The 57,671-nt window shown below is 59.3% G+C and carries 51 protein-coding genes and 1 other annotated feature (1 of these 52 only partly in view); of the genes, 20 read left to right on the top strand and 31 right to left on the bottom strand.

The features are described from left to right. Positions 1–250 carry the 5' portion of a helix-turn-helix domain-containing protein gene (locus H8Z83_RS06180; protein WP_187014262.1) on the bottom strand. 11 nt of this gene lie to the left of the window's left edge, so 250 of the gene's 261 nt are visible here — the first part of the coding sequence; the start codon lies at positions 248–250; its stop codon lies off the left edge, out of view. Between the two features lie 102 nt (positions 251–352). Here H8Z83_RS06180 and H8Z83_RS06175 point away from each other — a divergent pair, with 102 nt between their 5' ends. Continuing rightward, entirely contained in the window at positions 353–541 is a 189-nt protein-coding gene (locus H8Z83_RS06175) for a hypothetical protein (RefSeq protein WP_187014261.1), read from the top strand. Between the two features lie 828 nt (positions 542–1,369). On the opposite strand, the gene aspS is transcribed toward H8Z83_RS06175, so the two are convergent. The 19 genes from aspS to H8Z83_RS06080 all read right to left on the bottom strand — a co-directional run bounded on the left by aspS (position 1,370) and on the right by H8Z83_RS06080 (position 20,979). Beyond that, positions 1,370–3,148 (bottom strand): aspartate--tRNA ligase, encoded by a 1,779-nt coding sequence (gene aspS / locus H8Z83_RS06170; protein ID WP_187014260.1) that lies wholly within the window; start codon positions 3,146–3,148, stop codon positions 1,370–1,372. A 69-nt stretch (positions 3,149–3,217) separates the two neighbouring features. Next, entirely contained in the window at positions 3,218–3,742 is a 525-nt protein-coding gene (locus tag H8Z83_RS06165; RefSeq protein WP_187014259.1) for a hypothetical protein, read from the bottom strand. A gap of 19 nt (positions 3,743–3,761) precedes the next feature. Further along, a complete protein-coding gene (hisS, locus tag H8Z83_RS06160) occupies positions 3,762–5,117 on the bottom strand; it encodes a histidine--tRNA ligase (protein WP_187014258.1) in 1,356 nt (451 codons plus the stop codon). Positions 5,118–5,455: 338 nt separating this feature from the next. Beyond that, positions 5,456–5,872, bottom strand: coding sequence for a methylglyoxal synthase (locus tag H8Z83_RS06155; protein ID WP_187014257.1), 417 nt, complete (start codon positions 5,870–5,872; stop codon positions 5,456–5,458). Positions 5,873–5,896: 24 nt separating this feature from the next. After that, positions 5,897–6,643 carry a septum site-determining protein MinD gene (gene minD, locus H8Z83_RS06150; protein WP_187014256.1) on the bottom strand — a complete coding sequence of 249 codons (747 nt, stop codon included), beginning with the start codon at positions 6,641–6,643 and terminating at the stop codon, positions 5,897–5,899. Positions 6,644–6,677: 34 nt separating this feature from the next. Continuing rightward, a complete protein-coding gene (gene rsmG, locus H8Z83_RS06145) occupies positions 6,678–7,376 on the bottom strand; it encodes a 16S rRNA (guanine(527)-N(7))-methyltransferase RsmG (protein WP_366463868.1) in 699 nt (232 codons plus the stop codon). Beyond that, complete coding sequence (mscL, locus tag H8Z83_RS06140; protein WP_187014324.1) at positions 7,373–7,807, bottom strand: large-conductance mechanosensitive channel protein MscL; 435 nt, start codon at positions 7,805–7,807, stop codon at positions 7,373–7,375. Before mscL ends, rsmG begins: the two co-directional genes overlap by 4 nt. A 263-nt stretch (positions 7,808–8,070) precedes the next feature. After that, complete coding sequence (gene serS / locus H8Z83_RS06135; protein ID WP_187014255.1) at positions 8,071–9,378, bottom strand: serine--tRNA ligase; 1,308 nt, start codon at positions 9,376–9,378, stop codon at positions 8,071–8,073. 49 nt (positions 9,379–9,427) lie between these two features. Further along, a complete protein-coding gene (locus H8Z83_RS06130) occupies positions 9,428–9,952 on the bottom strand; it encodes a hypothetical protein (protein ID WP_187014254.1) in 525 nt (174 codons plus the stop codon). Next, positions 9,949–10,839: a ParB/RepB/Spo0J family partition protein gene (locus H8Z83_RS06125; protein ID WP_187014253.1), complete on the bottom strand. Its 891-nt coding sequence runs from the start codon at positions 10,837–10,839 to the stop codon at positions 9,949–9,951. The genes H8Z83_RS06130 and H8Z83_RS06125 overlap by 4 nt, the downstream gene beginning before the upstream one ends. A gap of 14 nt (positions 10,840–10,853) precedes the next feature. Next, complete coding sequence (locus H8Z83_RS06120) at positions 10,854–11,606, bottom strand: ParA family protein (RefSeq protein WP_187014252.1); 753 nt, start codon at positions 11,604–11,606, stop codon at positions 10,854–10,856. A gap of 294 nt (positions 11,607–11,900) precedes the next feature. Then, positions 11,901–13,781: an alpha-amylase family glycosyl hydrolase gene (locus H8Z83_RS06115; protein ID WP_187014251.1), complete on the bottom strand. Its 1,881-nt coding sequence runs from the start codon at positions 13,779–13,781 to the stop codon at positions 11,901–11,903. 16 nt (positions 13,782–13,797) lie between these two features. Continuing rightward, positions 13,798–15,960 carry a penicillin-binding transpeptidase domain-containing protein gene (locus H8Z83_RS06110; protein WP_187014250.1) on the bottom strand — a complete coding sequence of 721 codons (2,163 nt, stop codon included), beginning with the start codon at positions 15,958–15,960 and terminating at the stop codon, positions 13,798–13,800. A 21-nt stretch (positions 15,961–15,981) separates the two neighbouring features. Continuing rightward, positions 15,982–16,494 carry a hypothetical protein gene (locus H8Z83_RS06105; protein WP_187014249.1) on the bottom strand — a complete coding sequence of 171 codons (513 nt, stop codon included), beginning with the start codon at positions 16,492–16,494 and terminating at the stop codon, positions 15,982–15,984. A gap of 43 nt (positions 16,495–16,537) precedes the next feature. After that, positions 16,538–17,380 carry a rod shape-determining protein MreC gene (gene mreC, locus H8Z83_RS06100; protein ID WP_187014248.1) on the bottom strand — a complete coding sequence of 281 codons (843 nt, stop codon included), beginning with the start codon at positions 17,378–17,380 and terminating at the stop codon, positions 16,538–16,540. A 36-nt stretch (positions 17,381–17,416) separates the two neighbouring features. After that, positions 17,417–17,992, bottom strand: coding sequence for a Maf family protein (locus H8Z83_RS06095; protein WP_187014247.1), 576 nt, complete (start codon positions 17,990–17,992; stop codon positions 17,417–17,419). 11 nt (positions 17,993–18,003) lie between these two features. Further along, entirely contained in the window at positions 18,004–18,435 is a 432-nt protein-coding gene (locus H8Z83_RS06090) for a dUTP diphosphatase (protein ID WP_187014246.1), read from the bottom strand. 109 nt (positions 18,436–18,544) lie between these two features. Further along, complete coding sequence (locus tag H8Z83_RS06085; protein ID WP_187014245.1) at positions 18,545–20,653, bottom strand: U32 family peptidase; 2,109 nt, start codon at positions 20,651–20,653, stop codon at positions 18,545–18,547. Beyond that, entirely contained in the window at positions 20,653–20,979 is a 327-nt protein-coding gene (locus tag H8Z83_RS06080) for a cell division protein ZapA (RefSeq protein WP_187014244.1), read from the bottom strand. Before H8Z83_RS06080 ends, H8Z83_RS06085 begins: the two co-directional genes overlap by 1 nt. Positions 20,980–21,402: 423 nt before the next feature. Here H8Z83_RS06080 and H8Z83_RS06075 point away from each other — a divergent pair, with 423 nt between their 5' ends. Together H8Z83_RS06075 and H8Z83_RS06070 are read left to right on the top strand one after the other, a co-directional pair. Then, positions 21,403–22,290: a DnaD domain protein gene (locus H8Z83_RS06075; RefSeq protein WP_187014243.1), complete on the top strand. Its 888-nt coding sequence runs from the start codon at positions 21,403–21,405 to the stop codon at positions 22,288–22,290. 15 nt (positions 22,291–22,305) lie between these two features. After that, positions 22,306–23,295: an ATP-binding protein gene (locus H8Z83_RS06070; protein ID WP_187014242.1), complete on the top strand. Its 990-nt coding sequence runs from the start codon at positions 22,306–22,308 to the stop codon at positions 23,293–23,295. Between the two features lie 136 nt (positions 23,296–23,431). Here the strand turns inward: H8Z83_RS06070 and H8Z83_RS06065 are convergent, their stop codons facing one another. The 9 genes from H8Z83_RS06065 to rpsO all read right to left on the bottom strand — a co-directional run bounded on the left by H8Z83_RS06065 (position 23,432) and on the right by rpsO (position 34,881). Beyond that, positions 23,432–25,174 carry a VanW family protein gene (locus H8Z83_RS06065; RefSeq protein WP_187014241.1) on the bottom strand — a complete coding sequence of 581 codons (1,743 nt, stop codon included), beginning with the start codon at positions 25,172–25,174 and terminating at the stop codon, positions 23,432–23,434. 208 nt (positions 25,175–25,382) lie between these two features. Then, positions 25,383–26,174, bottom strand: coding sequence for a ParB/RepB/Spo0J family partition protein (locus H8Z83_RS06060; protein WP_187014240.1), 792 nt, complete (start codon positions 26,172–26,174; stop codon positions 25,383–25,385). Between the two features lie 148 nt (positions 26,175–26,322). Continuing rightward, a complete protein-coding gene (locus H8Z83_RS06055; protein WP_187014239.1) occupies positions 26,323–27,285 on the bottom strand; it encodes a bile acid:sodium symporter family protein in 963 nt (320 codons plus the stop codon). A gap of 26 nt (positions 27,286–27,311) precedes the next feature. Continuing rightward, on the bottom strand, positions 27,312–28,286 hold the full coding sequence (gene prmA / locus H8Z83_RS06050) for a 50S ribosomal protein L11 methyltransferase (RefSeq protein ID WP_187014238.1): 975 nt from the start codon (positions 28,284–28,286) through the stop codon (positions 27,312–27,314). Between the two features lie 228 nt (positions 28,287–28,514). Continuing rightward, positions 28,515–29,387 carry a DegV family protein gene (locus tag H8Z83_RS06045; protein WP_187014237.1) on the bottom strand — a complete coding sequence of 291 codons (873 nt, stop codon included), beginning with the start codon at positions 29,385–29,387 and terminating at the stop codon, positions 28,515–28,517. Continuing rightward, on the bottom strand, positions 29,387–29,962 hold the full coding sequence (locus tag H8Z83_RS06040) for a DUF1836 domain-containing protein (RefSeq protein WP_187014236.1): 576 nt from the start codon (positions 29,960–29,962) through the stop codon (positions 29,387–29,389). The genes H8Z83_RS06045 and H8Z83_RS06040 overlap by 1 nt, the downstream gene beginning before the upstream one ends. A 112-nt stretch (positions 29,963–30,074) precedes the next feature. Continuing rightward, a complete protein-coding gene (mnmE, locus tag H8Z83_RS06035; protein WP_187014235.1) occupies positions 30,075–31,460 on the bottom strand; it encodes a tRNA uridine-5-carboxymethylaminomethyl(34) synthesis GTPase MnmE in 1,386 nt (461 codons plus the stop codon). An 833-nt stretch (positions 31,461–32,293) separates the two neighbouring features. Then, positions 32,294–34,444: a polyribonucleotide nucleotidyltransferase gene (locus tag H8Z83_RS06030; protein ID WP_187014234.1), complete on the bottom strand. Its 2,151-nt coding sequence runs from the start codon at positions 34,442–34,444 to the stop codon at positions 32,294–32,296. A gap of 170 nt (positions 34,445–34,614) precedes the next feature. Continuing rightward, on the bottom strand, positions 34,615–34,881 hold the full coding sequence (rpsO, locus tag H8Z83_RS06025) for a 30S ribosomal protein S15 (RefSeq protein WP_187014233.1): 267 nt from the start codon (positions 34,879–34,881) through the stop codon (positions 34,615–34,617). A gap of 611 nt (positions 34,882–35,492) precedes the next feature. Between rpsO and H8Z83_RS06020 the strand changes: the two genes are divergently transcribed. From H8Z83_RS06020 to H8Z83_RS05975, 10 genes are all read left to right on the top strand, one after another. Further along, complete coding sequence (locus H8Z83_RS06020) at positions 35,493–35,855, top strand: GntR family transcriptional regulator (protein WP_187014232.1); 363 nt, start codon at positions 35,493–35,495, stop codon at positions 35,853–35,855. Beyond that, positions 35,852–36,748, top strand: a complete 897-nt coding sequence (locus tag H8Z83_RS06015) for an ABC transporter ATP-binding protein (protein WP_187014231.1) — start codon at positions 35,852–35,854, stop codon at positions 36,746–36,748. The genes H8Z83_RS06020 and H8Z83_RS06015 overlap by 4 nt, the downstream gene beginning before the upstream one ends. After that, a complete protein-coding gene (locus H8Z83_RS06010; protein WP_187014230.1) occupies positions 36,723–38,897 on the top strand; it encodes an ABC transporter permease in 2,175 nt (724 codons plus the stop codon). The genes H8Z83_RS06015 and H8Z83_RS06010 overlap by 26 nt, the downstream gene beginning before the upstream one ends. A 70-nt stretch (positions 38,898–38,967) precedes the next feature. After that, positions 38,968–39,753: a YdcF family protein gene (locus H8Z83_RS06005; protein ID WP_187014229.1), complete on the top strand. Its 786-nt coding sequence runs from the start codon at positions 38,968–38,970 to the stop codon at positions 39,751–39,753. 108 nt (positions 39,754–39,861) lie between these two features. Next, entirely contained in the window at positions 39,862–40,053 is a 192-nt protein-coding gene (locus tag H8Z83_RS06000; RefSeq protein WP_187014330.1) for a hypothetical protein, read from the top strand. Positions 40,054–40,258: 205 nt separating this feature from the next. Continuing rightward, positions 40,259–42,403 carry a 5'-methylthioadenosine/adenosylhomocysteine nucleosidase gene (locus H8Z83_RS05995; protein ID WP_187014228.1) on the top strand — a complete coding sequence of 715 codons (2,145 nt, stop codon included), beginning with the start codon at positions 40,259–40,261 and terminating at the stop codon, positions 42,401–42,403. Between the two features lie 155 nt (positions 42,404–42,558). Continuing rightward, positions 42,559–42,810 (top strand) — a binding site (T-box leader). A 45-nt stretch (positions 42,811–42,855) separates the two neighbouring features. After that, complete coding sequence (locus tag H8Z83_RS05990) at positions 42,856–43,107, top strand: PF20097 family protein (RefSeq protein WP_187014227.1); 252 nt, start codon at positions 42,856–42,858, stop codon at positions 43,105–43,107. Between the two features lie 28 nt (positions 43,108–43,135). Next, on the top strand, positions 43,136–45,901 hold the full coding sequence (gene ileS, locus H8Z83_RS05985) for an isoleucine--tRNA ligase (protein WP_187014226.1): 2,766 nt from the start codon (positions 43,136–43,138) through the stop codon (positions 45,899–45,901). A gap of 206 nt (positions 45,902–46,107) precedes the next feature. After that, entirely contained in the window at positions 46,108–46,593 is a 486-nt protein-coding gene (locus tag H8Z83_RS05980; protein ID WP_187014225.1) for an RNA polymerase sigma factor, read from the top strand. Continuing rightward, positions 46,593–47,579: a zf-HC2 domain-containing protein gene (locus tag H8Z83_RS05975; protein ID WP_187014224.1), complete on the top strand. Its 987-nt coding sequence runs from the start codon at positions 46,593–46,595 to the stop codon at positions 47,577–47,579. Before H8Z83_RS05980 ends, H8Z83_RS05975 begins: the two co-directional genes overlap by 1 nt. 51 nt (positions 47,580–47,630) lie before the next feature. On the opposite strand, the gene H8Z83_RS05970 is transcribed toward H8Z83_RS05975, so the two are convergent. Together H8Z83_RS05970 and H8Z83_RS05965 are read right to left on the bottom strand one after the other, a co-directional pair. After that, positions 47,631–47,927, bottom strand: a complete 297-nt coding sequence (locus tag H8Z83_RS05970) for a hypothetical protein (protein WP_187014223.1) — start codon at positions 47,925–47,927, stop codon at positions 47,631–47,633. 259 nt (positions 47,928–48,186) lie between these two features. Continuing rightward, positions 48,187–49,479, bottom strand: a complete 1,293-nt coding sequence (locus H8Z83_RS05965) for a S1C family serine protease (RefSeq protein ID WP_187014222.1) — start codon at positions 49,477–49,479, stop codon at positions 48,187–48,189. 179 nt (positions 49,480–49,658) lie between these two features. Between H8Z83_RS05965 and deoC the strand changes: the two genes are divergently transcribed. From deoC to H8Z83_RS05930, 7 genes are all read left to right on the top strand, one after another. Further along, on the top strand, positions 49,659–50,315 hold the full coding sequence (gene deoC, locus H8Z83_RS05960) for a deoxyribose-phosphate aldolase (RefSeq protein WP_187014221.1): 657 nt from the start codon (positions 49,659–49,661) through the stop codon (positions 50,313–50,315). Positions 50,316–50,327: 12 nt separating this feature from the next. Beyond that, positions 50,328–51,041 (top strand): purine-nucleoside phosphorylase, encoded by a 714-nt coding sequence (gene deoD / locus H8Z83_RS05955; protein WP_187014220.1) that lies wholly within the window; start codon positions 50,328–50,330, stop codon positions 51,039–51,041. A 292-nt stretch (positions 51,042–51,333) separates the two neighbouring features. After that, positions 51,334–52,572: a BMP family lipoprotein gene (locus tag H8Z83_RS05950; protein WP_187014219.1), complete on the top strand. Its 1,239-nt coding sequence runs from the start codon at positions 51,334–51,336 to the stop codon at positions 52,570–52,572. Positions 52,573–52,972: 400 nt separating this feature from the next. Further along, complete coding sequence (locus tag H8Z83_RS05945) at positions 52,973–54,487, top strand: ABC transporter ATP-binding protein (RefSeq protein ID WP_187014323.1); 1,515 nt, start codon at positions 52,973–52,975, stop codon at positions 54,485–54,487. Beyond that, positions 54,484–55,638, top strand: coding sequence for an ABC transporter permease (locus tag H8Z83_RS05940; RefSeq protein ID WP_187014218.1), 1,155 nt, complete (start codon positions 54,484–54,486; stop codon positions 55,636–55,638). Before H8Z83_RS05945 ends, H8Z83_RS05940 begins: the two co-directional genes overlap by 4 nt. Next, a complete protein-coding gene (locus H8Z83_RS05935; RefSeq protein ID WP_187014217.1) occupies positions 55,635–56,576 on the top strand; it encodes an ABC transporter permease in 942 nt (313 codons plus the stop codon). The genes H8Z83_RS05940 and H8Z83_RS05935 overlap by 4 nt, the downstream gene beginning before the upstream one ends. 206 nt (positions 56,577–56,782) lie before the next feature. After that, positions 56,783–57,658: a phosphate ABC transporter substrate-binding protein gene (locus H8Z83_RS05930; protein ID WP_187014216.1), complete on the top strand. Its 876-nt coding sequence runs from the start codon at positions 56,783–56,785 to the stop codon at positions 57,656–57,658. Positions 57,659–57,671: the final 13 nt, after the last annotated feature.

The following is a 57,671-nucleotide window of genomic DNA, read 5'->3' as shown; positions in this document are numbered from 1 at the left end:
GCCCCTCATATTGAAGCAGATCTTCAACCGTGCAATCCAATACATAGCAGACCTTCGCCAGGAAATCCAGATCCACCAAAGCGATGTCCTGCCCTTTATAATAGCGGTCGATCACATCATATTTTACACCCGTCAGGGTTCTCAGACGGTTACGGGTGATTCCCCGTGCGTCCATCACGTTCGCAAGGGTGACTTTCACATGACCGTATTCCGTTGTCTGATAGCTGACAATGCTTTTTGGCTCACGCATATGACCCCTCCTCGCTCTATCCATTTTAGCAAGGATAACCCTGATTGACATTTACCTGATTTTAGTATATCCTTGTATCAGGTAAATAAAGGAGGGAGTTTTATGCAGAATGAGCAGGAGTTTTATCGCTGTCTGGTGTCTGACGCCGCGGGCCGCACATTGAAAAAGATATTGGAGATCATCCGGGACGATACGCTAAGTGACGAAATTTGCTTTCATAAGATCGAAGCGATCATTTCCCTTTACGAAGAGCTTGGAATTTCGACGGGCAGCCGTCATGATTTCGGCTAAAGAGAAAGCGCACGGCATCGCCGTGCGCTTTCGCATAGTTCTCTGCTCCCGCAAGGGACGGTTTCCACCGCAGGGACGTGGGGCGCATTCTTTTCTGGAAAAGAACCCGCCCCACACCCCGGAAGAAAAGCACCAGGGCGTTTCGACTTCGCCCTGGACCCCCAACGACACAAAGGCCGGGGGCCTCGGCCCACACCTTTGGAAACCAACCCCCAGAGGCCGGGGCAGCAGCCCGAAAGCACCGTCACGGCAACACGATTCCCAACCCTAATGGGCCGCCAATCGTGCCGTTTCCTCGAAAGCGGGCCGCTTTATCCGCCGCTGGCGGCGCTTAGCCCGCTTTCCCCCATACCCCCTCGTGGCACAAAGGGGCGGGACTGCGGTCCCTCCCCTTTGGAAACCCCTCCCGGAGATGAGGGACGGGGCAGGAAAAACCAACCCCCAAGGGGACGAAGGACGAGAAACGAGGATAAAGCAGAAAACGGACCGGGTAGTGCATAGCGAAGCGGAACGCACGAGAGCAGAAATACGCCGATTCGGTTTTGTACCCCGTTATGCTCCGTACCTACCCGCAGGTGCGGGGATATGCCGATTTGATATTCGGGTATAGCGCAGCCGGCAGGTGACTTCCGGATTTGGTTGGCAGTTCGTGACGGCCAGCCCCCGCTTTGGGTGAGTTGACCGCTTTGCCGGTCAACTCATCCCTCAGCGTCTTTTCTTTTGACCATGAATGGCCGTTTTCTTTTCCGCAAGAGGAAAAGAAAATGGGGATTCCATCCCGCATGGTATCACCATGCTTTCCTGTGCGGCAAAGCCGCACATTGCGGTTTATTCCTCGTGCTTGGTGATCTGAATATGCAGCTCATCCAGCTGCTTCTGGGTGACCTCAGAAGGCGCGCTCATCATCACATCCTGAGCGTTCTTGTTCATGGGGAAGGGGATGATCTCCCGGATGCTGTCCTCACCGGCCAGCAGCATCACCATGCGGTCCACGCCCGGGGCGATGCCGGCATGGGGGGGTGCGCCGTAGGTAAAGGCATTGTACATGGCGGGGAACTTGGCCTTCACATCCTCCTCGCCCAGCCGGACCAGCTCAAAGGCCTTGATCATGATCTCAGGGTCATGGTTCCGGACAGCGCCGGAGCTGAGCTCCACACCGTTGCACACCAGATCGTACTGGTCGGCGGTGATGGTCAGGGGATCGATCTCGCCCCGCTCGGCCTTCAGCAGCACGTCCAGGCCGCCGGCAGGCATGGAGAAGGGGTTGTGGCAGAATTCCAGCTCGCCGGACTCGTCGCCGATCTCGTACATGGGGAAGTCCACGATCCAGCAGAAGGCGTACTGCTCCTTGTCCATGTGACCGGGAACGGCGGCGCCCAGGGTCTTGACCAGCACACCGGCGGTCTTAAGGGCGGCGTCCCGCTTGCCTGCGGACAGGGCCACGAAGTCGTTGGCCTTCAGGCTCAGGGCCTCGACGACCTTTTCCTTGATGAGATTGACGAACTTGGAGATGCCGCCCACCAGCTCGCCGTTTTCGTCCATGCGGAACCAGTAGGCCTTGCCGCCGGACACGGTCTCCACATCCGCCAGGGTTTTGTCGATGAACTTCCGGGTCTCGTGGAAATCGCTGACCTTCACGGCCTTCACTAGATTGCCCTCGGCAAAGGGCTCGAAGCCGCAGCCGCCCAGAACGGCGGTGACATCCTGCACCCGCAGGTCGATCCGCAGGTCCGGCTTGTCGGAGCCGTAGTTCTCCATGGCCTCGTTGTAGGGGATGCGGGTGAAGGGGGCGCTGCTGGCCCGGTCATAGGTGCCGTACTGGGCAAAGATGGGGGGCAGCACGTCCTCCAGAACGGCAAACACGTCCTCCTGGGAGGCGAAGGCCATCTCCATATCCAACTGATAGAACTCGCCGGGGGAGCGGTCCGCACGGGCGTCCTCGTCCCGGAAGCAGGGGGCGATCTGGAAGTAGCGGTCGAAGCCGGAGGTCATCAGCAGCTGCTTGAACTGCTGGGGAGCCTGAGGCAGGGCGTAGAACTTGCCGGGATGGTTCCGGGCGGGCACCAGATAGTCACGGGCGCCCTCGGGGGAGGAGGCCGTCAGAATGGGCGTGGTGATCTCCAAAAAGCCGTGCTCGGTCATGGACTTCCGCAGGGCGGCCACTACGTTGCACCGCAGAATGATGTTTTTCTTTACGGCGGGATTCCGCAGATCCAGATAGCGGTACTTCAGCCGCTGGGCTTCGTCGGCCTCCCGGCTGCGGTTGATCTGGAAGGGCAGCTCGCTGTGCTGGCAGCGGCCCAGCACCTCCACCTTGGCGGGGACAATCTCAATGTCGCCGGTGGCCATTTTGTCGGTCTTGCTGTCACGCTCCCGGACAGCACCCTCCACGGAGATGGTGGACTCCTTGGTGATGCCCTTAAAGGTGTTCACCATGTCCTCGGTCTCCGCCACCACCTGGGTGGTGCCGTAGAAGTCGCGGACCACCACGAAGGCCAGATTGGCGCTGACCACGCGAACGTTTTCCATCCAGCCGGAAATTTTCACCTGCTTGCCTGCGTCACTGAGGCGCAGCTCTCCACAGGTATGGGTTCGATTCTGCATCATATTGTTGCTTCCTTTCCATGAAAAGTGATTTAAAATTGTATAATTAAAATCAGAAATAACAAATTGTATTTATTCGGCCGCCTGTTCCCACAGCTCGTGGGCCATTTTCTGCCCGATTTCGTGGCCGTTCTTCATCAACAGCGGCAGTGTGACCCCATGGTCAAAGTCCCGGTAACTCCATGCGTCCACATCGAATTTCAGATGCTCAGATCGCCAGATATCAGTTCCGTTGTCCTGCGCGAAGCTGATAGACATGGTATCTAAATCATCGGTTTCCGGGTATTTGACGTAGGTATCCACGATCCCTTCTAAGAAGGGGAGGGCCTGCACCACCACGTTGAAGGGGGAGCGCCGGAACCGCAATTCCCGAATCTCCGACCAGAGATCGTCAAATTCCTCTGTCCCGGCGGTGAGTTTCAAGCGCCGATCCTCATGGCGGTATGTGGTGAAATCCGACAAATACACCTCAATGATGTCCGGCTCCAGTTCCGGATACAGGGTTTCCACGCCGATGGGCCGGGCATACCAAAGCCCCCAGATCACCAGCAACGCCGCCAGCAGCAGCGGCAGGTCACGCTTCAGAGTCAGCTTCATAACAGGCTCCTTTCTGTGGTTATTCCACGATCACGCTTCCTTTTTCCAGTTCAGCAAGACCGGCCTTGATCCGGTCGATGGTCTCCTGCGTATTCAGTTTGGTCTGCTCGCCGGACTTCATGTCCTTGCAGGCCACCACGCCGACGCTGATCTCGTCCTCACCCAGGAAGATCACATAGGGGATGGACAGCTTGTCGGCATAGCTCATCTTGGCCTTGAACTTCTTCTGCTCGCAGTGGAGCTGGGTGCGGATACCCGCCTGCCGCAGCTGTGTCGCCAGGGCGATGGCGGGGGAGAGGTCCTCCGTCATAGGCAGGATCAGCACATCCGCCGGGGCGGTGGGCAGCTCCGGATTCAGCATCCCCTGCTCGCCCAGCACATAGAACAGCCGGGTCAGGCCGATGGAAATGCCCACGCCGGGGAGCTGCTTGTCCGTGTAGAACTCCGCCAGATTGTCATACCGTCCGCCGGAGCACACGGAGCCGATCTCCGGGTGATCCAGCAGCGTGGTCTCATAGACCGTGCCGGTGTAGTAATCCAGACCACGGGCAATGGTGAGATCCACGGCGAAATTCTCCGCAGGTACGCCAAAGTCCGCCAGATACTTCACCACGGTGTTCAGCTCGCTGAGCCCCTGATCGAACATCTCGTTTCTGCCAGTGTAGCCCTCCAGCGCCGTCAGGACCTCTGCATTGCTGCCCTTGATGGCGATGAACTTCAAGATCTCATCGGCGTCGCTCTCACTGACGGCGAAATCCTCTACCAGAATGGTTTTTACCTTTTCGGGACCGATCTTATCCAGCTTGTCCACGGTGCGCATCACGTCGGCGGATTTCTCCGTCAGGCCCAGCATGGCGTAGAAGCCGTTCAGGATCTTCCGGTTGTTCACCCGGATCTGGAACCGCTTCAGGCCCAGGGTGGAGAAGGTCTGATAGATGATAGAGGGGATCTCCGCCTCGTTGGTGATGTCCAGCTTGCCGTCGCCGATGATGTCAATGTCCGCCTGATAGAACTCACGGAACCGGCCCCGCTGGGCACGCTCGCCCCGATACACCTTGCCGATCTGATACCGGCGGAAGGGGAAGGACAGCTCATTGTAGTGGAGGGCCACATACTTGGCCAGAGGCACCGTCAGGTCAAAGCGGAGGGAGAGGTCGCTGTCGCCCTTCTGGAAGCGGTAGATCTGCTTTTCCGTCTCGCCGCCGGCCTTGGCCAGCAGCACCTCACTGGACTCGATGACGGGGGTATCCAGGGGCGTGAAGCCGTACAGGGAATAGGTCTTGCGGAGGATCTCCATGATGCGCTCCATCTGCTGTTGGGGCGCCGGGAGAAGCTCCATAAAGCCGGACAGCGTCCGGGGGGTCATTTTTGCCATAAAAATACTCCTTTTCGGGTGATATTACTGAGTTTTCCGCTGAAACAGGGCGTTATAGGATCGTAAAAACTGCAAAAAAACGCTCCCGTCCCATAGCTTTGGGACGAGAGCTTACGCTTCGTGGTGCCACCCAAATTCGGGGCAGACTGCCCCCTTTGGCCTTCTGGTACGGGAAGGGGACCGTGGACGTTTCCGTCCCCGCTCCGCCGCTGTCCTTCCTCCGGGGCAGACGGGATGCTTTCAGCATTGCACCCCTCTCTGTGAGACTGCGTTCCGGCCTACTGCTGCGGCGTCATAGCGGTGTATTCATTTGATAGTAGCCGTTTTCCGGCGATTTGTCAAGCGATGGGCCGGTTGCTGGCGGGATTGACGATCATACGCCAGTCCAGATCACCCCGGGCCAGACCCAGTACCAGCATTTCCGCCGTGGCAATGTTGCTGGCGAAGGGCACATTGTTCTGGTCGCACAGGCGGGAGATGTAACTGATCTCACCGGCCATCTTTTCGTTACTGGGGTCGTTGAAAAACAGTACCAGATCGAATTCATTGTAGGCGATGCGGGCGCCGATCTGCTGGCTGCCGCCGTGGGCATAAGACAGGAAGCAGTGTACCTTCAGACCCGTGGCTTCCGCTACCATGTGTCCGGTGGTGTTGGTAGCGTACAGGTTATGCTGAGAGAGAATGCCGGCGTAGGCGGTACAGAATTGTACCATCAGGTCCTTCCGGTTGTCATGCGACATAATAGCAATATTCATCTGTCGATCTCCTTTCTGGGGTTCTTATCTGATCCGCAGCAGCGGCGCTTTACCGCCCTGCAGTCGAATTGCGATATTTCGGTATGCGCTGGCCGCTCCATTGTAAGAGCGCAGCAAAAGGGGGGTTCCTTGATTCAGGGACACAGGCAGCGCGTCATCCTCCGGTATCACGCCGATGAGAGGCAGGCCTGCCTTGTCCATGGCATCATCAATGGTAGCGTGCATACTGTGCAGCAGCTTCTTCCGCACCCGGTTCACCACCAGATGCAGTCGGCCGGAGCCGAACTGCCGCAGTTCCATCACGGTATGCTGGGCGTCCCGCAGGGAGGAGGCATCCTGCGTGGTCACTACCACGCAGCGGTCTGCACCGCAGACTGCCAGTCGGAATCCCAGCCCCAGCCCTGCCGGTGCGTCCAGCAGACAGAAGTCAAACTGCTGCCGGATTTTTTGCAGCATCCGCCGAAAGTCATCCTCTGTCACAGCAGGCCCCCGCATTCGCACAGGCGCCGTCAGCAGATAGAGATTGGGAATACTGGGATGCGCCACCACAGCCGCTTCCAGCGGGCAGCGGTCCAGCGCCACATCGGAGAAATCCATCAGCGCCCGGTCCGTCAGACCCAAGGCCAGATCCAGATTCCGCAGTCCGATGTCGCAGTCCATGCACAGCACCCGCTTGCCGCTCTGGGCCAGCGCGGTGCCAACTCCGGCAGTCAGGGAGGTCTTACCGGTGCCGCCTTTGCCGGACACTACCGCGATACATTGTCCGCTCACGACACCACCTCACTTTCAAATGCCAGTATCCTTATTATAACGGATTCTTTTTGATTTTTGCAAATGGTCTGGGATATTTTTTTGGTGTTTCGGCAATTTTTTTTATAAAAATCACCCGATGGACCACCTCTGTGCCGGGGATCTGGTAGTCGGCCGTCCGCTCCACCTGTCCGCCTAAGATCTTGATAGCCTTTTTAGCGGATTCCAGCTCCTCATCGGACTCCACGGATTTCATGGACAGGAAGTATCCGCCAGCCTTCACCAGCGGCAGGCACAGCTCACACAATACGCTGAGATTCGCCACGGCCCGGGACACGGCGAAGTCAAAGCTCTGCCGGTGCTCTGCCGCGAATTCCTCCGCCCGGGCGTGAACACACTGCACGTTCTGCAATCCCAGCTCGTTGCAGACCTCCTGTAAGAAGGTGATCCGCTTGCCCAAGGAGTCCAGCAGCGTCATGCGGATGGACGGCTCCAAAATTTTCAGAGGCATACCGGGAAAACCTGCGCCGGTGCCTACATCCACCACGGTTTTGTTCTTGAGGTCCGCCAACGTCAATAATGCGGCGCTGTCCAAAAAGTGGAGGGATACCACATCCTCCGGGTCCGTGATGGCGGTGAGATTCATCACCTTGTTTTTTTCCAGCAGCAGCTCTCCGAACCGCAGCAGGGAGGGGGCGGCGTCATCGCCCAGCCCTAATTCCGCCAAGCCTTTTCGCAGATGTGCTTCCATCATTTCTTCTCTTTCAGCAGATCCCGGATCTCCGTCAGCAGCTTTTCCTCATTGGAGGGCTCCGGTGGGGCGGGTTCTTTGGCAGGGGCTTCCTCCTGCTTTTTCAGCTTGCCATGGAAGCCGTTGATGGTCTTGATCATTAGGAACACCGCAAAGGCGATGATGAGAAAATCCAGAATCGTGGCCAGGAAGCTGCCATATTTGATGGCAACCTCCGTAGCGGGATCGATCACCCCGTCGGCTCCGGCGACAGCGGCCTTCAGTACGATCTTCCAATTGGAAAAATCAACGCCGCCGGTGAGCACGGAGATCAGAGGCATGATGACATCATTCACAAGGGAAGTGGAGATCTTACCGAACGCACCGCCGATGATGACGCCGACGGCCATATCCATCACATTGCCTCGGGCGATAAAGGTTTTGAACTCTCCCATGAAGCTTTTTTTCTTTTCGGGTGCGGACACAGGAAGAACCTCCTTTTGATCGAAAAATCTTGAAAGCTGAAACCGTTGCGCCGCAATGGCTTCAGAACGCAGACCGGAATGGAGACGTTTTCAGGACCTAAAATGATCCCACCATGGTCTCCGTGGTCTGCTATGGGCTGTATCAGCCTACTACGAATTGTATTATTCTATTCAAATAATACAATTCGTAGCTTCCAGCCGATTTCTTGTTTTTACAGGGCTGCGTGAAGAATTTACTTCTTGGTCGGGACCAGAACCTTGGTGCCGCCCATGTAGGGCCACAGGACCTCGGGAATCTTCACGGTGCCGTCCGCCTGAAGGTTGTTTTCCAGGAAGGCGATCAGCATACGGGGAGGTGCCACACAGGTGTTGTTCAGCGTGTGGCAGAGCTGCATCTTGCCGTTTTCATCCTTGTAGCGGATGCGCAGACGGCGGGCCTGAGCGTCGCCCAGGTTGGAGCAGGAGCACACCTCAAAGTACTTCTGCTGACGGGGGGACCAGGCCTCAATGTCGCAGGACTTCACCTTCAGGTCCGCCAGATCGCCGGAGCAGCACTCCAACTGCCGCACGGGGATGTCCATGGAGCGGAACAGCTCTACGGAGAAGTTCCACAGCTTATCGTACCACGCCTTGGAGTCCTCGGGCTTGCAGACCACGATCATCTCCTGCTTCTCAAACTGGTGGATGCGGTACACGCCGCGTTCCTCAATACCATGAGAACCCTTCTCCTTGCGGAAGCAGGGGGAGTAGGAGGTCAGCGTCTGGGGCAGTTTGTCGGAGGGAATGATCTGGTCGATGAACCGGCCGATCATGGAGTGCTCGCTGGTGCCGATCAGATACAGGTCCTCGCCCTCAATTTTATACATCATGGCGTCCATATCCGTCTGGCTCATAACGCCCTCCACCACGTTGCCGTGGATCATGAAGGGGGGGATGCAGTAGGTGAAGCCCTTGGAGATCATGAAGTCCCGGCCATAAGCCAGCACAGCCTCGTGGAGACGGGCAATGTCACCCAGCAGGTAGTAGAAGCCGGAGCCGGAGACACGGCCGGCGGCGTCCATATCAATGCCGTCAAAGCTCTCCATGATGTCGGTGTGATAGGGGATGGGGAAGTCAGGCACCTTGGCCTCGCCGAAGCGCTGGACCTCTACGTTGGCGGAATCGTCCGGGCCGATGGGCACGGAGGGGTCAATGATCTGGGGGATCTGGAGCATGATGTGGTGGACCTTCTCGTCCAGCTCAGCTTCCAGCTTTTCCAGAGCGGCCAGCCGCTCAGCCTCATCGGTGACCTGCTTCTTCACAGCCTCGGCCTCAGCCAGCTTGCTGGGGTCCTTCTTGGCCTGACCCATCAGCATACCGACCTGCTTGCTCAGGCGGTTGCGGTCGGAACGGAGCTGGTCTGCCTCCTGAATGTTGGCCCGGCGCTGGCTGTCCAGCTCGATGACCTCATCCACCAGGGGCAGCTTCTCGTCCTGGAACTTCTTCTTGATGTTTTCCTTCACAATGTCGGGATTTTCCCGGATAAACTTAATGTCGAGCATAGTTCATTCTCCTTGATCGATTTGATCGAAATAATTGTAATGATAATGTTTACTTGTTTAAGATCGCTTCTTTTAATTCCTGATACCGCTGGGCCGGAGGCGTAACGCCTTCCGTATTGGTGCTGGGCAGAAGCTCGTCCAGATGCTGGTCGCTGATCTCCTGAAGGGTCAGGAGGCAGCCGTCCAGATTTCCGGTGAGATACTCCTGCTGAAGATTGTAGAGGGCCAGCAGCGCCTGAGACGTTTTCTCCAGATCGGAGATGCTGTCGGAAATGACCTTCAGCTCCTCCTTGGCCTCATCCCGTTCTGCTTCTGTTTCATCCAGCCGCTTCTGCAGCTCGATGATCTGCTCCTGTGTTGTCTGGATCTCCTGAATGGCGGAGACGGAATTCTGTAATTGTCCCAGTGCCTCCGTGTTGCTCCGCTGATGGGACAGCATGGAGAGAAACATCAGCAGAAATGCCGCCAGGAACAGGATCAGAATATAGATGATAACGGGTTTCTTGCCGGTTTCCGGCGTTTCTGAGGATGCGGGCGTCACCTCGCCTCCGTCAGCTCGTTTTTCAAATTTCATGCCTGGGGTCCTTTCTTTAATTGTGAGACCTTGATGACGGCCAAAGCGTCCAGCAGGTCGTTCAGATCGTCCACGCCGTAATATTCCAGCTCGATCCGACCTTTTTTGCGGCCGGGAACGATCTTCACACCGCGGCACAGCCGGGCCTTCAACTCATTTTGGGCCTCTGCCAGATAATCCACCTCGTCAGGATCTTTGACCTGCGCCTCTTTCTTCTCAGCGGAAAGCCGTTTGACCAGAGCCTCTGTCTGCCGGACGGAAAGTCCGCCGCTGACAATGGCGTTGGCCGCGCTTTCCTGCAGGGAAGGGGAGAGGGGAACCAAAGCCCGGGCGTGACCGGCGGAGAGTTTGCCCTCCTCCACCAGCTTTCGGACGGAGGGCGTCAGTCCCAGCAGCCGCAGGGCATTGGTCACGGCGCTGCGGGATTTGCCTACCCGCTGGGCGGCCTCCTCCTGCGTCATGTGGTAGGATTCGATCAATGACTGAAAACCGGCGGCTTCCTCCATGGGATTCAGGTCCTCTCGCTGGAGGTTTTCAATCATGGCCAGCTCGGCTGCCTTGCGGTCATCGGCCTCGATCACGATGACCGGAACCTCCTGTAAGCCCGCCAGCCGGGCTGCCCGCCAGCGGCGTTCTCCGGCAATGATCTGATAGTAGCCGGATGACAGCTTTCGCACGGTCAACGGCTGAATGATGCCGTGCTGTGAAATGGAATCCGCCAGTTCCTGGAGAGATTCATCATCAAAGCGCTTCCGGGGCTGTGATGAGCAGGTCTCCACCTGTGAAATGGGAAGTGACAGACTGCCGCTGGACTCGGTTTTCATCACGTCGTCGCCTAAAAGGGCGCCGAGTCCTCTGCCGAGACCAGAGGGCTTTTTTGATGCCATAGAAACGCTCCTTTCTACTGTTTTTTCAGGAACTCAACTGCGAGTGCCTGATAGGCCTCCGCACCGCGGGAGGTGCGGTCATAGGCCGTGATGGGCTTTCCGTGGCTGGGCGCCTCAGAGAGCCGGACGTTCCGGGGGATCACTGTGGCGTAGACCTTGCCGGGGAAGTAGTGCTTGACCTCTTCCGCCACCTGCATGGCCAGATTGGTGCGCCCGTCGAACATGGTCAGCAGAACGCCTTCCAGCGCCAGCTTCGGGTTCAAAGAGCGCCGCACAATGCGAACCGTGTTCATCAGGTCGCTGAGACCTTCCAGAGCGAAATACTCGCCCTGAACCGGAACCAAAATGCTGTCAGCAGCACAGAGGGCGTTCAGCGTCAAAAGCTCCAAAGACGGCGGGCAGTCAATGAAAATGAAGTCATATTCCGCCGCCAGCTGGTCCAGCGCGTCCTTCAGAAGAAATTCGCGGCGGTCCATGCCGATGAGCTCGATGCCAGCGCCGGCCAGTGCCTTGTTGGAGGGGAGCACGTCTCCGTATCGGGTGTGCACCACCGCGTCAGCGGCGGGCACATCGGAGACCAGCACCTCGTAAATGCCTTTGGAAACGGTTTTGTCCACGCCCATGCCGGAAGTGGAATTGGCCTGTGGGTCAAAGTCGCAAAGCAAGACGCGCTTGCCCTGCTCCGCCAGAGCTGCCGCCAGATTGACACAGGTGGTGGTTTTGCCCACGCCGCCTTTTTGGTTTACGATGGAAATGATTTTTGCCACAGGCCACCTGCTTTCCGGGCCACAGCCCTGTTTGATGCACGGCATAAGTGCCATGGAGCATTGCGGTGCAATGACTCAGCAAATAGTATTATAACAAGGAGCCTGCGGTGTTTCAAGGCGTTCCTGTAAAAAAATGCGGTTTTGCAGTATTTTTTATAAAAACAGTTTTTTGAAAATTCAAATTCTACTGGTTTCACGTGAAACATTTTGTTGGCGGCGGCTGTAAAGGAAACTCCGCTGACAAAAGTCAGCGGAGTTGTTTCACGTGAAACATGAAGCGGAAGCGAGAGTGCTTCACGGCAGATCGGTTTGCAGCAGCAGTCCGCTGCGGGGCGGCAGTGTCAAGGGGATTGCATTGTCAACCGGCGTGAAGCACTGCCCGGTAAGCAGATCCCGGGCAGGCGGTGCGGGCCAGGGCAGCGACAAGGCCTGAGACACATCAGCGGCATTGACCACAGTGGTCAGAAGCTGGCCATCCAGCTCCCGGGCAAAGATCAGCAGGGGACCGGAGGTCCAGATCCAATGAAGAACGCCGGCTTGCAGTGCCGGGAAGGAGCGCCGGAACCGGGCCAGTTCCGCAAAGTGCGCTTTGAGATCAGTATCTTCCTGCTCCCAAGGATAGCCGGCCCGGTTAAAGGGATCTTCCCAACCCTCCATAGCAGCTTCATCTCCGTAATAGACGGTGGGCGCGCCGGGGAAGGTAAAGAGAATCAGTGCCGCCAGCCGCAGCCGCTCCAAACCGATCTGACGCTGGGTGGGGGAGAGGCGGTACGCTGCCCGGTCTGCCTTGCTGTCCGGTACGTTGTCTGCGCCTAAAACGGTAAGGATGCGAGGGGTATCGTGGGTGCCAAGGAAGTTCATCATGGAGAGGAATGCCTCCGGCGGGTAGTTTTCCCGGAGGGCTTCCAGTGTTTCCCGGAAATCGTCGGCATTCCCGCCTCGCAGGTAGGCGATGAGAGCCGTGCGGAAGGGGTAGTTCATCACGCCGTGCAGCTCGTGGCCAAGCAGATAGCGCCGTCGCTGGGAATAGGCCACCTTGGTGGTGGCGTCCTCCCAGACCTCGCCCAAAAGGAAGCTGTCCGGGGCGGTTTCCTCCATAGCAGTACGAATTTCGGCAATAAAGTCATCCGGCAGCTCATCGGCTACGTCCAGCCGCCAACCAGAAGCCCCGGCCCGGAGCCAGTGACGCACCACGGAGTCCTGTCCCCGGATGATGAAGTCCCGGTAGTCCGGCTCGTTCTCCTGAACAGCAGGCAGCGTCATGATCCCCCACCAGGCGTCATAATCCGTAGGCCAGGGATGGAAGGAAAACCAGTTGAAATAAGGGGAATCGGTGCTTTGGGCCGCGCCTACGCCGGGATAGAAGCCGTCGGCGTTGAAGTAGCGGCTTTGAGAGCCGGTGTGGTTGAATACACCATCTAAAATCATCCGGATGCCTCGCTCCTTGGCCTCCCGGCAAAGGCGGCGAAAGTCCTCCTCAGTGCCCAGCATGGGGTCGATGTGAAGGTAGTCGGCTGTGTTGTAGCGGTGGTTGGAGGCGGATTCAAAAATAGGATTCAGGTACAGCACGGTGACGCCCAGAGCGGCCAGATCATCCAGCTTGGCGGTGATACCATTGAGAGAGCCGCCGAAAAAGTCCCGGTTTCGTACCTCGCCGTCTGGGTCCGGCGCCCAAACGGGCTGGTCGTTCCAATTCTCATGGACCCAACGGTTTCCCACCAGACCGGTGGGGTCCGGGAGGGAAAGACGGCAGAAGCGGTCCGGGAAGATCTGATAGACCACACCGCCGCCAAACCACAGAGGGGTGGCCGTTTTCTCGTAGACGGTGAGCTGCCAGCTTTGGATCTCCCCGGTCTCCTGCCAGCCGGATTGATCCAACAGGGCCGTGGAGCCATCGGAGCGGATCAGGCGGAAATGATACCAGAGCAGCTCCGGTTCTGAGGGGGCGGTGAGGACGCCGGTGAAGCGGGTACGCTCACCGTCCACAGCCTCCGGCAGAAGCTCCATCTGGATCTCTTCACCGGAAAATTCCCGCCGCGCCACCAGGACACAGCGGGAATAGCCATCCCGGGTGAGGGGACGGACATGAAACACAACATCGCTGCCGCAGGGGACGGCACCGTAGGGCTTTTTGCAGAACTCACTGCGGGAGTCGAACACAAAGGGATCACGCATGGGAGAGACCTCCGAATCAAGGAATCAGTTGATTTTCCGGGAGAATGGACGCAGTGTCCTCCCGGTCAAAGTAAGCGTTGATAATGTCCACAGCGGTGGTGGCCAGAACCGCGCCGGCGTCAGCCTTTTCCAATACCAAAGCTACGGCGATCTCCGGCTCGTCATAGGGTGCGAAGGCTACGAACACGCCGTTTTTCATGGAGCCGCCGATCTGGGCGGTACCGGTTTTCGCACCGGCGGAGACCACGCAGTTCTGGAAGGGACCGGCCACGGAGCCGCCGTTGGTGGTGTAGCCCAGCATACCTTTTTTCACAGCTTGCAGGGTGGAATCGCTGATGTTCAGGGTGTTGAGGGGTTCTGTGTCGCCGGTGGCGATGATCTCAGAGTTATCGTAGGACTTGACGGTTTTCAACAAATGGGCGGGGTAATGCTTGCCACCAGAGACAAGAGTAGCAATGTAGTTGGCAAGCTGCAACGGGGTATATTCCTGATTGGCCTGGCCGAAAGCTGCCCACGGGGCCTGATCCTGGCCGCTTTCGTTGACGGCCTGCCGGCCTGTGCTTTCACCGACCTCAATGCCGGTGGGCTCGCCGAGGCCCAGAGCGGAATAGTATTCGTTCAGTGTGTCCAGTCCCATGCGGTAGCCCATTTCCATGAAATAGGTGTTGCAGGAATTGGTGATGGCGCTGGTGACGTTCATTTTGCCGTGTCCGCTGCGCTTCCAGCAATTCGTGTTGTTTTCCCAAGTGGCACTGGGGTATTTCCAGTAGCCGGGGTCAAAAATGGTCTCGGTGGTGGTGGTGACACCGGATTCCAGTGCCGCCACAGCGGTAGCGGGCTTTAAGGTGGAGCCGGGGGCGTAGGGGCTGTTGGTGGCGCGGTTGGTCAGGGGCTTGGCGGGATCGTCCCGCAGCTCCGCAAAGTCCTTCCGCCAGGTGGAGAGGTCATAGGAAGGGCAGGAGGCCAGTGCCAGAATTTCGCCTGTACCGACTTTGACCACAGCGGCGGCGGCACCCCGGCTGTCCAGATGGTCTTTTTGGTTCAACTGGGCTACTTTAGCGGCCAAAGTGTCCTCCACCGCCTGCTGGAGCTTGAGATCCACTGTCAGCTCCACGGTATAGCCGGAGCGGGGCTCTACACTATAATATTCACCGGTGATCTTTCCGTCGCTGTTGACGGAGATCATCCGCTTGCCGTCCGTACCCCGGAGGTAGTCCTCAAAGGCGGCTTCTGCACCAGAGAGGCCGATGGTGTCATCCATTAGATAGCCCCGATCTTCCCATTCATCGGTATAGTCGGGGATACGGCCCACGGTGCCTAAAATATGGGCAGCGTAGGTGGTGGCGTACTGCCGGGCGGAGGAGCGGATGATCTTGGCCCCCTGAAACTGGCCGTCGCTGATGAGGGAGCAGAAAGCCACGTCTACATTCTGCGCCAGAACGTAGGCGTTGTTGTTGGCGCCCAGCTTCCGCAGCTTCAATTCGTACCGGACGCCCAAGATCAGGCGGGCGTCGCTGTCGGAATAATCGTCGGAGAGCTTCATATCCTCCCACATCCAGTCGAATAGCTTGGCGGGCGTGACGCCAGCGTTCAGCAGTAGGGAATTGGTCAGCGCGGCGCTGTTGGTCTGCTTCAAAAGCTCCGTATCCTTGGCGGTGGCCGGGTCCAGAGCAGTTTCACCCTCCTTGGGGGCCTTCAGCAGCTCCGGGTGCTGGCGGACATAGGCGGCCAGCAGCTCCCGGGTGGGCTTCAGGTCCCGAAGGTAGGAGAAAAAGCGGCTCTTCTGCGTGTCGGTAAGGGTATCTACGGTGAAATGGGCCACGCCGTCCAGGGAGAGGGGGAGGTTATCCTCCCAAGCGACCCCTTGATCCCGGCAGAGGGTGACCAGACGGAGGATGGCGTCATTCTGGTTTTCACCGGGCTTCAAAAGAGAGGCGTCAAAGGTCAGGCTGTAAGTGGATTGGTTGGTCACAAGGGTCCGGCCGGAGCGGTCGGTGATGATGCCCCGGGAGGCCTCCACATTTTCCATGCGGGTGATGGTCTGAATGGATTTGGCCAGATATTCCTCGTGGTGAACAACCTGGGTATTGAAAAGGACCACCAGATAAATGGCCAGCACTACCAGCGCCATGGCGGCCATGACGCGGAATCTGGTGAGTTGGGAGGGGCGTTGGTTCATGATTACCTCCGTGGAAAGTCCTTAATCGTCAACATGAACGCGGAGATAGACCCGGCGGAACAGCCAGGTCATAGGCAGGCTCCACAGCAGGGAGGCGCACAGCTCCCGCAGGGTGACGGACATGGCCGCACCCCATGCGGGATGGCCCTGAGCCCAAAGGACGATGCAGTGGAAGATGCCTGTCAGCAGATAGGCGGGCAGAGCCGCGGCGGCAGAGCAGAGATACCCAGCTGGGATCAGACTCTGGGACAGCAGTCCGGCGGCGAGGCCCACAAGGGGGAGGATCAGGGTATAAAAGCAGGGAATGGGGGAGGGGAGCAGCAGGTCGCAGAAAACGCCACAGGCAAGGGCGTAGACCGTGCCGGCGGCGGGACCCTCAAAGGTGGCGGGGAGGGCGGCAATCAGGGGATAGAGAAAGGGGATAACGCCCCAGATGGTCACACGCTGGAGAAAAGCGGCCTGAACAACGGCCCAGACCAGCCCGGCCAAAGTATACAGAGTCCATTTGAAAATCGTGGCGCTGCGGGCCAGCAAGGGGAATCCCTCCCTTCTGTAATGGTGAATGAACGGTAAGCGGTCAGCTTACGATCTCAAAGGATTTGATGATGCACACCTCCGTGAGACCGTTCAGGTCCGCAGCGGGGGTGAGGATGGCATAATTAGAGGTGTCGGAATCGTCGGCCCGAAGCTCGGAGACAGAGCCAATGACCAGATCCGGGGGCAGATAGCCGCCCAGACCGGAGGTAACTACCAGGTCGCCCTCCAACAGCTGGCAGGAGGCGGGGAGGGAATCCAGCTTCAGCTTGCCGTCACCCATCAGGGCGAAATCGCCGCCGGCAATGCCGATGTCCTTGGTCCGGTAGACACGGGCGCCCAAGGAGGTGTCAGTGTCGATCACGGTCAAAACCGTGGACCAATTGTAGCCCACCTCGCTGATGCGGCCCACCAGACTGGCGTTTCCGTCGATAACGCAGTCACCGATCTCCACGCCGTGGGCCGTGCCCTTGTTCAGCGTCAGGGAGGCGGTCCAGTTGGTGACACCCCGCTCCGTGACGGTGGCGGTCTCGAAGTCGCTGAGGTCCCGGCGCTGCTGACGCAGGTCCAGCAGGTCCCGGAGAAATACATTTTCCTGACTGGCGGCCTCGCCTTGACGGACGGTGGCCTCCATTTCCGCGATCTGCTTTTTCAGGGCCTCATTTTCCGCTTTCAGGGCGGTGACGTCCTCATAGTAATTCTGCTTGTCGGTGAACCAGCCGGATACGGAGGTGCAGACTGCCCGAAAAGGACTGGTAATGGTGTTGGCCAGATCCACCAGCGGGGAGGCGTTGGTGCTGAAATAGGACAGCAGAGCCAGCGCCACGGCGATCACCGCCCCGGCGAAGAGGATCCATAATCCGTGATTCTTCAGAAAATCCTTCAAGGAAGTTCTCCTTCTAAAAAGTTAAAACGCAATCGATTACAATAACTTAATGCCAAACTGAGCCAGCATCCGGCTCAGACGCAGGACAGGCAGGCCCATGACGTTGAAGAAGTCGCCCTCCAGACGCTCTACCAGCAACGCGCCCTTGCCCTGAACACCGTAGGACCCGGCTTTGTCCATAGGCTCGCCGGTGGCAATATAGGCCCGCAGCTCGGATTCCTCAGCGGGGCGGAACACCACGCCGGTGGCTTCGCTTTCCGTGAGTACACGGTCTCCCTGACGGACGGTGACGCCGGTGCAGACAGTGTGGCGGCGGCCCTGCAGCGCGGTGAGCATCCGCAGCGCGTCGGCCTCATCCTGGGGCTTGCCCAGACGCTGGTCATCCAGAAACACCATGGTGTCGGCGGTGATGACGATCTCCTCCGGGGTGCAGAGCTTGGCGGCGGCATCCGCCTTTTCCCGGGAGATGTATTCCACGATCTGCGCGGGGGTGAGACCCGCCGGGTAGTGCTCGTCCGTCTGGGGCACCCGGATGTCAAAATCCGTGATGCCGATGCGGTTCAACAATTCCTGCCGCCGGGGGGACCCGGAGGCCAAAACGATGCGAGACATGGCGGCCCTCCTTACTTGCCGGTGGAGCCGAAGCCGCCCCGGTCGGGACCGGTGAGGTGCTCCACACGGGTAAAGACGAGAGGAGGCTGGTTCTTCATAATACGGAACTGGGAAATGCGGGTGTTCTTGTCGATGTGGACATCCCGGGTGGCGTACATGGGGACGTGCCACTGGTCGTTGTCCCCCCGGTAGGTATAGTCCACCACGCCCATAGAGTTGGCTTGCAGCAGACCGTAGTTCTTAAAGGTGGAACTGCGGGGCACCACATGGGCCTCGTAACCCTCCGGCAGTTCGATGGCGACACCCAAGGGGATCAGGCGGAATTCTCCGGCCTTCATATCCACATCCTCGGCGGCGTGGAGGTCGATCCAGTCGGATTTGCCTGCCACATAGCATAGCTCGTCGATGCCGTCCACAAAATATTTTACCTTGATTTCTTCCATGTAAAACTCCAAAATCGAAAACAAATAGTATTATAAAGTATATATTATACAAATAGAACTGAAAATCGCCTGAAAAAGCGGGGGATTCCGGTGAGATTCTGCCGTCGGGTCAATCCACACCGCGGTAGTAGAGTCCCCGGGTGAAGGGGCCGGAGGCGGGGGCACCGGTCTGGTAGGCCCGGAAAATGTCCGCACATTCCGCAGGTGCTTCCGTGGTGAACCGCAGGCGGGCATAGGTCAGGCCACAGTGCTTCCACTCGGGCTTGTCCGCCAGCCACACCGGCGCACTGTTCTGGATCTCCGTCCGGTGGCCGTAGGCCGGGAGCAGCGGGAACTTTGCCCCGGTGCGGTCCTGAAGATCGTTTGGCTTGCGGCAGGGAGCCTGCTGGGGGACGGCGTCACCCGCTTCGGACAGGTGACAGCCGGTTTCATTCTGCACCAGACAGTTTTCCGTGATCATCAGGGGCAGTCGGCCGTAGACGATGGCCTCTGCCGGGATCAGCTTTTGGATGTCCCGCATCTGTGGGAACCGCAGCTCGAAGGACAGGCAGGCGGAGGAGAGCTCCTTGCGCCGGAGATAGTCCAGAGAGCGGCTGTTGAACACGTTGAGGCCGAAGTCGCCGCGGATAGTCAGTCCGGCGTCCCGCAAAAGGGGTAGATGGCCGATATTCCCAGCCAGAGCGGAGGTGACGCCCAGCTTTTTGGCGTGAGCCAGCCACGTCCGGAGCTGGGGTTCATTTCGGTCCCGCCAGATACGGGGAAGAATGGCGCACCACTCCCCGGCAAAGTCCGGCAGCGCGTCCCGCTCCGCCAGCAGCTCCAAGGGGAGGTCGATGTGGGCGGGGGACAGGGGCAGCAGCGCTTCCGCCTGCGCCCAGGTTGTGACGGAAACGGTCAGGGCCGGGGTATCGGCGGTGCAGTCCAGATTCGGCAGGGGGGAGAAGTCCTGTTCCCGGCGGACCGGAACGGCACAACGGGCGTTCTCCAAGGCGGCCAAAGCATCCCGGCGCAGGGCGTTTACCGCCCCGGCGGAGAGAAACAGGCCGTCTGCTACATCGGCGGAGCCGTCCGTACAGCGGAAGGCGGTGCCGCCTGTCTTTTGCAGACGGAATTCCAGATCGGTAGCCGTCAGTGCCTTGTTCTGAGCTGGCTCCGGGATGGGGCCTTCGGCGGCGGCCACATGGCCGTCATCGTCCCAAACTGTCAGGGAAACCGGCTGTCCGGCCTGACAGGAGCAGGAGAAATGGATGGGAACGGTGCGGGCGTCGTCCTTTTCGTATTTGGCTCGGGCGGCGGCAAACAATTCCTTCGGCTCCGGGGTGTTTTCAGGGCGGGTGCCGAACATGGCGGGGCCGTGGCGACCCTGCCAGTAGTCCGCTGTAAAGCCGGAGCGGGAGAAGGCCAGCTCCAGATCCTTTTTTTCGGCGGCGGTGGGCTTGCGGCCCTCCCGGATCAGACGGGCGTAAATGTCCGTGATGACCGCCACATATTCAGGGCGCTTCATGCGGCCTTCCAGCTTCAGGCAGCTGACATCCATTCGCTCCATGTCGGAAATGCGGTCAGCAAGGCAGTTGTCCTTCAGACTGAGTGGGTAGGTGTTTTTGGCGGGGCCGTTGAAGCCGTAGGGCAGGCGGCAGGGCTGGGCGCAGGTGCCCCGGTTGCCGCTGCGTCCGCCAATGAGGGCGCTCATTTCGCACTGGCCGGAGTAGCACATGCAGAGAGCACCATGGCCGAAGATCTCGATCTCGGCGGGACAGGCCTTGCAGATGGCGGCGGTGTCCTCCCGGGAGCACTCCCGGGCAATGACCACTCGCTCGCAGCCGTCCCCATAGACCTCGTTGGCGCCGCCGGCGGTAAAGACGCTCATCTGAGTGCTGGCGTGAAGGGGGAGGTCCGGCAAGGCCTCCCGCAGCAGGGCAAACAGGCCCCAGTCCTGCACCAGCACGGAGTCCACCCCGAGACGGCAGGCCGTCCGGGCGGCATCTAAGGCCAGAGGCAGCTCCCGGTCCGTCAGCAGGGTGTTCAGGGTCAGAAAGACCCGGACGCCCCGGAGATGGCAGTACCGGATGGCATCGGCGAATTCTTCGTCAGAAAAATTTTTGGCGCTCCGGCGGGCGTTGAAATTCCCCCAACCCAGATAGACGGCGCCGCAGCCGCTCTGGACGGCGGCCCGGAGGGCTTCCGGAGACCCGGCGGGGGAGAGCAGTTCCAGAGCCATTACTTGCGGTTGTCCAGACGCTGCTGAAGACGGAAGATCTCCCGTTTCAGCTCACTGACCTCAGCCTGGGCCTTGGAAGCCTCGTCCAGATAGCCTTTGATCTGGCTCCGAAGCTGCTCGGCGGCAGCCTGAGATTTGAACAGCTCATCCGTTAGGTTGACGGCAGTGAGCACGGCGGCGTCGGTGCGGCCCACCTTGGCATCGTTCATGACCTCAGTCATTTTGTCGCTGACACAGTTTCCTACCTTCTGCATGTAGGCGGAGGTCTCGTCCGCTACCAGGGTGTATTCCTCTCCGCAGATGGTGATGACAACACGGTTTGCCATATGCGCATCCTCCTTTTTTATATACGTCCTGCGTTGGGACGCAATACACAATATTACAGCATCCAGTATAGCACAAAGGCCGCAGGTGTTCCACAAAAATCGTGGGAAATCGAAAAAGTTTACAACTCGCTGACGGCCCTCTTGCCGTAGGGGAAGATTTCGTGTAGAATAAGGGCTGAATGAAAAGGAAAGAGGCTGTCGATAAAGTAGTAAATTCTCCGCAACGGTAAGGTAGGGCAGCCGTTAGCGGCTTTGCCGCTTTACGGATGCTGCATACCCCTTGCGGGTAAAGGGTGTGCGCGGGAAACCCAAGAAGGGTTTCCTACGCCATTGAAATCAAATATTATCAGAACTTTTACAAGTTCTGATAATAAGGGCAACGGGAAGAAAAGACTTTTTCGACACGCTGAAGGAGGAGCGCGGATGGCGAGTATTTTGATCCACACGGCGGATGAGTCCGTCACGCTGACGGCCCAGACGGTAAAGCGTCTGCTGGACCGGGGCGACGGCGACGCAGCGCTCCTATATCTGGCGCTTCTGCGGCATCACGGCACGGTGCAGCCCCGGTCTTTGGCGGGAGAGCTGCGATGGGAAAAGAGCCGCATCGAGGCGGCGGAGCAAGCCCTGCGGGACCTGCGGCTGTTGGCGCCCGCAGCGGAGGAGATCCCGGAGCCTGCTGATGAAAAGCCCAGCTACCAGCGGGATGACATTGCCCGGCGGCTGGAGAGCAGCGAGGAATTCCGTCTGCTGACGGCGGAGGTGGAAAAAAAGCTGGGGAAGCGGCTCACCACGCCGGATGTGGGTGTTCTGCTGGGACTGAACGATTATCTGGGCCTGCCGGCGGACGTGATCTTCCTGCTGGTGAATCACTGCGTGGAGCGGGTCACCCGGAAGTACGGAGAGGGGCGGCGGCCCACCCTGCGGCAGATTGAGAAGGAGGGCTACGCCTGGGCCAGACGGGGCATCGACACCCAGAGGGCCGCAGTGGAGTACCTGAAAAAGTACGCGGAGCGTCAGGGGGCCATCCCGCCGTATATGCGGGCGCTGGGCCTGGGAGACCGGCTGCCGGTGGCATCGGAGGAGAAGTATCTGAACGCATGGCAGGAGATGGGCTTTCCGCCGGAGACAGTGGCTCTGGCCTACGACAAGACGGTGCTCAAGTGCCACGAGCTGAAGTGGCCCTACTGCAACGGTATTTTAAAGCGTTGGCACGAGGCGGGCTTACATACCCCGGAGGAGATCGAACGGGCGGACAAGCCCCCGGCGAAGCAGCCGACACAGTCGGCGGGCGACGCCTGGAAATACGTGTAAGGAGGGAGCGGGGACATGGCATATGACGGACGGCTGCTGCGTCTGGCGCAGGAGCGGTATGAAGCGGACCGGAGCGCCCGGGAAGCGGATCTGGCGGAGCAGCGGGAACAGCTCTATGCCCGCAGACCCCGGCTGCGGGAAATTCAGGATCAGCTGCGCCGCACGGCCAGCCGGGTGATGGCCGCCGCTCTGCGGCGGGGAGAGGACCCGCTGCCGGAAATCCAGCGCCTGCGGGAAGAAAACCTCAGCTTGCAGGCAGAACGGCAGATGCTGTTGGCAGAGCTGGGCCTGCCGGACAACGCGCTGGAGGATACGCCCCTCTGCCCCTTCTGCAATGACACGGGCTACCGGGGCGGCGAGATGTGCCGCTGCCTGAAAACCTACTATGTGGAGGAGCAGCGCAAGGAGCTTTCCAAGCTGCTGGATCTGGGCAGCCAGAGCTTTGACACCTTTGACACCGACTGGTATTCCGACCAGCGGGCACCGAGAAAAACCAAGTCTGCCCGGGAGCACATGGAGTGGGTGTATGACACCTGCGTGGAATATGCCCACAATTTTGGAAAAAAACCGGCCAACCTGCTGTTGTTCGGCCGTCCGGGGCTGGGAAAGACCCACCTGTCCGCCGCCATTGCCAGAGAGGTCAGCGGCAAGGGCTTCTCCGTGGTATATGACACGGCGGGGCACATTTTTGAGCGGTTCGAGGCGCAGAAATTTGGCCGGGACGAGGCAGAGCGGGACGTGGAGCGGGTGCTGAACTGCGACCTGCTGATCCTGGACGACCTGGGGACGGAGATGGTGACCACCTTCGTCCAGAGCGCGCTGTATCAGATCATCAATGGCCGTCTGCTGGAAAAGAAGTCCACCATCGTCAGCACCAACCTGATGCCGGAGGCCATCGCCCAGCGGTATTCCGGACAGATCGCCTCCCGGATCGAGGGAGAGTATCAGCTTCTGCCCTTTGTGGGCGAGGACATCCGGGTATTGAAAAAGAAGCGGGGCCTGTAAGGCCGCTTCCGTATAAGCACGTATAAGCATAAGAATCCCCCGCCCATACTGATGTATGGGCGGGGGGTTGCGGTTTTGATCTTAAAAACGGATGGAGATGGCTGCTTTGCAACGAACAAGCTGTGGGGCGCTTCCGTTACGGTTCCGCCGGGATCTCCGGTTCGACAGGAAGGTCAGGGGACGCGGCAGGCTCCGCGGGGACTGTTGGCTCCATAGGAACAGGGGTATCCGACGGAGTGTCCGGTGTGACGGCGGGGATCTCCGCTGTTCCACTGCCGGGCTGGGCGGCGGGGGCCTGTAAGATCACCTTGTTGCGGACCTTGTAGTTGCTGGACGCTTCAAAATGGCTGTCGATCACCTTGCCATCCTTGTCATAAATGGTCTGATAAGAGTTGACCTTGTATCCGGTATAGGGTGTTACCTTCACCACATCCGGGGAGCCGGGAGCCATGGTGGGGTCCTCCTGATAGATGGTTTCCCAGGGGGTCTTCGAGAGGACCTCGTTGCTCATTTTTACATAGATGCCGTCCACATTGGTGCCCAGGATCTGAACGGTGAGATAGCCCTTTTCATATTTGGTGACGATCTTCACGGGGTACAGGGTGTTGTTGGTGAACTTATAGTCGGGGCCGCCCCAGGACACCGTGGCATCCATGCCCCAGGCGATGTAAGCGGGGACATAGCGGTGGGCGTACCGCTCCGTGATCTCCAGATTGCTCAGGAGACAGGCCAGATACAGGGTGGAGGAGGTCTGGCAGATGCCGCCGCCGATCTCGTCCACGGTTTCGCCCTTGACATAGGCGGGGGCGGGCTTGAAGCCCCGGTCCGCCGTCCGTTTGCCGACGGATTCGTTGTAGGAGAAGGTTTCTCCGCTGTTGAGAACAAGGCCGTTGATAATCTGAGCGGAGAGCTTAACGTTGCCGATCCGCCCGGCGGAGCCGGAGACATGGGTCTTGGCCTCGCCCAGCACGTCCCGGAACAGGACGGCCTTCAAATCGGCGGCGGTGACCTCCGGCTCCTCAATTTCCGCGTCCAGTGTCAGGGTTTCCCCGGGGGCGGCGCCGTCCAGCGCTTTCTGAACGGCGGCCACATCGAAGTCGGCTCCCGGCTGCTCGGGGATGATGGAGTCCGTAGCGGAGTCATAGGAGGCGTTTCGCACCTCGCCGTGGAGCTGGTCGTGGAGCTGCTGGGCGGTGAGGGTCTTGGCGGGGACAGTCTGGAAGGAGATGGGAACCTGATAGCCGCTCAGACTGTAATCGGAAATATTTGCCAGAAGGAGACGGAGGTCTTGCGGTGTTCGGCCGTCCCGCGCCTTGGTGATGTGGACAGACTGCCCCTCCACAGCGCCGGAGGCGTCAAGGGGTGCTTCGGAAAGCTGCTCCGTCAGACGGGATACGGTTTTGGAAAAGACGGCTTGGTCCATGTCCGGCCAATGGGCGCCGTCGGGCCAGCGACCGGTGACGGTGGCCAGATAGGCCCAGCCTTTCATGAAAAAGCCCTTGCTCCGGTCATCGTTTTTCCAGAATTGGGCGTCCCCGGCGAAATTCTCCGCCGTGTAGCCCAGATCGCCCACGGTGAACTGAGCCAAGGGCTGGTCCTTGTCATCCACAAGGGTGATCGCCTGCTGGAGAAGCTGTCTCTCCAGGCGCTGCTGCGCCTGTTCCACGGTAAGACCGCCCACGTCGATGCCGTTGATGTGGCGGTTGGGATAAAATGTATCCAGAGAACCGGCATAGGCGCAAAGGCCCGCGTAGGCCGCCAGCAAAACCGCCAGCACGATGCCGGCGATCAGCAGCGGCCCCTTCCCACTCTTTTTGGATTCCTCGTTCAGCCGCTTCCCCGGCTGGGTCTGCATCTCGGCTTCACGGATCGGTTCCATAAGAAGCCCTCCTGTTTTGATCGTTATGTTAAATGAGAAACAATCTCCCATTTAACGCTATCATATCACTCTTTTCTGAAAAAAGGTGTTACAATCCGGTAACAGAGTGGAATAATTTTGACTTTTGGCGTAAGTGGCAGGCTGCGGTTTCCGAAAAAACCAAAAAGCGGAGACCGAAGTCTCCGTTTTTTGAAAAAGACTGTAAACGTCAGCCGACCCGGCGGTTCTTGGGGATGCGGATAGTGAGGAGGATGGCGTCCTCCGTGTCCTCCCGGCGGGATTCTGCGCCGATGCCGGCCTCCCGCACCAGCCGCAGGCCCCGGTCCAGACTGTTGAGAAACAGGCGGACGTCCTTGAGAAGAAAGACCCGGCGGCCGGAGGGGGGCGTGGTCTGCAGCTGGGCCAGACGCTTGTCGATGTACTGCTCCGTCTGGGCTACGTTCAGATGATGGCGGATGATGTGGTGGAGGGCGTTGAGACGTTCTTCTTCATCCTCCAGACGAAGAAGAGCGCGTGCGTGACGCTCGGTCAGATCATGTTCTGTGAGCAGGCGGCAGCAGTCAGGGGAGAGCCGCAGCAGGCGCAGCTTATTGGCCAGAGCGGAGGGGGAGCGACCCAGCAGGGCAGCGGCTTCCTCCTGCGTGGAGCCGGATTGACGGAGATAGGCGGCGATGGCGGTGGCTTCCTCCAAGTAATGCAGGTCCCGGCGCTGGATATTTTCGATAAGGGCCAGAATAGCGGAGTCCTGCTCATCGACCTGCATTTCCAGACAAGGAACTGTTTGCAGTCCCGCCAGCTTGGCTGCCCGGAGGCGGCGCTCTCCCGCTATCAGCTCCCAGCCGTCATCCCTGCGGCGGACGGACAGGGGCTGGATGATCCCGTGGCGGCGGATGGATTCCGCCAGCTCCGCCAGAGGTCCGGGAGCGAATTCCCTTCGGGGCTGGTGGGGGTTGGGAGCGATCTGCTCCACCGGAAGCCAATGGACCTGCGTGTCCAACATGCGCGGCACCTCCTGACAGGTTCGGAAACGGCGGGCGTTCCCGGTTCTGCCTGTATTGTAGCGCCGGGGAGCGGGGGAAATGTCGGGAAATCTGTCGGGAAAATAAAAAAAGCACGGAAAATTCCGCGCTTTTTTTGCAAATAGGTTGTTATGAGGCGGGATGATCGATCTTCTGCTGCCGTTTTTGCAGAGCCCGCACCGCCAGAGAACTGGTGAGCTGGGAGAACAGGGGAGAGACAGAGGGGGAGAACACCACCTCCGAGGGGAAATACTGGGCGGCCAGCGTAGCGGCTGCGGCATTGTTCCGCATACTGGAATTGACGGTCACCGTCAGTTCTACCGGATAGGGGAAGCGGAAGAGGGTGGAGAGCAGAAAGCCCAAGCCCAGACCGATGAGCCGCATGGCCAGCGTTATGCAGAGCAGCAGTACCAGCTCGCGGTTCAACTCGTGGAGGAAGGGAGCGCAGCGGGTGACGTTGGCGCAGATGATGACCAGCAGAGCCAGCTTGGAAAAGGGACTCAGCCGCTGCTTGGCTTTGGCACAGATGCTTTGGCCCAGCAGGCGGCAGAGCACCATGGCCAGAGCTGCCGGGACTACGATCATGACGAAGAGATCCCGGATCATGCCCAAGGTATCCAGCTCCACCACGGAGCCGCACAGCAGCCGCAGCGTCAGCGGCAGGATCACCGGGGAGAGCATGGTATCCAACAGGATAATGGACAGGCATAGCTCCACGCTGCCGCCGCCGATGACGATCCACATCAGAGAGGATACGGCGGCGGGGGAACCCTCCATCAGCACCAGACTCAGGGTGTAGAGGGGCTGGTCAGGGAAGCACATGCTGCCAATACCCAAAGCGGCCAACGGCATGAGAAGGTGGAGAGAAAGCATGGTGATGAGCACCGGCTTGGGGTGGGAGAGGACCCGGCCCAGATCCTGCACGCTGCTGCCCAGACTGTTGGCGAAGGTCTGGAACATCATCAGGGCGGAAACGGCGGGACACAGCAGGCCGATCTGATCGGGGAACAGCAGTCCCAGTGCCAGAGCGCCGAGGATCAGCAGGGGCATTTTCGGGGTCATCCAGGTGTTGAGTGCTTGGAGCTTATTCATGGGCGTATTCAGGGTCCTTTCAGCCTTTAGCGGCAGGCGTAGGAATACCAGCCCTCACCGGACCGGGTAGTTTCGATTTCCCAACCGTTTTGACGGAGGGCGTCCGCCACCTCCCCGGCCCGGGTGTCGATGATGCCGGAGCAGAGGAACAGCCCGCCGGGCTTCAGGAACTGCCGCACCATGGGGGCAAGCCCTATAATGACGTCCGCTACAATGTTGGCAACCACCACATCGTAGCCGCCGCCCAGAGTTTCCCGGAGGGCGCCGTTGGAGAGAACATCCCCCACCAGAACGGTGTAGCGGTCCTTGCCGATGCCGTTGAGAGCGGCGTTTTCATAGGCCACCGTCAGGCACTTGTCATCAATGTCCACAGCCTTGGCGGAGGCGGCGCCTAGCCGCAGCGCGGCAATGGAGAGAATGCCGCTGCCGCAGCCCAGATCCAATACGGTTTCGCCGCCGTGGACGGCTTCCTCCAGCGCTGTCAGGCACAGGCGGGTGGTGGCGTGGCTGCCGGTGCCGAAGGTGAGGCCCGGCTCTAAGATCAGGGGCACCTTGCCGGCGTATTTAGCCTGCCCCTTCACGTTTTCCTGTTCCCATTCCGGGATCACCAGCAGGCGTTCGCCGATCTCCATGGGCTTATAATACTGCTTCCAGTTGTTTTCCCAGTCGGCGTCCTTCAGATTTTCCAACGTCATCAGGAGGGTGCCGTATTTTCCGGCATGGGCGTCCTTGAAGCCCTGAAGAGCAGTGCGGAGGTGGGCCAGCTGGTCAAAGCCGTCTCCGTCCGCCGGGAGGTAGAAGGTGATCCGGGATTTGCCCTTCATGGACGCCTCCAGATCTTCGTCTACATAGTCCCAATACTGGTGGTTGTTTTCCAGAAAGCTCTGGAAATCCTGCTCGTCATCAATGACCACGCCGTCTACCCCATTGGCGGAGAGAAAAATCTCCAAGGGCTCCAGCCCGGCGTGATTTGTGTCAATGTGTACTTCCAGCCATTCCATATATGATCCTCACATGTGCTTCCGCCGGAGCGGAAAATTTAATTTCATACGCATAAAACTTCATGCATGAGCAGCGTACCGCGAACATGCACAAATGCCAGTGCATGAAGTTTTCGTGCATCATTTCCGGTTGCCCCGCAGGGGCGAGGAAATGGCACATTTCTTATTTTGCTATGTGTTTGCATAGCAAAAATAGTTTGGGGATTTCCCCAAACTATTTTAGCATAATTATCGTTCGCTGCCAAGGAAAAACAGCGCCATGGTGCCGGGGCCGGAGTGGTTGCCGATGACAGGACCCACATAGTTGATGTGGACGGTCTCCACGCCCAGACGGCGGCGGACCTCACCGGCAACAAATTCAGCGTCCTCCAGACAGTCACCGTGGCTGATGAACACCGTCTGACCGGCGGGGTCGATGGCGGTGGCCTCCATCCGGTCTACCAGCGCCGTCAGAGACGCCTTGCGGCCTCGGGCCTTGCTGACCGGGATCAGGCGGCCCTCGTCGTCCACATGCATGACGGGCTTGATGGCCAGCATGGTGCCGAACAGGGCGGTGGCGGCGTTGATCCGGCCGCCCCGCTTCAGGTGGTTCAGATCGTCCACTGTGAACCAGTGGCAGACGCGGCCCTTGGTCTCCTCGGCAAAGGTCTTCACCTCGTCAATGGTTTTCCCCTTTTTCTGCTCCTGCGCGCAGAGATACACGAACAATCCCTGCCCCAGAGAGGCGCAGAGGGAGTCCACCGTCAGGATCTTCGCGTCGGGAAATTCGTCCTTCAACTCCTCCGCGGCAATGACGGAGGACTGGTAGGTGGTGGAGAGGGCGGAGGAAAAGCTGATGCTCAGGATGTCCTTTCCGGTTTTCAGGATCTCCCGCATCTTTTCCTCAAATTCCCCCACGTTGACGGCGGAGGTGGTGGCCAACTCGCCGGAGCGGACCCGCTCGTAGAACTCATGGAAGCCGATCTCCCGGCCATCCAGATAGTTGCGGTAGGTGCGATCACCCATTTGCAGGCTCAACGGTAGGACCTCTACGCCCAGTTCTGCGGCCATTTCCGCGGAGAGATCGCAGCAGCTATCCGTTAAAATTACATAATCACGCATCAGTCCTTGCGCTCCTTTCTGCTTTTCGCGGCCTTTTTGGCCTCGGCTTTATCCGGTTTGCCGGCGGGTTCCGTCCGGGCGCGGAGCTGGGCCACATACTGACGGCTCACAAGGCCGGCGGCGTAGCTCAGCAGACCAAAGTGGACGGCGGCGTCCGCCAGATTGTCAGTTCCTTCATAAGCGCCCATCTCTTGCACGGTACTGGACAGGGCACCGTCCAGACTTTCCAGAAAGGCCCGGTAGCCGTTTTCCACGGAGCGGTCATCGGAAAGCTCAGTGCGGATCAGCAGGTCCATATCCCGGACGGACATCACCTGCTTGAGAATGCAGACGAAGGTGAGGTAGGCCAGATGGTCCCGGTTGTATTTCTTGCCCTCAGCCCGGGGGACCAGGGCGTTTTTCGTGTAGTTATTGACCATAGAGGCTGTCAGAGCGTCGCTCTCGTCCAGACGGATGGTCTGCCGTTCCATGTAGGAGAGGACCTGATCCATATACAGGGGGAAATCCGGCAGTGTTTCCCAATCCGCAGGGCGGTGGGTCTCCAACTGACGGCGAAAGGCGGAAATTTCTTCCATACCGGTGCTCCTTCCTTTGAAATCAGAGCAAGTATATCACATTTTTGTAGTTTTGTAAACCGGATTATGCGTTAAGGAAAACAGGAAGAAAGACAGGGGAAAACGAAAATTGTTATTTTCCCACGCAGAAACGGCTGAACACCGCGCCTACGATCTCCTCCTTGGCGGTGCGGCCCGTTAGTTCGCCGATGGACTCCAGTGCTTCCTCCGCATCAGTGAGGACAGCGTCGGGAGTCAGACCGCTGTCCAGCGCGGACAGCGCCCGACGGACAGCCTCCAGACTCCGGCGGACGGCAGATTCCTGCCGGGTGTTGGTCAGGAGGGAACCGGCGTCAGCGGGGGTCCCGGCGGGGAAGCAGCTTTGCACGGCGTCCACCAGGGCGTCCAGGCCGCCGGGGGCCATGGAGCTGAAGCTGACAAGGCTGTCCGGCTCCCGCAGACCCTCAGGCAGCTGCGGGAGGACGGTTTTCCCGGCGGGGTTCAGGTCGTTTTTGCTGACGGCCAAAATCCAATGAGGGGCCTTGGCCGCCAGGGCCAGGATGTCCGGGTCCACGGCGGGGGGCGTCTGGCTGCCGTCTGCCACGGCGATCACCAGATCGGCAGTCTCTGCCGCCTTGCGGCTGCGCTCTACGCCCAACTGCTCCACGGCGTCGGCGGTATCGTGGATACCGGCGGTGTCAATGAGCCGCAGGAGGGTGCCGCCGCAGGTGACGGTCTCCTCCACCGTGTCCCGCGTGGTGCCGGGGATGTCGGTGACGATGGCCCGGTCATAGCCCGCCAAGGCGTTGAGCAGGGAGGACTTACCGGCATTGGGCAGGCCCACGATGGCGGTGCGGACGCCGTTTTTCAGCACCCGGCCCCGCTGGGCGGTGTCCAGCAAGGCAGAGAGGGTGTCGGCGGCGATTTGCAGAGAGGATCGGATCTGCTGTGGCTGAATGTCCTCAATGTCCTCGTCGGGGTAATCCACCACGGCGTAAAACCGGGAGGTGATGTCGATGAGGGCCTCCTGCACCGGCTCCAGGCGGCGGCGGAGACCGCCGTCCAGTTGGGCTGCGGCGTTTTTCGCGGCAGCGGCGGACTGGGCATCGATGAGATCGATGACGGCTTCCGCCTCCGTCAGGTCCATTTTGCCGTTGAGAAAGGCCCGCTTGGTGAATTCACCGGCCTGGGCCTGACGGGCTCCGGCGGCAAAGAGGGCGGAGAGCAGGGTGTGAAGGACCACGGGAGAGCCGTGGCAGTGGAATTCGGCGGCGTCCTCCCCGGTGTAGCTGTGTCCGCCGCCGAAGCGGACGGCTAATCCCTGATCGATGACGGCGTCGGAATCGTCCAGCATTTCTCCGAACACCATCTTGTGAGAGGGCTGCTGGGCGAAGGGGACTCCGTTCCGGGGACGAAAGACCCGGTCGCAGGCAGCAAAGCAGCCGGTCCCGGAGACCCGGACGATGCCGATGGCGGCGGCGGTGCTGCCGGTGGCAATGGCGGCGATGAGATCAGACATAGAAGCTCCTTTCAGAGGGTGCCGCTTTGCGGCATGGGAAAGCATGGTGATACCATGCGGGATCGAATCCTAAAATGGGCTTTGCCCATTGGAATGTCTCCTACTTTTTCTTTGCTCCAACAAGGGGCGCGGCGAACCGCCGCAGGGGATGCAGCATGGTGCCACTTTGCGGCACGAGAATGCACGGTTTTACCGTGGGGATGCACCCCCCATTTTCTTTTTGAGACATCAAAAAGAAAATGCGCCGTGCACGGTGAAAAAGAAAAAATGTCAGGGATGAGTTGACCGACGAAACGGTCAACTCACCCAAAACGGGGGCTGGCCGCCACGCACTGCCGACTAAACTTGAAACGCCCCTACCGGCTGCGCTATACTCAAATCTCAAATCAGTGCGTCCCTGCACCAGAAAGTCCTTCGCACACAGGTGTTGCAAATAGGACGTCCTCTGCTTCTCTTTCCACTGTTGCTCCCCCGTCTTTCCTTGGGAGGAATTTCCAAAGGGGAAAGCACCAAAGCGCCGCCGGGGGCGGATAAAGCGAGGTGCTTTCGAGGAAATGGCACGATTGGCGGCCCATCAGGGCCGGGAATCGTATCGTCGTGACGGTGTAAGGTGGCGTCCCCCATGTTTCGGGTGGGGATCTAAGGGGGAGGGGGCTTTGCGCCAAAGACTCCTTCCCCTTGCCCCGTAGTGGGAACTGCCCCCTGCGGGAACAGAGAGAATATCCTCTTTGGCTTCGCCGGAAATCCCGGCCTTTTGTTGTGGCGCAGGAAACGAAAAAGGCGGGGCGGGCGAAGTGCCCGCCCCGTCTGGCGTTTTGGAATGGAAAGACGATTTACTTGACCCGCTCGCCGTTGGCTTCCTTGGCGGCGATCTCACGCATGGCGTCCTTGTGGGAGAGGTTCACGCGGCCCTTCTCGTCGATATCGGTGACCTTGACCCACATCATGTCGCCGATCTTGCAGGCATCCTCCACCTTCTCGATGCGATGGTCGGCCAGCTTGGAGATGTGCACCAGACCGTCCTTGCCGGGAGCCAGCTCCACGAAGGCGCCGAAGGTCATCAGGCGCACCACGCGGCCGTAGTACAGCTTGCCGATCTCGGGGACGAACACGATATCGTCAATGCACTTCTTGGCGGCGTCGCAGGCGGAAGCGTCGGCTGCGGCGATGTGGATGGTGCCGTCATCGTCAATGTCGATCTTGGCGCCGGTATCGGCTACGATCTTCTGGATGACAGAACCGCCCTTGCCGATGACGTCCCGGATGTTGTCGGGATTGATGTGCATAATGACCATCTTGGGGGCGTACTGGGAGACTTCCTTACGAGGCTCGGCGATGCAGGGCAGCATGATCTGGTCCAGGATCTCGCAGCGGGCGTCATAGGTGATGTCCAGAGCGTTCTTGATGATCTCCATAGTCAGACCGTCGTTCTTCAGGTCCATCTGAATGGCGGTGATGCCCTTCTTGGTGCCGGCCACCTTGAAGTCCATCTCGCCGTGGAAGTCCTCCACGCCCTGAATGTCGATAAAGGTGGTGAAGCCGCCGTTATCGTCCTGAATCAGACCGCAGGAGATGCCAGCCACGGGAGCCTTGATGGGCACGCCGGCATCCATCAGAGCCAGCGTGGAGCCGCAGATGGAGCCCTGAGAGGTGGAGCCGTTGGAGCTGACAACCTCAGAGACCACGCGGATCGCATAGGGGAAGTCCTCCACAGAGGGGATCACGGGCAGCAGAGCACGCTCGGCCAGAGCGCCGTGGCCGATCTCCCGGCGGCCGGGGCTGCGGGCGGGCTTGGCCTCGCCCACAGAGTAGCCGGGGAAGTTGTAGTGGTGCATGTAGCGCTTCTCGGTCTCTTCCCAGATGGTGTCCAGCTTCTGGCAGGCGGACAGGGTATCCAGGGTGCAGACGGAGAGGACCTGGGTCTGACCGCGGGTGAACAGACCGGAGCCGTGAACGCGGGGCAGGACACCCACCTCGGCGCTGAGGGGACGGATCTCGTTCTTCTGGCGGCCGTCCACGCGGTGGCCTTCCAGCAGCCAGGCCTTGACGATCTTCTTCTGGAACTTGTAGGTGATCTCCTCCAGATACTGGTCCATGTCGGGGTGATCTTCCAGATACTTCTCGTGCCACTTTTCGATCATGGCGTTCCAGCGCTGCTCACGGACGTTCTTGTCATCGGTGTCCATAGCGGCCTTGGCCTCGTCCATGAAGTTGGCCACGATGTCGTCGAACAGCTCCTGGTCGAAGGCGGCGTGGGGATAGTCGAACTTGGGCTTGCCGATTTCGGCGACCATCTTGTTGATGAGCTCGATCTGCTTCTGGTTCTCCTTGTGGGCCTTCTGAATGGCCTCGAACATCTTGTCGTTGGGGACCTCGTTGGCGCCGGCCTCGATCATGACCACCTTCTTGCCGGTGGAGACCACGGTGACGTCCAGATCGCTGACCTTGCGCTGTTCGCTGGTGGGGTTGATGACCAGCTCACCGTCCACCAGACCCATCTTCACGGCGCCCACAGGACCGTTCCAGGGGATATCGGAGATGGCCAGAGCGGCGGAGGTGCCGATCAGAGCGGCGATCTCGGGAGAGCAGTCATGATCCACAGCCATGACGGTGGCCATGATGGACACATCATTGCGGAAGTCATAGGGGAACAGGGGGCGGATGGGGCGGTCGATGACGCGGCTGGTGAGGATGCCCTTCTCACCGGGACGGCCTTCCCGGCGGTTGAAGCTGCCGGGGATGCGGCCCACGGCGTACATCTTCTCCTCAAAGTCCACGCTCAGGGGGAAGAAATCGATGCCGTCCCGGGGACGGGCGGAGGCGGTGGCACACACCAGCACGCGGGTGTCGCCGTAGCCCACCATGACGGCGGCATTGGCCAGCTCGGCCAGCTTGCCCACTTCCAGAGTCAGGGGACGGCCTGCCAGTTCCATCTCGTACTTATGATAGCCGGGGAACTGCCGATGGGTGATAATGGTTGACATAAGATTGCTCCTTTACTCAGATGCTCGGGAGCGGCTCTTTTCGTATTTGAAAGCATGTCCGAGATTCGGGCACAGTTTCAAACACAAAAAGCAACAGCCCCCGGCGAAAAAATGACTGGAAATTCGCAGAAAAGGGTGACGGAGAACCGCTCCGTCACCCTCATTGCTTCTTACTTCCGGATGCCCAGCTTGGCGATCAGGGCACGATAGCGCTCGATATCCTTCTTCTGCAGATAGTCCAGCAGGCTGCGGCGCTTACCGACCATCTTCAGCAGACCACGGTTGGAGTGCTTGTCCTGGGGGTTGGCGCGCATGTGCTCGGTGAGGATGTTGATACGCTCGGTGAGGATCGCGACCTGGACCTCGGGGGAGCCAGTGTCGGTCTCGTGGGTACGGTTGGCCTCGATCACGGCCGTCTTCTGATCTTTACGCAGCATTGTGTGTTTCCACCTTTCAAAAAATTCTCCGAAAACTGCGCTCTGGGAGTGGTGAAATCCTCCGCAGGACGAAGCCCCGGAATGCGCACAAATTCACGTGCTGAACAAGTTTACCATAGGAATGTGCGGTTGTAAAGAGAAAAATGCAAAAAATTCCTTGTTTTTATAAAAGGAGCGGGGAAAAGAGGCGGAAAATATTTTTTTGAAAGGGGATTGACAGAGAGAAACGGTCGTGTTATCCTAACTGTACTAACACACATAGTACAGTTGGTACAGTTCGGAGGAACGTTATGAAGGTCATCAAGAAGGTAGTAGCCGCCCTGATGGTGCTGGGAGCACTGGCGGCGCTGACGGTGGGCGTGGTTTTGAAGCCGGGCCGGAAAGGAGACGAAACATGATGCTGTTTGGTTTTGCGGGGATCGCCGCCATCGTGGGTCTGATTTTTGCCGCTGTTGTTCTGGTGTCCGTGGCCCTGCAGCCCTGAGAACGGGGCAGATGCAATGAGTACGCTGTTTTTGCTTGGTATCGCAGGCGCGGTACTGCTGGTTATTTTGCTGACAGCGGTGATCCTGCACCGCTGATCGAACATTCCTCAGAAAGGAGAGGCACATGTGCTGACATTGAATTACCGGGATTCCCGTCCCATTTATGAACAGATCAAAGACGGCCTGCGGCGGATGATCGTCACCGGGGCCATGGCTCAGGACGAAAAGCTGCCGTCGGTCCGGGCGCTGGCCACCCAGCTGTCCATCAATCCCAACACCATCCAGCGGGCCTATAACGAGCTGGAAGCGGAAGGCTATATTTACTCCGTGGCGGGAAAGGGCAGCTTCGTCAGCGGTACGGCGGACGCCGACGCTGTCCGGCGGGAAACGCTTCGGGCGGATGTGAAAAAACTGCTGAATGAGCTGCGGTATCTGGGCGTGACGGAAGCGGACGCTGCGGCGCTCATCGAGGAGGTATACGAGCAATGATCGAAGTGAAAAACGTCGTCAAGACCTTTGACGGCTTTGCCGCCCTGAATGACGCCACCATCAGCGTGCCCACCGGGGCTGTCTACGGGCTGGTTGGTCCTAACGGCGCGGGCAAATCCACCATCATCCGCCATCTTACCGGTATTTTCCGGCAGGACAGCGGCACCGTGCGGCTGGGCGGCGAGGATGTGTGGGAAAACGCGGCGCTGAAGGCCAAGATCGCCGCCATTCCCGATGATTGGTACTATTTCAATTCCGCAGGCATCGGGGATATGATGCGGTTTTACAAGGGCTTCTATCCAAACTTCTCCACGGAGCGGTATGAAAAGCTGAGGGAAGTGTTTGAACTGGACGAAAAGCGGCCTATCCGGCGGTTTTCCAAGGGTATGCAGAAGCAGGCGGCCTTCTGGCTGGCTCTGTCCGCCATGCCGGATTATCTGATCCTGGATGAGCCTGTGGACGGTCTGGACCCGGTGATGCGCCGTCAGGTGTGGAGCCTGATGATGGGCGATGTGGCGGAGCGGGGCACTACGGTGCTGGTGTCCAGCCACAACCTCCGGGAGCTGGAGGACGTGTGCGACCATGTGGGCATCATGGACCACGGCCATGTGCTGCTGGAGCGGAGCCTGGCCCAGTTGCAGGATAACATGGTGAAATTGCAGGTGGTGTTTCCCGACGGCATGGAGGACGTTCCGGCGGAGCTGCCGGTGCTTCATGCCTCGAAGCTCGGCCGGGTGCATACCCTCATCATGCGGATGAACGCGCAGGAGGCCACGGAGCGGCTGATGGCTTACAGCCCGCTGCTGGTGGACGCCATCCCCCTGACGCTGGAGGAGATCTTTATTTACGAATTGGGAGGTGCAGACTATGCGGTCAAAGACATCGTGCTTTAACGGCACTCTTTTCCGGAAAAACCTGTCCCGGTACTGGCCGCTGTGGGGTCTGGCCTCCTTCGGCGGGGCCATGTTCCCTCTGGCGATGCTGCTGGAGCTGCTGCACAACGGGTTCCGGTTCTGGTCGCCTCTGGAGACCAGACAGGCGTATTACACTGTGCTGTCCTACGGGGTGCCGGTTATTTCCATCGTGTACGCCATTTTGTGCGCCATGGCGGTGTGGAGCTATCTTTACAACGCCCGCAGCGTGGGAATGATGCACACGCTGCCCATCCGCCGGGAGGGACTGTTTGTTACCAACGTGCTGTCCGGCCTGACGATGATGGCCATCCCCTACGCTGTGACCGGCGTTTTGCTGGTGCTGGTAACGATGCTGTTCGGCGGCTTTGAGCCGATGGGCGTGCTGGTGACGGTCTTAGGCGTTATGGGGGAGAGCCTGTTCTTCTTCGGCCTTGCTACCTTTTGCGCATTTATCGTGGGCAACGTGTTCATGCTGCCCGCCCTTTACGGGCTGCTGAACTTCATCGCCGTGCTGACGGACTTCATGGTGAACCTGCTGGCGCAGGGCTTCTGCTTCGGCCTGAACAGCAGCTATTCCGGTACCGTGGAGTGGCTCAGCCCCGTGGTATACCTCGTGCAGAAGATCTCTCCCAACAGCACCTACGAGACCCAGTGGGTGACGGATCGACTGGGCGGTCAGCGGTATGAGACCAGTGTGCTGACCTCCGTGACGCTGGAAAACGGCTGGCTCATCGCCGCCTATGCCGCCGCGGGCGCGGCGCTGCTGGGACTGGCGTGGCTGCTGTACCGCAGACGCCGCAGCGAGAGCGCCGGAGATGTGGTGGCCGTGGGCTGGATGAAGCCGGTGTTCCGGTACGGCTGCGCCGTCTACGCCGCCATTCTGGGCGGACGGCTGCTGTACGCCCTGCTGTGGGAGAGTTTTCAGAACGGCCAGTACTTCGCGCTCCTGCCCATGATCTTGTGCATGATCGCGGGCGGCGCCGTGGGCTATTACGCGGCGTCCATGCTGCTGGCGAAAACGCCCCGGGTGTTCAAGACCACATGGAAGGGAATGCTGGCGGTGGCGCTGGGCTGCGCGGCCCTGTGCGGCGCCATGAAGTACGATCTGTTCGGCGTGACCCGCCGCATCCCCGCACCGGACAGCGTAAAGCTGGTGAACGTCTACGCCGCCGGCAGCAATTATTACCTGACACCCGGGAAGGACGACGTCCTCATCGAGAAGGTCCGGACGCTGCACCAGACCATTATCGACGATAAGGATTACATTCAAAAAGAAGCACCGGGGTATGGCTATTATTCCGACGGCTATACGGCCAGTGTGGAAGAATCCGCAGAGGATAGCGGGGCGCAATCGACCATCACCCATGTCCGCATCACCTATATGCTCAACAGCGGGCTGAAGGTGGAGCGGGGGTACAGACTGTATCTGACCCCTGACCGCATGGCCCGGGAGGGCACCTATGACTATCTGCTGGATCAGCTCATCAACAGCCCGGAAATGCGCCAGAAGCGCATCCGCTGGCGGGATGAGGGCTTCCAGATGACTGAAGCGTGGTTCGAGACATGGAGCGGCGGCGGCACTCTCGGCAGCCGGGAGGCGGGTCTGCTCCTGGACGCCGTGGCCAAGGACGCGGAAAACGGAGACTGGGGCGTGTATAACTGGTTCCTGGCGGATAATGACGCCGACAACTATGACCTCCGCATTCAGTTCGAATACAAGCTGCCGGAGAGCCAGTTCAACAGAATCCATGATACGATCCGGATCAACGTCAAGGAAGGCATGACGGAGACGATCCGGGCGCTGAAGGACCTGAAATTGATCACCGACGCCGATCTGGTCACCAACCGGGAACGGTACCCGTGGCAGTACGCCCAGGGCGGCTGGGACCAATATGACCAGTTCTATAAGCAGTTCCATATGAGCCCCGAGGAATACTATGAACGGTACAGCGAGTACCCGGCGGGGTGGTTCGGTACGGAGAGTGATGAGCTGCCCACGGAGACGGAAAACGCTCCCGCCGTGGATGACAGCCACAGCCCCAGCATGTCCGCCGGAGCGGAGGCCGCCGGTCTCGGCATCATCGGCGGGGCGGACGGCCCCACGGTGATGGTGACAACCGTGGCCTGACATAGACCGTACCGCAAGGACGCTCCCCGGCGGGAGACCGCCGGGGAGACAGGATCTGAGAATATACGATATGAATGAGCATACGTTTTTTGAGTGGAAACGCTCCGAAAGACTGACGGCGGCGCTGGCGCTGGCGTTCTGCCTGCTGGGGCTGGGGCTTCAACGCCTGCCGGGGGTGGGCTTTTCCGGAAAGCTGAGCTGGGGACTGGCGGTGGTCTGTCTGGTGCTGCTGGGCCTGAGCCGGTTGAGCCGCCGCCACCGGGGGTGGAAGATTTTGCTGCGGATCGCCCAAATAGGACTGGCGGCGCTGGTTCTGGGCTTGTCGGCGGTGGAGGTCTGGGTCATCCGGGCCGGACACCGGGACGAGTCAGCCCAACCGGCGGACGCGGTGATCGTTCTGGGGGCCGGGGTCAACGGCACCACGCCCTCCGTGGCCCTGCAAACCCGCATTGACGCGGCGGAGCGGTATCTCAAGGTGCATCCGCATGTCCCGGCGGTGCTGTCCGGGGGACAAGGGCCGGGGGAGGACATCTCCGAAGCCCGGGCCATGTATAACGCGCTGACGGCCCGGGGCATCGACCCGGCGCGGCTGATCTTAGAGGAGCGGTCTGCCAATACCCGACAGAATCTGCAAAATTCTCTGGCGCTGCTGCCGGATGACTACCATAAAACAGTGGCCATCGTCACCAACGATTTCCACATGGGGCGGGTGCGGCTGCTGCTGAACACCGCCGGACCCGGCAGGGTGGTGCAGGTCCCGGCGAAGCTGCCGTGGTGGTGGCTCAGCGCCAACTATTACCTGCGGGAGAGCTTCGCCGTGGTGAACGATCAGGTGGTGCGTCCTCTGCTGGCCTAAAAAAATTTGAAATTTTTTGGAAAAATGTGCAACAAAATCGGTGTTCAAATCGTCTTATAGGTACAGGAACAAAAACCGCTCCAAGGGGCGCTGAAGGAGAATGTGTGTATGAAAGGAGAAGCACGCACTATGGAAACGACAATGACCAGGGAACCGATCTGGAAGCTGTGGGTAGATACCCAGCGCCGTGTGGTGTCCTTTCATGAGGAGGCCGGTTCTCAACTGATGGAATTCCGGGACCGGGAGATGTTTTTGCGGTGTATCGACGGATACACGGCCCAGCTCTACCGGTATCAGTGACATGAAGCTTATCAAGCGGGTATGATCTTCCGCCATCAGCGGAAGGTCATACCCTTTTTTGCGTCAAAGAGCAGGATGATCTATATGAAAAAACAACAAATAAATCGAAAAAAAGAGGAACCGATTCTGTTTGTTTGGGATTGCTTCTGAAAGGGACTGATAGTATGATAAAGGTATCACTTTTAAATCGGAGGTAGAGAGAAGCATGAACCGATTCTTCCAAAAGACCCTGTCCCTGATGCTCGTCATTGTCATGACGGTATCTCTGGGGGTTTCCGCCGCAGCTGCGGATCAGACGGGGGCCGCGCAGGCTGAGGGCCCGCTGGGTATCGTCAGCGCTATGAGCGTGGAACTGAACGCGCTGGTGGAGGCGACCAAGATCTCCAAGACAGAAGAGATCGCAGGCAACACCTTTTACGAGGGCGTCCTCAACGGCGTGGATGTGGTGCTGGTCAAGGCCGGTATCGGCAAGGTGCTGGCGGCGTCCTGCGCTGAGACCCTCATCGACACCTATCATGTGGGCGGCATCGTCTTTACCGGCATTGCCGGCGGCGTGGGCGATGACGTGAACGTGATGGACATGGTCATTGCCACCGAGTTGGTGCAGCATGACTACGGCACCGAGACCAACAGCGGCTTTGAGTGGAACGGCAAGGCCGGCAGCAATCAGGAGACCGGCATGATCCCTGTGGATGAGAGCCTTTCCAAGATCGCTTATGATTCTGCCTGCACCGTGCTGGGCGCGGAGAAGGTCCATCAGGGCGTGATCGCCACCGGCGACCAGTTCATTTCCAGCGAGTCCTATGTCAAGGAACTTCAGACCAAGTTCAACGCACTGGCCTGCGAGATGGAGGGCGCTTCCGTGGCCCGCGTGGCAGACGAGTTCCATGTGCCCTGCGCCATTCTGCGCTGCATGAGCGACAAGGCCGACGGCATTGCCCATGATACCTATGCCTTCAACTACACTGAGGCTTCCAATACCTCCGCCTCTGTGGTGAAGGAAATGCTGAACACCATTGCCAAGGATCGGGTCGCGCTTCCTGCTGCCAAGGATGTCGCAGCAAAGGACACCACGCCCCGTACCGCCATCATCAGCGCCATGAGCGTGGAGCTGAAGGCGCTGGTGGATGCCGCCGACATCCAGAAGGAAACCGTGATCGGAAGCAAGACCTACTATGTGGGTAAGCTCAATGGCGAGGACGTGGTACTGGTTCAGGCCGGCGTCGGCAAGGTCCTCTCTGCCAACTATACCGCGGCCCTGCTGAATAACTTCACGGTCAAGGGCGTTGTCTTTACCGGCATTGCCGGCGGCGTGGGCGATGACGTGAACGTGATGGACATGGTCATCGGCACCAGCCTTGTGCAGCATGACTACGGCACTGAGACCAACAACGGCTTCGTTTGGAACGGCGAAGCCGGCAGCAATCAGGAGACCGGCATGATCCCCGTGGATGGCACCCTTTCCAAGATCGCTTACAACGCTGCCTGCGATGTGCTGGGCTCTGCCAAGGTCCATCAGGGCGTGATCGCCACCGGCGACCAGTTTATCTCCAGCGAATCCTATGTCAAGGAGCTTCAGACCAAGTTCGACGCACTGGCCTGTGAGATGGAGGGCGCTTCCGTGGCCCGCGTCTGCGATCAGTTTGGCGTACCCTGCGCTATTCTGCGCTGCATGAGCGATAAGGCAGACGGCATTGCCCACGACACCTATGCCTTTAACTACACCGAGGCTTCCAACACCTCCGCATCCGTGGTACAGGAAATGATGAAGACCCTCAGCACTACGCTGCCCTTCACGGATGTGAAGAACACCGACTGGTGCTTCAGCGAAGTGGCGCGGGTCTATGCTGACGGCATCATGGGCGGCACCTCCAACACCACATTCAGCCCCGCCGGTACCCTGACCCGTGGTCAGGTGGTGGCGATGCTGTACCGTATGGCCGGCAGCCCCGCTGTTACTGCCAATACTACCGGCTTTTCCGATGTGGACAACGGCGCGTACTATGCTGATGCCGTAAAGTGGGCCTCCGGCAAGGAGATCGTGGGCGGCTATGCCGACGGCACCTTCGCGCCCAACCGTGCCATCACCCGTGAGCAGCTGGCTGCTATTCTGTACCGCTACGCCAAGGCCAACGGCGCGGACATCAGTGTGGGTGAGGACACCAATCTGCTGAGCTACAAGGATTTCCAGAGCGTTGGCCAGTATGCGGTGCCTGCTCTGCAGTGGGCTGTGGGCAGCGGCCTGATCGGCGGCACCACCAATGCGACGCTGTCTCCCAAGGGGACGGCAACCCGGGCACAGGCCGCTGTGATCCTGGTTCGTTTCGTCGGAATGACCGCCGCAAAGTAATTTCACCAGTTCCTCTGCACCGGCTCCGCCCTTGGGCGGGGCCGGTTTTTCCACGGGAAGCGGTTGGAACGGAAAAGTCTGTATTTTCCGGGGAAAAACCGGGAAAATACGGTTGACAAACGGTGAAAATGTGATATGATAACCGAGTAACTGGATATTTGGCGAAGAAAAGGAAGAGTAGCCGGTCGAAAGTCTGTAAAGAGAGCCGCCGTTTGGTGCGAGGCGGACAGGCGCGGCGGTGAAAATCACCTTGGAGCCTCCTGCTGAAAGACGACGCGAGTAAGCGTGGACGTGTGACGGGCGTTATTCCGTCAGCCTGTAATGGCAGGCGTGAGTGGCCGCGCTCCGCAAGGGGACCGGCAAGAAGAGTGGTACCGCAGAGTGTTTTCAAACGCTTTGTCTCTGAGTTCAGAGGCAAAGCGTTTTTTGTTTTGCGTGAAGGAGGATCAGCAATGAACTGCCCCAACTGCGGAAACGTAATGGAAAAAGGCTTTATGCACACGCAGAAGTATCCCTTCTGGACTCAGCAGGAACTGCGATTTTTTAAGGGGCCTACGGATCAGGTCGATCTCGGCCCGATAGGGGACGATACCACATCTATGTTTACAAGAGACCCCTTTCCGGAGTTTCCGGACACTATGATCTGCCGAGACTGCCAACTGGTTGTGTTCCGCTGCAATATGATCGATAAAAGCAAAAAATAAGACTTACAAATATAAAAGGAGACGCATCATGGATTACAACAAGACCATCAATCTGCCCAAGACCGACTTCCCCATGCGGGCGGGTCTGCCCAAGCGGGAGCCGGAGATGCTCAAGCGCTGGGAGGACATGGACCTCTACAACGAGCTGCTGAAGAAGAATGAGGGCAAGCCCCGCTTCTCCCTTCACGACGGCCCTCCGTTCTCCAACGGCAGCCTCCACATGGGCCACGCCCTGAACAAGTCCCTGAAGGACATCATCGTCCGGTCCTACGCCATGCGTGGCCGGTACACACCCTATATCCCCGGCTGGGACAACCACGGTATGCCCATCGAGAGCGCCATCATCAAGGAGCAGAAGCTCAACCGCAAGGCCATGAGCGTGTCTGACTTCCGTACCGCCTGCCACGCCTATGCCGAAAAGTATATCGGCATCCAGATGGAGGGATTCAAGCGCCTGGGCGTGGTGGCCGACTGGGAACACCCCTACAAGACCATGAACCCCAGCTTTGAGGCCGAGGAGGTCAAGGTCTTTGGCGAGATGTACAAGAAGGGCTACATCTACAAGGGCCTGAAGCCCGTGTACTGGTGCTACCATGACGAGACCGCTCTGGCTGAGGCTGAGATCGAGTATCAGGATGATCCCTGCACCACCGTGTATGTGAAGTTCCCCATGCATGACGATCAGGGCAAGCTGAGCCATCTGGACAAGTCCAAGCTGAACTTCGTGATCTGGACCACCACCATCTGGACCCTGCCCGGCAACCTGGCCATCGCGCTGCATCCCTCCGAGAGCTATGCCGTGGTGAAGAACAACGGCAACGGCGAGATGTATATCATGGCTGAGGCCCTCACCGACAAGGTGATGGGCGTGGCGGGCATCTCCGATTACGAGATCGTGGAGACCCACGAGGGCGCCTTCTTTGAGAATATGCTGGCGGACCATCCCTTCCTGCCCAAGACCAGCCGTCTGGTGCTGGCCGATTATGTTACCATGGATTCCGGTACCGGCTGCGTCCACACCGCTCCCGGCTTCGGCGCGGATGACTACCAGACCTGCAAGCGCTACGGCATGGACATGGTGGTGCCTGTGGACGATCAGGGCCGCCACACCGACTATGCCGGCAAGTACGCCGGGATGGTGGTGGAGGAGTCCAACCCTGTCATCCTGAAGGATATGAAGGAGTCCGGCGCTCTGCTGGCCAGCGAGGAAATCGTCCACAGCTATCCCCATTGCTGGCGCTGCAAGAAGCCCATCATCTTCCGGGCCACCCCCCAGTGGTTCTGCTCCGTGGACGCTTTCAAGGACGAGGCCTGCGCCGCCTGCGACGAGGTTCGCTGGGTCCCCGGCTGGGGTATCGACCGCATGAAGAGCATGATCCGGGAGCGCGCCGACTGGTGCATTTCCCGCCAGCGCCGGTGGGGTCTGCCCATCCCTGTGGTGTACTGCAAGGACTGCGGCAAACCTGTGGTGACCGATGAGACCATCGCCGCCATTTCCGAGATGTTCGGCAAGGAAGGCTCCAACGCCTGGTTCGACAAGGACCCCGCCGATTTCCTGCCCGCCGGTATGACCTGCCCCCACTGCGGCGGCAAGAGCGGCTTCGAGAAGGAGACCGACACGCTGGACGGCTGGTTCGACTCCGGCTCCACCCACTATGCCTCCATGAAGCGGGATCAGAACTTCTGGCCTGCCGATATGTATCTGGAGGGCCTCGACCAGTACCGCGGCTGGTTCCAATCCTCTCTGCTGACCGCCGTGGGCGCCTTCGGCAACGGCGCGCCCTTCAAGGAGTGCGTCACCCACGGCTGGACCGTGGACGGCGAGGGCAAGGCCATGCACAAGTCTCTGGGCAACGGCGTGGACCCCGCTGACATCTTCAACAAGTACGGCGCGGACATTCTGCGTCTGTGGGCGGCTTCTGCCGATTACCACGCCGACGTGCGCTGCTCCGACGCCATCTTCAAGCAGCTCTCTCAGAACTACCTGAAGTTCCGCAACACCGCCCGGTACTGCCTGGGCAACCTGGACGGCTTTGATCCCAACAATCTGGTGGCTCCCGCCGACATGCTGGAGCTGGATCGCTGGGCCGTCACCCGTCTGAACGCCCTGATCGAAAAGTGCGCTCAGGCGTACAACGACTATGAGTTCCTGGTGGTGACCCACGCCGTCAACGATTTCTGCGTGGTGGAGCTGTCCAACTTCTATCTGGACATCATCAAGGACCGGCTGTACTGCGATGAGACCGACGGTCTGGCCCGCCGCAGCGCCCAGACAGCCCTGTACCTGATCCTGGATACCATCACAAAGATCATGGCTCCCATCCTGTGCTTCACCGGTGACGAGATCTGGCTGGCCATGCCCCACAAGGCGGGCGACGATGGCCGGAACGTGCTGTTCAACGATATGAACGGTGTGTTTGCCGACTACGCTCTCTCCGCTGACGAGATGGCCAAGTGGGAAAAGATCATCGAGGTCCGCGACGCCGTCAACGGCGCGCTGGAGACCGCCCGTGCCGAGAAGAAGATCGGCAAGAGCCTGGAGGCCGATGTGGCCCTGACGGTCCCCGCCGAGGACGCCTTCCTGGCGGAGATGGACGCAGCCGCTCTGGCGGACCTGCTGATCGTCTCCCAGGTGGAGGTCACTGTGGGCGGCGAGCTGGCGGTTTCCGTCAGCGAGGCTGCCGGCACCAAGTGCCCCCGTTGCTGGAAGCACAGCACCGCAGCGGACGAGAACGGCCTGTGCCCCCGCTGCGCCAGCGTGATCGCAAAGTGCGCTGACTTCGGCGAGGTCTAAGCGTCTTATCCAATTCAAAAGCATACGAAACACCCCCGGTGTGCATCCGCGCACCGGGGGTGTTTTTGTTGAGGAAGCGGTGAAGCGGATGTCGGCGGTATACGCAAGGAGACGAGCGGGAGTTGCTTTTTGAGAAAATATTTTTTAGAATGACTGTAACGAACCGGTCTGGTTCCGGCACAAATCAACAGAAAGGGGGGGAGAGCATGACGGATTTTGACCGGGCGTACCGGGAAAACGCGGAGCTTGTGTACCGCTATGTGTTCTCCCTCACCCGGAATGCGGATCTGGCGGAGGAGGTGACCCAGCAGACCTTCTACGAGGCCATCCGGCATCCGGGGAATTACCGGGGAGAGGCGGCGCTGTCCACCTATCTCTGCGGGATCGCCGGAAACCTGATGAAAAAGGAGCTTTCCCGCCGGGCCAGGGAGAATCACGTTCCCATCGAGGAAATGACGGACCTGCCGGGGGAGGGCAGCGCCGAGGATGCGGCAATGGGGAATCTGAGCCGGCAGGAGCTGTTCCGCCGTATCCACGCCCTGCCGGAAAAGACCCGGGAGGTGGTGTATCTCCGACTCTCCGGGGAACTGCCCTTTTCGGAGATCGGGGCGATCTTAGGGGAGAGCGAGACCTGGGCGAGAGTGACCTTTTACCGGGCAAAGCAGAAATTGTTGGAAGGAGGCGGTGTGTAATGCTGCCGTGCCATATTGTGAGAGACCTGCTGCCGTCCTATCTGGAGCACCTGACGGGGCCGGAGACGGAAGCTGATATTTGCGAGCATCTGGAATCCTGTCCGGACTGCCGGGCAGCCCGGGACGCCATGGCGGCGGACCTGAAAGCGGAAAAAGCGCCGCCGCCGAAGCTGAATTTTTTGAAGCGGCTCCGTTGGCAGCAGCGGCTGGGGGCCGTTTTGTCCGTGGCGGCGACGCTGCTATGCCTGGTAGGGCTGTATCGGCTGGAATACTGCTATGACCTGACCGACACGGCGGAGATGAAGGAGATCATCCGGGAGGATCTGGTATCCATTTCTGGATTTCCGTATCACGGAGAGGTGGATGTTCTGGAAACTGCGACGGTAAAGGATCGGATGTTTGTTCTGTACCGACTGGAACAGAATGGAACGTTTGAACGGCAGGGTATTTATCAATTCCAGCGGGGCTTGTTTGGCGGATACCGCTTTCGAGCCAGAAAATATGACACCTGTCCCATTGTGAATACGAGCTTGATCCAGATAGGCAGACAGCGGTACCTGGAGATCTACACCGCAAACTGGCCGAAGGAGGCTGCCAGCTTCCGGGTATTTCCCGGGTACCGTCCGCCTGCTTATGACGGCGAGGAGGAGATCCTGCCGGACATCAGCACACTGGCGCCGGTGTATGAGGGAACGGCGGCCAAGAGTATCCTTCAGGTGATCCCGGTGACGGAGGAGCAGGTCAAGGCTGGCTTTTTCGGCAGCATGTCCGTGGCTTACTATGATGCGGAAGGCAGCCAGTTGGATACAGGGGAGCTGATAAAGCTGTACCGGAATTCGGAGGGCGGCTCCGGCGGCGGGGGAGGCGGCAACGGAGCTATTTGGCCTGTGGATGTTTTCCAGGTGATCCTTGTCATTTTGGGTATCATTATGACCCGGTATTTCCTCTGCCCGGAGCCGAAAAAGGAACGAAAAGATCATCTATAAAAAGGTCCCCGGAGCAGCGCTCCGGGGACCTTTTATACGGTTCTTGTCTGTTTAGGCTGCGGAGTCAAAGGCTTCTTCCATCAGGAAGATGGTGCCGTCCTTTCCACTTTCCACAATGGCGTACTGGCGGAGGGCGCCGTCCGCGTCCACATAGGAAACGCCCCGGTTGGGGATCGTTTCCACAAAGGGAATGGCCAGCAGGAGGGGACGGCCCGGGGAAAGGGCATCCGCCGTGTAGAGGTCATCCTCGCGGGTGAGCGTGAGCAGTTCGCTGTCCTCCCGGAAACCCACGATGAAATAGTGGAAGTCCGTGACGGAGCGGGTGGGCAGGAGAACGATCTCCGCCATGGGGTCCGCCTCCCGGTAAGCGTCATAGCCGCCCTCCGTCAGACCGGCATCCTCTGCGGGAAGGACGGAGAGGGCCTCGCCTTCTAAGGCGGGGGGTTCGGTCTGGGCGGGAGGCTCGGATGGCTCTGCCTACTGGGGCGGCTGCTCCGGGGCGTGATCTGCTGGTTGGCCGCAGGCTGCCAGACACAGCAGCAGGGAAACGGCCATCAACAGGGTCAGGATGCGTTTCATGGGATCACTCCTTTACAAGCGGGAAAGCTCAGTCCTTGCCCTTGGCGGCTTCGATGGCCTTGACCTCCTTCAAGGTCCAGCCGGAAACCGTCAGGTCGGCGGCCATCACCGGGTCCACAGGGACAGCCAGATACATATTGTTGCCATAGGTATAAGCGCCGGAGGTGACGCCGATGACCTGACCGTGGGCGTTCATCAGCGCGCCGCCGCTGCTGCCCCGGGAAATGTCGGCGGAGTTGACAATGCAGGGCAGGGCATAACGGTCCAGCTCATGAGCGGTGGAGCCGATGATGCCGGAGCTGATGGCCAGCCCCAGACCCAGAGGGTTGCCGATGGCGTACACCGGATCGCCGGGGCGGATGTCCGCCGTGCCCACCAGACATAGATGGTTGAAGGCGGAGGTGGTGCGGCGGGACTGATTGGTCCGGGAGACCTTGATCACGGCGATGTCGATACCGGTATCGTAGTAGAGGACCCGCTCTACCTCGTAGGTTTCTCCGTTGAGGAGGGTGGCGGTGGCCTTGATGGAATCTTCGATGGAGTGATAGTTGGTGACGGCCAGACCGTCGGCGCTGATGAAGAAGCCGCTGGCGTCGGCGGAGGAGACCTCATCGTGGACCTGCTCCTCTGTCTCATACAGGCTGAGCTGGAAGGCGGCGGAGAGGTAGCGGTCCGCCAGCTGGCGGGCGGTATAGTCCTTGTTCAGCAGGCCCAGAGCGTTGGCGGCGGAGGCAGTGCAGACGCCGAGGTCCATCAGGCGGGAGAGCACCGTTGTTTCCGTTCCCTTATAACAGAAATCCAGCGCGTCATAAATGGCTTCCGCCAGATCGCCCATGGAGAGGATGCCAATTAGCTGGCGGCCGGTGAGTCCGATCCGCCAGGCGAAGGCTGCGGCGTCGGAGATCTCAAAGTCCCCGGTCTTGTCGCTGTAGCCCAGCATCCGCAGCAGCATAGCACACCAGGCGTCGGCGTTCAAGTGACCGTTGGGATCAAACTGTACGTTGCTGACGCCGGAGATCCAGCCCCGGCGGTTGGCGTAGTTCACAGCGGTGCGGGCCCAGTCCGGCACATCCCGGAAACCGGCAAACCAGCCGTCGGTGTCCGGCTTTTTCTCGCCGCCGGCCAGACGGACCAGCAGCACGGCGGCCTGAGCACGGGTAGCGGGAGCGGTCAGGTCACGGCCAGGATCTTCGGAGAGCAGATGCAGCACCGTCAGGGCATCGGCCCGGCGGGCAGCATCCCCGGTCTGGGCGCTGGCCATGGGGACGGCGCAGATGAGAAGCATCACCGCGCACAGCGCGGATAACAGTTGTTTTTTCATGAAAAAGGCTCCTTTTGGATTTGGTGGCCTACATTGTAGCACCGAATGGACCGGATTGCAAGACGCCGGAGCGTTGGGCAAAAGAGGGGGGAGATGGACGGTAGACAGCAATCAAAAAAACTGGTATGATAAACGTATCGAAGAAACAAACTTAACTTTATGATAAGGAGTGACTTAAAATGGAACTGAAAGACATTTTGAGCAAGTGCGATCACACGCTTCTGGCCCAGACGGCCACCTGGGACGAGATCAAGGCCATCTGCGATGACGGCATGAAGTACGGCTGCGCCAGCGCGTGCATCCCCGCCAGCTATGTGAAGCAGGCGGCGGAGTATGTGGCGGGCAAGCTGCCTATCTGCACCGTCATCGGCTTCCCCAACGGCTATGACACCACCGCAGCCAAGTGCTTCATGGCTGCCGACGCCGTGAGCAACGGCGCGGAGGAAGTGGACATGGTCATCAACCTCGGCTGGGTGAAGGACCGGAAATGGGACGAGCTGCTCTCGGAGATCAAGGCCATAAAGGAGGCCTGCCGCGGCAAGCTGCTGAAGGTCATCATCGAGTGCTGCTTCCTCACCGATGAGGAGAAGATCAAGCTGTGCGAGATCGTCACCGCCTCCGGTGCGGACTACATCAAGACCTCCACCGGCTTCGGCGGGGGCGGCGCCACCCGTGAGGACGTGGCCCTGTTCGCCAAGCACGTGGGCTCCAATGTGAAGATCAAGGCTGCCGGCGGCATCGCCAATTTGCAGGATGCGGAGGATTTCATCAATCTGGGGGCTTCCCGTCTGGGCACCAGCCGCATCGTGAAGGCCGTAAAGGCCATGGAAAAATAAAAGGAGGATACTATGGGAACGCCGCATAATGAAGCCAAGAAGGGCGATTTCGCCAAAACCGTACTGATGCCCGGAGACCCCCTGCGCTCCAAGTTCATCGCGGAGACCTTCCTGACGGATTTGAAACTGGTAAACAACGTCCGGGGCGTTCAGGGCTATACCGGCCTGTATAAGGGCGTGCCGGTGAGCGTCATGGCCTCCGGTATGGGAATGCCCTCCATCGGGATTTATTCTTACGAGCTGTACACCCAGTATGATGTGGAGAATATCATCCGCGTGGGCAGCGCCGGAGCCCTGCGGGCAGATCTGGAGCTGGGCAGCGTGGTGGCCGGTCAGGGTGCCTGCGCCAACTCCGCTTATCTGGAGCAGTATGAGCTGGGCGGCACCTTTGCCCCCATCGCGGACTTTGACTTGCTGATGGCAGCAGTGGAAAGCGCCAAGGAACTGGGTGTGAAGATGCCTGTGGGCAACCTCTATTCCTCCGACACCTTCTACGATGCCGCCGGACGGAACATGCGCTTCCAGAAGATGGGCGTCATGGCGGTGGAGATGGAGGCTGCGGCCCTGTACTGCAACGCTGCCTACACCGGCAAGCGGGCGCTGGCCATCTGCTCCATCTCCGACAATCTGGTGACGGGGGAGGAGCTGTCCCCGGCGGACCGGCAGAACACGTTCACCAACATGATGAAGATTGCGCTGGAAGTCGCCGTGAAGATGGCGGACTGAGGCCGATAGACTGTTAACGCTTCCTGAAGGGAACACCCCGCCCGATCCCGGGCGGGGTGTTCTTTTATGCGTGAAAGATATGGCAAAATTGAAAACAATTCGGGTTTCTTATTGCATTGCCCGGGTGAAATTGTTATAATAACATAGACCCTTGAGGTCGACCCTTTTAAAGAGCTTGCACCCGGCTTCCGAAGCCATACATAGGCTGTGATCCCTCCGGGGAACACGGCACGGTGCGTTTCAGAGCGGGAGCGGACGTTAAAAGGAGAAAACATGAAAGAGGTAGATTCCAATGAAGAAGTTTCTTGCTTTGACTCTGGCATTGGTCATGTCTCTGTCCCTGGTAGCCTGCGGCGATAAGAAGACCGACGATACCAAGACCGATGCACCTGACCAGACCGAGCAGCCTGCTGAGAACGAGGGCGCCTATAAGGTCGCAATGATCACCGACTACGGTGACATCACCGACCAGTCTTTCAACCAGACCACCTATGAGGCCTGCAAGGCGTTTGCCGAGGACAACGACATCGAGTTCAACTACTTCAAGCCCGTCGGCGACAACACCGCCGACCGTGTGGCTATGATCGAGAAGGCCGCGGACGAGGGCTACAACGTGATCGTGATGCCCGGCTACGCTTTCGGCGGCGCCATCGTGGAAGCTGCTCCCGAGTTCCCCGACGTGAAGTTCATCGCGCTCGACGTCGCCGCCGGCGACCTGCTCGAGACCGCCGTTGCCAAGGCCGGCGAGAGCTACGACTACACCCCCGAGAATTGGGACCTCAGCAAGTACGTTGACATGAGCAACGTGTACTGCGCTGTGTATCAGGAAGAGCTGTGCGGCTACATGGCCGGTTACGCTGCTGTGAAGCTGGGCTACAAGAACCTGGGCTTCCTGGGCGGCATGGCTGTTCCCGCTGTTGTCCGTTATGGCTACGGCTTCGTGCAGGGCGTTGACGCCGCTGCCGCCGATCTGGGCCTGACTGATGTGAGCCTGAACTATGTCTATGGCGGTCAGTTCTTCGGCGATGCCGATATCACCGCTGTGATGGATACCTGGTATGCCGGCGGCACTGAGGTCGTCTTCGCCTGCGGCGGCGGTATCTACACCTCCGCTGTGGACGCTGCCAAGAAGGCTAACGCCAAGGTCATCGGCGTGGACGTTGACCAGGCTGGCGTCATCGCTGGCTACGCCGGCGTGGAAGGCATGACCGTCACCTCCGCTATGAAGGGTCTGTATCCCACCACCTATGACACCCTGACTGACGTTATCGTCAACGGCAACTGGGATGCTTACAAGGGCAAGATCGCTACTCTGGGCCTGGTGTCCGGCGATGATCCCGAGCTGAACTACGTCCAGATCCCCATGGGTGAGGGCACTCAGTGGTCTGACAGCTTTACCCAGGATGACTACAAGGCCATGGTGAAGGATATGTTCGACGGCAAGATCACCGTTTCCAACGATGTGAGCAAGACTCCCTCTGACTTCGCCACCGTGATCGCTGTGGAGGACCAGGGCGCTATCAAGGGCTAAGCGCAGAGCACAAATCTATATGCGAAAAGGAACGTCCTTTCGGACGTTCCTTTTTTATCCGTCAAAAGAAGGAGGTACGGAAAACCATTGGCACACTGGTGGAATGGGGCATTTCGGATGTTGGAGCGGCTGGCAGTTTTTTCGGGAACAGTTTGCGGAAAGCGGACGAGTCTCCCGATGGAAGCGCCCTGAGGAGACCACTCTTCAAAAAAATGATTCCGGCCGTCGATTTGCCTTTCTTTTTGAGCGGAGTTATAGTATACTGAATGTAATACTGGATGTGAGGGCAATATGCCGCTGCCGGTAAATGAACATGGTTTCCGTCCCCGCGAGATCCACACGGCGGGCCATTAAAACGGAAGGAGGGCGGTTTGACTTGGAAACGAATTACGCCATCGAAATGCTCCACATTACGAAGCGGTTCCCAGGCATCATCGCCAATGATGACATTACCCTTCAATTGAAAAAGGGTGAGATCCATGCCCTGCTGGGCGAAAACGGCGCGGGCAAGTCCACGCTGATGAGCGTGCTGTTCGGCCTGTATCAGCCGGAGGAGGGAACGATCAAGAAGGACGGCAAGGAGGTCTCTATCAAGGACCCCAATGACGCCAATGACTTGGGGATCGGCATGGTGCACCAGCACTTCAAGCTGGTGGACTGCTTTACGGTGCTGGACAACATCATCATGGGCGTGGAGCCTACGAAGCATGGCTTTCTCCAGAAAAAGGAGGCCCGGGAAAAGGTGCTGGCCCTCAGCGAGAAGTACGGTCTCCATGTGGACCCGGACGCTTTGATCGAGGACATCACCGTGGGTATGCAGCAGCGCACCGAGATCCTGAAAATGCTGTACCGGGACAATGAGATCCTGATCTTCGACGAGCCCACCGCCGTGCTGACGCCTCAGGAGATCGACGAGCTGATGCAGATCATGAAGAATCTGGCGGCGGAGGGGAAGTCCATCCTCTTTATCTCTCACAAGCTGGCGGAGATCATGGCGGTGGCGGACCGCTGCACCGTGCTCCGCAAGGGCAAGTACATCGGCACCGTCAATACGAAAGACACCACCCCGGCGGAGCTGTCTGCCATGATGGTGGGCCGCAACGTCAATTTCCATGTGGAAAAGAAGCCTGCGGAGCCGGGAGACGTGGTGCTGGAGGTCAGGAATATGACCATGGCCTCCAAGGTCCATAAGAACAACGCCGTGAAGAATGTGTCCTTCCAGGTACGGCGGGGCGAGATCGTCTGCATTGCGGGTATCGACGGCAACGGCCAGACGGAATTGGTCTACGGCCTGACCGGTCTGGAACCGCTGGTGTCCGGCGAGCTTTTCCTCTGCGGGCAGGACATCACCCACACCTCCATCCGCAAGCGGAGCACCATGGGCATGAGCCACATCCCTGAGGACCGGCATAAGCACGGTCTGGTGCTGGACTATTCTCTGGAGGACAACATGGTACTCCAGCGGTACTTTGAGCCGGAATTCACCGACAAGGCGGGTTTCCTGCGGCGGAAGAACATCCGCGGCTATGCGGAGCGGCTGATCGAGCAGTATGACGTGCGCTCCGGTCAGGGCCCTGTTACCATTGCCCGCTCCATGTCTGGCGGCAACCAGCAGAAGGCCATCGTGGCCCGGGAGATCGACAAGGATCCGGAGCTGCTGGTGGCAGTCCAGCCCACCCGCGGTCTGGACGTTGGCGCCATTGAGTACATCCACCGTCAGCTGGTCGCCCAGCGGGACGAGGGCAAGGCGGTGCTGCTGGTGAGTCTGGAACTGGACGAGGTCATGGACGTACCCGACCGCATCCTTGTGATGTACGAGGGTGAGATCGTGGGCGAGCTGGACCCGAAAACCACCACCCAGGAGGAGCTGGGCCTCTACATGGCCGGCGCCAAGAGAGACGAGGTGAAGGCATGAAAAAGAATATTTTCAAGAGCAACGGCTTCCAATCGCTGCTGGCCTCTCTTTTGTGCATCGTGCTGGGTCTGTTCCTCGGCTATCTCGTGCTGCTGGTCATCAATCCCGCTGGCGCCGGCGAGGCGATCCTTACTGTGGTCAAAAACTTCCTGACCTATAAAAAGACATCCTCCCAGTTGAAATATCTGGGCAACACGCTGGTCAAAACCGCACCGCTGCTGATGTGCTCGCTGTCCATCCTGTTTGCCTATAAGGTGGGCCTGTTCAACATCGGCGCTGCGGGCCAGTATTGCTTCGGTGTGGCGCTGAGCCTGTACGCGGCGCTGGGTTTGGGCTGGAGCTGGCTGCCCTGCCTGCTGGTGGCTATGGCCGGCGGCGCAGTGCTGGGGGCCATCTCCGGTGTGCTGAAGTCCTATTGCAACGTCAACGAGGTCATCTCCGGCATCATGCTGAACTGGATCGTCCTCTACCTGACCAATATGCTGCTGACCACGGTGAAAGAGGCCGCTAGCCCCTACACCATCGTGCTGGCCAACAACAACCCCTCTGCTGTGCTGCCCTCTCTGGGGCTGGGGGCGCTGTTCAACAAGAATCAGTATGTGGGTCTGGCCATCCCCCTGTCCATTGTGATGGCGATTCTGATCTGGATCGTACTGGATAAGACCAGATTTGGCTATGAGCTGAAGGCTACCGGCTTCAACCGCAACGCCGCCAAATACTGCGGCATGGCGGAAAAGCGGAACGTGATCCTGAGCCTGGTGATCTCCGGTGCGCTGGCCGGCATGGGTGCGGCGCTGCTGTACCTCACCGGCTACGAGCAGTGGCAGTGCTCTACCTCCTCCGTTCCCGCCATGGGCTTCAACGGCATTGCCGCCGCCTTCTTAGGGGGACTGAATCCTCTGGGCACGATGCTGGCATCCTTCTTCATCCAGCACATCACCGCCGGAGGCGCGTATGTGGATAAGTCCATGTACTGCGCCCAGATCTCCGATCTGATCTCGTCCATCATCATTTATCTCTGCGGCTTCGTGCTGTTCATGAAGCATGTGATGAACAGCTCCATTGCCAAACGGGAGGAAAAGGCGGCTCTGAAGGCCAAGGCTGCCGCGGAACAAGATGCGGCCAACGGGAAAGGAGGCGATCAGGCATGAGTTTGCTGCTGCAATATACCCTGATCTTTGCCTCCGTGCTGATCCTGGTGGCTCTGGGCGGCTGCTTCTCCGAGCACTCCGGCGTGATCAATCTGGGTCTGGAGGGCATCATGATCATGGGCGCTCTGGGCGGTGCCCTGACGATGCGCTATCTGGGAGAGAACAGCTCTCATTTTGTGACGATCCTGGCAGTGGTGCTGGTTTCCGCCGCGGTGGGCATGGTGTATTCCTGCCTGCTGGCTGTGGCCTGTATCAACTTCAAGGCAGATCAGACGTTGGTAGGCACAGCTTTGAACCTGCTGGGCACCGCTGGGGCCACCGTCATTGTCAAGGCCATCAACACTGCGGCCAATCCCGATGACGTGTCCTCCATCATTCAGTACGCCGGTGCCAAAAAGGCATTTACCGTGAACATCGGCTCCTTTGAGTTCAGCTGGTTCATGCTCATTACGGCGCTTTTGCTGGTAGCCTCCTATGTGCTGCTGTACAAGACACGGTTCGGCCTGCGGCTCATGGCCTGCGGCGAGCATCCTCAGGCGGCGGACAGCGTGGGTATCAACGTCTATAAAATGCGCTGGGCCGGTGTGCTGATCTCCGGTTTCTTGGGCGGCTTGGGCGGCATCGTGTTCATCACCGCCGGTGTGTCCGAGTGGCGGTTTGAGTACGGCGTGGCTGGCTTTGGCTTCCTGTCTCTGGCGGTGATGATCTTCGGCCAGTGGAAGCCCCAGCGCATCGCGCTGGCAGCGTTGCTGTTCGGCTTTTTCCGGGCCTTGGGCAACGTCTACACCGGCTTTGCCTTCCTGAAGGTCATGAACCTTCCCAGTTCCGTTTACAATATGCTGCCCTACATCATCTCCCTGATCGTGCTGGCCTTTACCTCCAAGAATTCCCGCGCGCCCAAGGCGGAGGGTATTCCCTACGACAAGGGTCAGCGATAACCGAATCGACTGTTTGTGCTTCAAAAAGCGTCTTTCCGCATTGCGGAAAGGCGCTTTTTCTCTGCTTTTTTTCGGCAGAGAAGTGATTTGCGGAACGATTTGACATGGATTTTACATGGTTTGTCTTTTGTCCTTTACATACAGCCGGTACACTGACAATGTGAAAAGGGGAAAACCCAAATATCAAATAAAAAAGGAAGACAAACATGAAAAAGACACTTGCATTGATTTTGACCCTGGCCTTGAGCCTGGCGGCCCTCACCGGCTGCGGCTCCAAGACGGAAACGCCCGCCGATACCAACACGGACAGCAGCGCGCAGACGGAGGCTCCCGCCGCCCTCTCCGGCAGCGTGTCCACCAACGGCTCCACCTCTATGGAAAAGGTCATCGGCGCTCTGAGTGAGCAGTTCATGGCCGACAACAGCGGCGTCACCGTCACCTATGATCCTACCGGCTCCGGCGCAGGCATTGAGGCTGCCAGCAACGGCAGCGCCGACATCGGCCTTGCCTCCCGCGCCCTGAAGGACGAGGAGAAGGCCGGCGGTCTGACCGAGACCATCGTGGCGCTGGACGGCATCGCTGTCATCGTCAATGCCGACAGCAAGGTGGCGGATCTGACAGTGGAGCAGATCGGCAAGATCTTCACCGGTGAGATCACCGACTGGAGCGAGGTGGGCGGCGACGCCGGTACCATCTCCTGCATCGGCCGTGAGGCGGGCAGCGGCACCCGGGACGGCTTCGAGTCCATCACCGGCACCAAGGATGCCTGCAAGCTGGATCAGGAGCTGACCTCCACCGGCGGCGTCATCGAGGCGGTTGCCGGCAACCCCAACGCCATCGGTTACGCATCCCTCTCCGCTGTGGAGGGTAAGAACACCGTCAAGGCCGTCACCGTAGGCGGCGTGGCCTGCACGGAAGCCACCGTTCTGGACGGCAGCTACGCCATTCAGCGGCCCTTCGTGCTGGTGACCAAGACCGGCGAGAACCTGTCTCCCGCAGCCCAGGCATTCTTCGACTACGCTACCTCTTCCGCTGCCAGCCAGCTGATCAAGGCTGCTGGTGCGGTGCCTGTCGCGAAATAAATTCAGCGACAGG

Origin of the sequence: Dysosmobacter segnis (genome assembly GCF_014297285.1) — a bacterium.
Taxonomy (GTDB): Bacteria; Bacillota; Clostridia; order Oscillospirales; family Oscillospiraceae; genus Oscillibacter; species Oscillibacter segnis.
This window is presented reverse-complemented; position numbering and strand designations above follow the sequence as displayed.

Coding starts and splice junctions, on each gene's coding strand:
- H8Z83_RS06175 (WP_187014261.1), top strand. CDS start 353: ATGCAGAATGAGCAGGAGTTTTATCGCTGTCTGGTGTCTGACGCCGCG.
- aspS (WP_187014260.1), bottom strand. CDS start 3,148: ATGATGCAGAATCGAACCCATACCTGTGGAGAGCTGCGCCTCAGTGAC.
- H8Z83_RS06165 (WP_187014259.1), bottom strand. CDS start 3,742: ATGAAGCTGACTCTGAAGCGTGACCTGCCGCTGCTGCTGGCGGCGTTG.
- hisS (WP_187014258.1), bottom strand. CDS start 5,117: ATGGCAAAAATGACCCCCCGGACGCTGTCCGGCTTTATGGAGCTTCTC.
- H8Z83_RS06155 (WP_187014257.1), bottom strand. CDS start 5,872: ATGAATATTGCTATTATGTCGCATGACAACCGGAAGGACCTGATGGTA.
- rsmG (WP_366463868.1), bottom strand. CDS start 7,376: ATGATGGAAGCACATCTGCGAAAAGGCTTGGCGGAATTAGGGCTGGGC.
- mscL (WP_187014324.1), bottom strand. CDS start 7,807: ATGGGAGAGTTCAAAACCTTTATCGCCCGAGGCAATGTGATGGATATG.
- serS (WP_187014255.1), bottom strand. CDS start 9,378: ATGCTCGACATTAAGTTTATCCGGGAAAATCCCGACATTGTGAAGGAA.
- H8Z83_RS06130 (WP_187014254.1), bottom strand. CDS start 9,952: ATGAAATTTGAAAAACGAGCTGACGGAGGCGAGGTGACGCCCGCATCC.
- H8Z83_RS06125 (WP_187014253.1), bottom strand. CDS start 10,839: ATGGCATCAAAAAAGCCCTCTGGTCTCGGCAGAGGACTCGGCGCCCTT.
- H8Z83_RS06115 (WP_187014251.1), bottom strand. CDS start 13,781: ATGCGTGATCCCTTTGTGTTCGACTCCCGCAGTGAGTTCTGCAAAAAG.
- H8Z83_RS06110 (WP_187014250.1), bottom strand. CDS start 15,960: ATGAACCAACGCCCCTCCCAACTCACCAGATTCCGCGTCATGGCCGCC.
- H8Z83_RS06095 (WP_187014247.1), bottom strand. CDS start 17,992: ATGTCTCGCATCGTTTTGGCCTCCGGGTCCCCCCGGCGGCAGGAATTG.
- H8Z83_RS06090 (WP_187014246.1), bottom strand. CDS start 18,435: ATGGAAGAAATCAAGGTAAAATATTTTGTGGACGGCATCGACGAGCTA.
- H8Z83_RS06085 (WP_187014245.1), bottom strand. CDS start 20,653: ATGGCTCTGGAACTGCTCTCCCCCGCCGGGTCTCCGGAAGCCCTCCGG.
- H8Z83_RS06080 (WP_187014244.1), bottom strand. CDS start 20,979: ATGGCAAACCGTGTTGTCATCACCATCTGCGGAGAGGAATACACCCTG.
- H8Z83_RS06075 (WP_187014243.1), top strand. CDS start 21,403: ATGGCGAGTATTTTGATCCACACGGCGGATGAGTCCGTCACGCTGACG.
- H8Z83_RS06070 (WP_187014242.1), top strand. CDS start 22,306: ATGGCATATGACGGACGGCTGCTGCGTCTGGCGCAGGAGCGGTATGAA.
- H8Z83_RS06065 (WP_187014241.1), bottom strand. CDS start 25,174: ATGGAACCGATCCGTGAAGCCGAGATGCAGACCCAGCCGGGGAAGCGG.
- H8Z83_RS06060 (WP_187014240.1), bottom strand. CDS start 26,174: ATGTTGGACACGCAGGTCCATTGGCTTCCGGTGGAGCAGATCGCTCCC.
- H8Z83_RS06055 (WP_187014239.1), bottom strand. CDS start 27,285: ATGAATAAGCTCCAAGCACTCAACACCTGGATGACCCCGAAAATGCCC.
- prmA (WP_187014238.1), bottom strand. CDS start 28,286: ATGGAATGGCTGGAAGTACACATTGACACAAATCACGCCGGGCTGGAG.
- H8Z83_RS06045 (WP_187014237.1), bottom strand. CDS start 29,387: ATGCGTGATTATGTAATTTTAACGGATAGCTGCTGCGATCTCTCCGCG.
- H8Z83_RS06040 (WP_187014236.1), bottom strand. CDS start 29,962: ATGGAAGAAATTTCCGCCTTTCGCCGTCAGTTGGAGACCCACCGCCCT.
- mnmE (WP_187014235.1), bottom strand. CDS start 31,460: ATGTCTGATCTCATCGCCGCCATTGCCACCGGCAGCACCGCCGCCGCC.
- H8Z83_RS06030 (WP_187014234.1), bottom strand. CDS start 34,444: ATGTCAACCATTATCACCCATCGGCAGTTCCCCGGCTATCATAAGTAC.
- rpsO (WP_187014233.1), bottom strand. CDS start 34,881: ATGCTGCGTAAAGATCAGAAGACGGCCGTGATCGAGGCCAACCGTACC.
- H8Z83_RS06015 (WP_187014231.1), top strand. CDS start 35,852: ATGATCGAAGTGAAAAACGTCGTCAAGACCTTTGACGGCTTTGCCGCC.
- H8Z83_RS06010 (WP_187014230.1), top strand. CDS start 36,723: ATGCGGTCAAAGACATCGTGCTTTAACGGCACTCTTTTCCGGAAAAAC.
- H8Z83_RS06005 (WP_187014229.1), top strand. CDS start 38,968: ATGAATGAGCATACGTTTTTTGAGTGGAAACGCTCCGAAAGACTGACG.
- H8Z83_RS06000 (WP_187014330.1), top strand. CDS start 39,862: ATGAAAGGAGAAGCACGCACTATGGAAACGACAATGACCAGGGAACCG.
- H8Z83_RS05995 (WP_187014228.1), top strand. CDS start 40,259: ATGAACCGATTCTTCCAAAAGACCCTGTCCCTGATGCTCGTCATTGTC.
- H8Z83_RS05990 (WP_187014227.1), top strand. CDS start 42,856: ATGAACTGCCCCAACTGCGGAAACGTAATGGAAAAAGGCTTTATGCAC.
- ileS (WP_187014226.1), top strand. CDS start 43,136: ATGGATTACAACAAGACCATCAATCTGCCCAAGACCGACTTCCCCATG.
- H8Z83_RS05980 (WP_187014225.1), top strand. CDS start 46,108: ATGACGGATTTTGACCGGGCGTACCGGGAAAACGCGGAGCTTGTGTAC.
- H8Z83_RS05975 (WP_187014224.1), top strand. CDS start 46,593: ATGCTGCCGTGCCATATTGTGAGAGACCTGCTGCCGTCCTATCTGGAG.
- H8Z83_RS05970 (WP_187014223.1), bottom strand. CDS start 47,927: ATGGCGGAGATCGTTCTCCTGCCCACCCGCTCCGTCACGGACTTCCAC.
- H8Z83_RS05965 (WP_187014222.1), bottom strand. CDS start 49,479: ATGAAAAAACAACTGTTATCCGCGCTGTGCGCGGTGATGCTTCTCATC.
- deoC (WP_187014221.1), top strand. CDS start 49,659: ATGGAACTGAAAGACATTTTGAGCAAGTGCGATCACACGCTTCTGGCC.
- deoD (WP_187014220.1), top strand. CDS start 50,328: ATGGGAACGCCGCATAATGAAGCCAAGAAGGGCGATTTCGCCAAAACC.
- H8Z83_RS05950 (WP_187014219.1), top strand. CDS start 51,334: ATGAAGAAGTTTCTTGCTTTGACTCTGGCATTGGTCATGTCTCTGTCC.
- H8Z83_RS05945 (WP_187014323.1), top strand. CDS start 52,973: ATGCTCCACATTACGAAGCGGTTCCCAGGCATCATCGCCAATGATGAC.
- H8Z83_RS05940 (WP_187014218.1), top strand. CDS start 54,484: ATGAAAAAGAATATTTTCAAGAGCAACGGCTTCCAATCGCTGCTGGCC.
- H8Z83_RS05935 (WP_187014217.1), top strand. CDS start 55,635: ATGAGTTTGCTGCTGCAATATACCCTGATCTTTGCCTCCGTGCTGATC.
- H8Z83_RS05930 (WP_187014216.1), top strand. CDS start 56,783: ATGAAAAAGACACTTGCATTGATTTTGACCCTGGCCTTGAGCCTGGCG.